This is a genomic window from Chitinophaga sp. 10T418 (assembly GCF_056394125.1).
Genome location: NZ_JBFTHG010000006.1, coordinates 519,044 through 576,714, shown reverse-complemented (window position 1 = coordinate 576,714; position 57,671 = coordinate 519,044). Strand labels below are relative to the sequence as shown.

Below are 57,671 nucleotides of genomic sequence, written 5' to 3'. Positions count from 1 at the left end.
GCTGATCCTGGAAGCGGCCAATCATAAATAATTCATCCTTTAAATAATAGCAATGAAGCCCCGCCCACAGTGTAGTGCGGGGCTTTTTGGTGCCTCCTTCGCCCGAAAAGTGGATCAGGTTGATTAGCTGCAAAAGTGTATTGTGATGATGTAGGCTCCGCCGAGGCTATGCTTAGCACCCGCTAAGGACCTACAGAAGCCCTGCAGGAGAGGTGGACTTGATGCGGGGGAGACGTTGGGGTGTATAACCGGGATGAAATGGTATCAGTAAATGGGTGGAGGTCAGCACTGGCCATAGCAGGGCTGCTTCAGTGTCGGGCTGTAGCTGAGGAAAGAGATAGACCATTGAAAGGAAGCAGGTATAAGGGGGGTATTCATCAAAATATCTCCGGGAGGCAAGGATCGCTTTATTCCAGTTGAATGACAGCTGGATATGCGTGCGGCCAGCTGAGTTTGAGAGGTAATATTGTGCGCTTTGGATACGTGCGTTTATGAGCATATTTGGGTACCTGTGGCGCTGTCACCGCAATGATATCGGCGGCCATATATTGCCTGCAGTGCGATAGGCCGTCTTTGTACATCGCTCTTACCTGGAAAACGACTACCAGCGAACCCTCTCCGGGTACATCCAGTGAAACATTGGTTTCCTGGAAAGTGGCATCGGGGGCTATCATGAGTGTAGCCGTTTCGCTACCCACCACCTGACGTGATCTAAAATCAATACGCGTGGCGATCACTTTTACTTCCAGCGCAGCAATGCCTTTAGGGCAGACGATGGTTTGTGCGGGAATATTTAATATTCCGTTACTGAACAGCCTGGGAGCCACCGGAAAGAAACGATCTACCCCGGTATGCTGATGGAAGCGGAAGCCTGTGATGGCGGCGTGATGATCGCCGGCAGCAATGAGTAGCTTGTTGAGCCGATTGATGTGGCCGCCGTCACAGTGAATATCCAGGTGGGGATAGAAAGCATGACGGATAAAAGCGCCTTTCCTGCTGGCGATGCCGAAGCGACGGGATGCGCGGCGGGTAGCAGCCGTTTGCTGCACGCTTTCGGGCATGGAGCGCAGGAAGTAGTTGCCATTGCGCTTATAGCCTATGAGATTGCCGAGTTTTCCCGTAAAAGAAATGATAGACATTTGTTTTGCCATGAGAGATTATTTTGATTACTATAAATATAACATAATCCCGGGAACCAGATTTCGGGGCAGATTGAAGATTATTTAAAGCCAGTGTATGGCGTATTGTATAATATTCAAAGCTAATGTAGTAGGGATTTGAGAATGACAAACGGGAGTGTATGGGCATTTAGAGGATATTGAAAAAAGATATTCCCCAACTTTTCAACCTGATCCGGAAAAATGGGATGTCCTGTAAGTTTATTGGTAAATTGAGCAACTAATCACCGAAACCTTTACCATGAAGCTAATAGCTGTTTTCTCCATTTTACTGTTATTCGTCTTTGGTGCTGCTTTCTCCCAGGAACCTGCGGAAAACCGGTACGCCGCCGCAAAATTTGAGCAATATTTTAACGCACATCAGTACGACAGTATCTTTGCTACCTTTTCTGAACAAACCAAAGTCAGTCTGCCAGCGGATAAAACCAACGCATTTCTAACCCAGCTGAACAACAGGTATGGACGTATCACGAAACGTACGTTCCTGGAGTACCATGCCCCGTTTGCCGTATATAAAACCACGTTTGAAAAAGGCGTTATACTACTGCAGATAGCGGCAGACAATAATAAAGCGATTACAGGATTGTATGCGAAGCCTTATGAAGAGCCGGATACCCTGCGGAACATCACGCCTATGCACCTGCCTTTTAAAGGAGAATGGACGGTGTTCTGGGGTGGTGATACCAAAGAGTTAAACTACCACGTGGTGGTGAAGTTCCAAAAGAATGCCTTTGATATTGTGATAAATAACAAAGAAGGAAAGAGCTTTAAAACCAATGGCAAAACCAACGAAGATTATTACGCATTTGGTCAGCCCATCATTGCTCCCTGCGACGGGGAGGTAGTATTGGCGGTAGACGGCGTCAAAGACAATATCCCGGGTGTGCTGAATCCTGTCTACGTTCCGGGAAATTCTATCTTAATAAAAACTAAAAACCAGGAATACGTTTTCTTCGCACACTTCAAACAAAATACTATAAAAGTAAAACAGGGAGATGTGGTGAAACAGGGACAATTACTGGGCCTGTGCGGCAATTCAGGGAACTCTTCCGAACCTCATTTACATTTTCATTTGCAGAATACAGAAGACTTTAATCAGGCTACCGGCATAAAATGTTTTTTTGATAACCTGACCGTCAACGGGGTTCCTAAAACCGATTATTCACCTATCAAAGGAGATAAGGTAAAGGGAAATGAATGATGATTTTTTGTAAGGGGATTTGCATTTTTTATAAAATATAATCATTATATTCAATGTAATTTCCTACTACCAAAATCTGTCGAACAATGAAAAAACTGTTACAATCATGGCGATACGCMATTTTAGGTGTGTCATTCCTATTAACGACACTGCATCCCGCTGAAACATATGCGCAGGGTGCCGCGCCCTCGCAACACCTGACATTCTCTTTTCCCGCTGATGCGGTATTGAAAATGCATAAGATTAAAATTGTGCAATCTGCTTTTACGGAGTATTTTGAAATGCATAGTTTTACGAACGGCTATGCAGGATTGCAACAAACGCCTGACAGCAGCAAAGGAAGCTCACATACCCTTATTTCATCGCTCTGGGATCCCAACACTGCCGGCGGCATTTACTCCGCGGTGCAATATAAAGCCAGTAACACCTATACCGGTCGTTTCGGTGGGGAAGGAGATGGGTATCAATCCATTAACCCCTACAACTGGACGCTTAACACCTGGTACAATATGGTGATCCGGTCATGGAAGTCGGGCGGACAGTTATATATCGCTACTTTCATCAACAACCTGAGTAATAACCAATGGTTTCATACCGCCACCTTATCGATTCCTGCACCTGTCAACTATTTAGGCTCCGGCAACGATGCCTTCCTGGAAAACTGGGATGATAACGTTAACTGGAATGGGGCCTTTGTACGTAAAGCATTTTTTAAAGATTGCTGGAACCTGAACACGGCGGGAGTATGGCAAAAACATACGAGTCGTACTTTCAGTGCCAACGCCGGTGATCAGGGACGCAACGGGATATACGACCGGGCTTTTAATGCAGGTTATGATGCTACGGAAGATGCCTATTTTATGGTGCATGGCGGAAGTACTACACCAGATGCCGCTTTCGGCACCGGACGTACGTTGTCATTGCCAGCACAAACCAACCAGGGAACGGCACCTGTGATCACTGCCGGTGTTATATCAACGGTGAGCGCTACGTACAGCAGCGGTACTACCACCATCAACTGGACCAACAGCAATACTACGGGGCCGCAGTTATCGGCTAAGGCAGAGATACTGAATGGTGCCGGCACTGTACTGAGTATTCAGCAGGACACGGTGCCACAGAAGCGCAGCGCGGTTATCACCGGTACGCTTGCCGCTGGTACCTATACTGCCCGCGTCACTATCCGGGATATTTTTAATAATGTATCTTCAGCAGTTACGAGCACTTTTACAGTTAGTGGCAGCACTGATACTACCTGGTACAAAATAAAAAATGCATATAGTAATCTGTATCTCGGTGTGAAAGATAGCAGCAAAGCAGACCTGGCAACTATCGCGCAATATAGCAATGGTAGTGGCTACCATCTGCAATGGTATCTCAGCACGCAGAATGGCGCGAAGGTGATCATCAATCGCCGTAGCGGGAAAGCCATTGATCTGCCGGGAAGCAGCCAGACAGCCGGCACGCACCCGATACAATACACCGTGCAAAATGGACTTAACCAGCAATGGAACCTGGTAGCTGTTACCGGCGGCGCCTACCTGATCCAGAGCAACCTGTCCAATCATTATGTGCTGGATGATTCTGCCAGCAGCACCATCAGCGGTACTGGTATTATTCTGTATCCTGCCAGTGGCAGCAACGGCGGTACTAATCAGCGTTGGCTGCTGGAACAGGTGGTGAATCCCCTGGGTGCCCAAAATGCAATGGTATCTCCTCAAACAGCGGCGTATACAACACCGGCTGGTACAAATATGCAGCTGTATCCTAATCCGGTACATAACAGCTTTTACCTGTTTGTAAAGAAGCAAAACGATCAGCCATCAGCGTATATTTATAGCCTGGAAGGGCGACTGGTAAAAAAGATAGTGGTATCGTCTACCCCCTCGCATGTGGACGTTTCTGCATTAGAAGGCGGAATGTATTTTGTGAAGTATGGTGATGAAACGATTCGGTTGGTGAAGCAATAACAGCAATGACCGTATAAATCAGCAAAGCCTGCAAACTATTTGCAGGCTTTGCTTTTGATGGTACATGCCGGAGTTTATTATCCGTTGATTTCTTTTCTATGCTTCACAAAAATTTTTCGGAGAAAGGTGGTTATGCTGTACGTCAGACTCATGGTAATGCATAATGGACATACTCCAAAACGAAAGAACAGGAGTACTGTTTTTTTATACCAGGGGATATTGGCAGGAATGACCGGGCAGCTGATACCATCACCGTCCACTTCTTTGATACCCCAGATATTGAGGGATGCTTTCATGTGGTCAGTTTTAGATTATCCGAAAAAGTGATAGATGCAGGTGGCTAATAAGGCAACAGCAGCAATACATAGCATGATCATGGTGTTTTTGTTCATTGGGCGTAGTTTTAAATGATTTCAACTATTAATACCCCATGCTTTTATTTATCACCCATTTATTTGTGCTTTATTTTTTACCTGTTGTATGCATTTGTATTGCTGGTTGGCGGCGGTATGTTTATTTTTCCAGCCCATTTTTTTCATCAAACTGCTCATAGGTTCTTTGTAAAAGAAAATGGCTTTTAAGATGCGTTGGCAATTTGCGGTGATCTTTGCCAGCCATGCCATCACCTTTTCTTCTCTGTCGGGTGGGCGCTGTAATTCGAACGTAGCTACTTCGCTGTCTGGCAGGTAGGGTTCCAGGTTATCAACGGGTAGGAGCTTATTATCCCGGAGTTTTTTCAGCCATAGGTTCCTGGCGATGGCGAATAAGTAGGTTTTTAATGAGGACGACAGGATAAAGTCCGTCTGCCGGACCTTTTGCAGGAGAACGATCATGGCTTCCTGGAAAATATCTTCAGCGTCTGCTGTGGTGCCGTTATGTTGGGTAACATAGGTAAATATGGAAGGATAGTATAGCCGATATAGCCGCTCAAACGCGCCCGCGTCTTCATTTCTCAGTTGGTCAACCAGGGTGTTGTCAGGTATTGTTTGCATTTGATGATAAAATTAGTCAATAGTCTATACCCAAACGCAGCGATTATCACCCATGCTATTGAAATTTATTTTTGCGGTCAGAATTCCAGGGGCACCACCATCTGTTTCACTACCGGCTCCAGGTTGTTCAGAGACCGCCGCCACCGGGCTTCCATCTCGCGTTTTTCCTGTAGCTGAAAGAGAATTTGCCGGACCGGATTTTTAGGTAAATAAAAATCTATGGTCAGCCTGGTTTTGTTTGCATCGGTTTTTTCGATGGTGTAACAGGTAACGTAATTCTTTTTTTCGGCTGTTTCACTGAACAGTACCTTTTCTTCGGGGTTATAGGTGAAGCTGCTGGTAAACATCAGTATTGCCTGCCCGTTTTGCATTACGTGCCGGTGACGACTGCCAATACCCGGCAAAAAATGTTCTACTTCGTCTACTGCCTTTACATCTTCCTGCCATTGATGACGGAATTCAAAATGTACTACGGTATACACCAGTGTTTTGATATCTGCGTCATAATCTCTGGACACCGATAACATTTTCTTTTTGTCTGCCAGAGCAGGCGCAGGGTCCGGCTCGGGGATGATGCTGTTTTTGAGTTCACTCAGTTGGGTATAGTGAAAGGGGATGTTGCCTGTTTCTGTTTGTTTGGTACTGGCATCCCATTTCATCCATTGCGCCAGGTCGGGTGGTGGGCCGTTTAACAGGTGATCTGTTACCAGCCAGTATTCATGTTGTTCAATATCGTTTTTGAGTAATTGATGTGCCAGGATCACATCTTTCCCAATTAACTTACTAAAATTCTTTACCTGGTAGGTAGTGAACTCTCCGTAATGGGTGATTACTTTCAGGCTAAGGTCAATGGCGGAGATACAGGCCCGGCATTGACAGATTTTGCGGTGGTCGTAGGTACTCAGGTGCCGGTGAAATTCACAGAACATCTTTTCCACCTGCCGGTACAATGCCGGTAGTTCCAGTGGCGCACCGAATTTATAAAACAGGATAGCATCTCCTTCTATTTCAGAGATTTCCAGGCCTGTTTCATTGGCATTGATCAGCACTTCCAGCAATTGCTGGATAATATGCCGGCTATGCCCGATCTCAATTTCATTCACAAAACGGGTGAAGCCACTTATATCAGGAATAAAAAGCAGCCCTTGATTTTCCATCTTTTACTTATTTATTTAAAGGTAATAAAAAAGCCGGTGGCGTATGGTGCTTAAGTTATTAAGTCCTAATTTTGCCGTGAACGAATCACCAGCAACTGTAAAATGACTACCAGCACTGTTAAAACCAAGCCGATAAAGGACGGAAATATCAGGATTGCCACCCTTCTCGCATTTGCGATGATCCCCATGTCGGGTTTCGCTACAGACATCTATATTCCGTCCCTGCCGGGAATGGCCGGCTCGCTGGGCATCACGAATAGTCAGGCCCAGCTTACCCTGAGCCTGTTCCTGATCAGTTATGGCGTATCACAGCTTTTTATCGGCAGTTTGCTCGACAGCTACGGCAGATATAAGATTGCGCTGGTATCTATGCTCATCTTTTGTGCTTCCTGCGTCACCATTGCCAATACACATAGTATTTATGTGATTTACGCCATGCGGATATTGCATGGTATTACCATTGCTGCTATGGTGGTAAGTAAGCGCGCATTTTTTGTGGACCTGTATTCGGGAGAGAAGCTAAAACATTATCTCAGCATTTTTACGATCATATGGTCCACCGGACCTATTGTGGCACCTTTCATTGGCGGGTACCTGGAAGTGAATTTCGGGTGGAGTTCCAACTTTTATTTCCTGGGTGCTTTTGGGGCTATCTTATTCCTGCTGGAATTTATTTTTAGCGGAGAAACCATCAAACATACCACACCGTTCCATCCGGGAAAAATCCTGTCTATTTATGCGGGTATGCTTCGCACCAGCAGCTTTACGCTGGGCGTATCTCTGTTGGGCCTGGGATATTCTATGGTGATGGTATACAACATGTCAGGTCCGTTTATCATTGAGCACTTTTTTAATCTGTCGCCGGTTGTTACCGGGTATTGCTCGTTGCTGCTGGGATTTGCCTGGATGGTAGGCGGTTTTATCGGCAAAGCAATGATCAACAAACCCTTTCCCCGTAAAATGAGCATCAATGTTGGATTGCAGCTGTTATCGGCGGTGGCATTGCTGCTAACCTTCTCCCTGTTTGGCGGACTATGGACGATATTGGTGTTTGCTTTCCTGGTGCATGTAGGCGCCGGGTTTACATACAATAATTATTTCACTTTTTGTTTGCAGCGATTCCCAAAGAACGCCGGTATTGCCGGTGGTCTGACAGGTGGTTTATCCTATGTAATCGTGTCTGTTCTCAGTTATAGCCTAATATATTTTCTGCCAGCAAAGGATGGCAGGAACCTGTCGTTCAGTTATATGTTCCTGATCCTTATCAGCGGCGTGGTGATGTACCGGGTGCTTTCCTTGAGCCGGAAAGAGGAGCAGGGCGTAACACCGTAGAACAAACGGTCATGTATATACGTTTCTTTAGTGGCAACATAAACCCGGAATGGGAAGTGTGACGTAATTGCCCCGCAATTTGCCGTTTTTACAACCCTCGCCGTTAGATATTCTCGCGTAAGTTTGTTTCATCTAAACAACGTACTATATGAAACGCAAATCAGCCTTCATCTTATTGCTACTCATCTCCGCATTTTTACAAATACATGCGCAGCAGCAAACGGGTAAATATGCCTCCGTGAACGGCTTAAAAATGTATTATGAAATCCATGGCAGTGGACAGCCATTGGTATTGATCCATGGAGGCGGATCTACCATTCAATCCAGCTTTGGCCGTATTTTACCGGAGCTGGCAAAAACACACCGGGTGATTGCTGTAGAGATGCAGGCGCATGGACATACAGCAGATATAGACCGCCCATTGAGCTTTGAACAGGATGCGGATGACGTGGCTGCATTGCTTAAAGAACTCCATATCGCAAAAGCGGATATTATGGGTTTCAGCAATGGTGGCACTACTTCGCTGCAAATAGCGATCCGCCACCCGGAAATCGTGAATAAGCTGATCCTGGCTTCTGCGCTTTACAAACGGGATGGCATGCCTCCCGGCTTCTTTGATGGTTTTTCACAAGCTACCCTGGATGTGATGCCCAAGTCACTGAAAGCGGCTTACCAGGAAGCAAATCCTGACCCCAAAGGTCTGCAGCGTATGTTTGACCGCGATGTGGCCAGGATGAAAGGATTTACAGATATCAGCGATGCGGATATTAAAGCGATCCAGGCGCCTGCACTGGTGGTGAATGAGTCGATCAACGGAGTGCTGCCAGATCATGCACTGCTGCTGTCACGTACGCTGCCACATGCACAATTAGTCATTTTTCCCGGCGGACACGGCGCGTACATGGGGGAAATAGATTCACCCAATAAGAATAGTACAATGCCGGATGCTTTGCTCATCCTGATCAATGAGTTCCTTCAAAACTAAATCACATTATCTTCCTGTTAAAGCGATCCGGAACAGCAATTGTTAAAAGCCTTTCGATTAAATTTAATAACTAAATTAGTTGAATGAAAGGTTTTTGGAAGTACTTCTGGATCATATATATCCTCTTCTTCGCGATCCCATTCCCCCTCTTTATTTATTACATGACGGTGTATGGGATCGTGGAAGTGGATACCAATCCCTGGCTGGCGTTGATCTACCTGGTTATATCTGTTATATTATGGATCATATTATTGCAGGGCTGGTTCAGAAAATGGGTATTGATGCCCTTTATCATGCAAAAGAACATCAGGCATCTTTTAACAGATGGCGCCAGGAAAGAAGCCAGGATTACACATAGCCAGGAACTGATATCCGCCGGAAATAATCTTGTCACGAAAGAAATTATATGTACGCTGCAGAACTTCGTGGGCACAACTATTACAGAAAAGTTAGTCGTAAATGATAGTCAGCCTGCTCTTCGCCGTTATGAGACAGGGAAAACAGTCCAGCTACGTATTGATCCTACGCTTAAGGCCATTCCACCCATCACCCCTGATGGTGTGCAGGTAAGCATAAAAACAGGCGGGATACTATTGCTGGGCATCGTTTGGTTAGTAGTAGTGGCGGCAGTTATCGGGTATTACCGCTATGCTTATATCCTGGAAAACAGTGGCATGGGCTGGCGTTTTCTCAGGTTTTATCACCCGCTCCTCCTGATTCCTTTAATCCTACTGTTGACCCGCTTTGGCCTGATGAAATTATTTAAATTCATCGGAGGTTCACCGGCTGCCTTGCTACGCTTTAAATATTACGGCATACGTACCGATGCGCAGATTGTATCTGCTTCGCAAACGGGCACTTATATTAACGAGCAACCCCAGCTACGGTTTGAGCTACGCTACCAGGATGCCACCGGCATCAGTCATACTGCTTCGTTAAAGAAAATAATTCCACTCCTGGAGCTGGACATCGCCAAACAAGCGACTATCCCCATTTTTTATCTGAAAGAAAAACCGGAGCAAATAGCCTTTGCGAGCGATGTGGAAGCTTAAAAGAAATATGATCATGCAGTTACAAAAGATAATATCCATCGTATTAGTGACAGGGTGTATGTCCTGCCAGTCATTCCGGGATTCTATTCATGATACCTTCAATGGTACTAATACAGATAGCACCCGTCAGCATGCAGGAACGCCTGCGGCTAACAGGATGGTGGAAGAGAGCAGCAGTACTACCGTTACTTCTTCCACTGTACATACCAGCAGTACAGTGACTTCGTCCACGGAACACAGCAGCAGTAATGGTTTCCTGGCGAATGCAGCCAGGCTGACGGCCGCAGAACGGGCGCTTCGTCACTTACCGGCTTTCGCAGGAAAGGATATTTATTTATATGAAGGCATTCATTTTTATGATGACGGCAGGATAGGTACCAAAGTGCAGCATCCGCAAAACCCGGCATATATTGATGAATACGAGTTTGTGAATGGAAACTGGAAGGCGCCGGAACCCGTGCAGCTCTCTGTACACGATGATATACAAAAACGACTGCTTAAACTGGATGATATTAGTTTTGGCAGTGTAGCAACGGTGTACCGGAATTACCAGCTAAAAGCTGATAGTGTGACCGGCACCAAGCCTCTTACACATGTATACGCCATATTTGATAATAAGACCTTCAACTGGTATCCCCAATCCCTTGATGGTAGCAGGGAACGCTATTTTATTAGTTTTACGAAAGATGGCAACCTGCAGCGTTTTTACCGTGAGTAGGGCTTTGTAAGGTGGTTTGTCCCCCTCCGGGAGTTTCGATCGTTATGAGGTTGAAATTATTTCCCGCGAGGAGTATAACTAACCAACAAAGCAAGTATGAATACAGACAGCTTATTCAGGCCATTCCGCCTGAAATCCCTGAACACAAGGAATCGTTTTGTGATGTCCGCCATGACCAGGTCTTTTTCTCCCGGAGGAGTGCCTGGCGCTGATGTGGCCAGCTATTACCGCAGAAGAGCGGAAGGAGAAGTGGGCTTAATCATTTCAGAGGGAACGGTCATTGACCGGCCATCTTCTTCAAAGGAGCCGGATGTACCCCAATTTTATAGTGCGCCTTCGCTGGAGGGCTGGCAAGAGGTGATAGATGGCGTCCTCGCCGCAGGAGGCCAAATGGCGCCACAGCTCTGGCATGCAGGCATACAGGATCCTGCGCCGAATGGTTGGGTACCGCAGGTGCCATTTGAAGGACCATCTGGTGTTGGTAACGGTCGTGCTATGACGGATGCAGACATCGCTGATACCATCGCAGCTTTTGGTCGTGCTGCAGCAAATGCAAAACAGATGGGCTTTAATAGTATAGAAGTGCAGGGCGCGCATGGCTATCTTATTGACCAGTTTTTTCGGGAAGATACCAATACCAGGACCGATCTTTTCGGTGGTAAAACACTGGCCGAACGTACCAGGTTTGGAGTAGAAGTGACCAAAGAAATAAGGAGGCAGGTAGGGGAAGATTTCGCGCTGATCATGCGCGTATCGCAATGGAGCTTCAAAAACTTCCATGAAAAGCTGGCCCCGACACCGCAGGAAGTGGAAGCGTGGCTAACGCCGCTGGCTGATGCCGGCATAGATATTTTTCATTGCTCTACCCGTAGGTTCTGGGAGCCGGAATTTCGGGGATCTGATCTGAACCTGGCTGGCTGGGCCAAAAAACTGACAGGAAAAGCTACCATCACCGTGGGTTCCGTTGGTTTAGATAAAGATGTTACCTCGTTGTATGTTGGTGAAAATTCATCGCCCGCCTCCATTGATGAGCTGATTCGCCGAATGGATAATGATGAATTTGACCTGGTAGCGGTAGGCCGGTCTATCTTAACAGATCCTTACTGGGTGCAGAAATTGAAGGAGAACAGGATGCATGAATGGCAGGGATTCAATAAAGAAGTGCTGGGTAAATTAGTGTAACGGGATATACGATGCGGCGCGCATCGGTGGAAACGAAAAATAAAGAGTAGCATCCAGATAAATTTTTAATAAAAACGCCTTCCTGTTAATCAGCAGGAAGGCGTTTTTTTTGTGAAAATATTTTTTAGAACTTATACGCAAAAGCAGCGGCAAAATTCCTTGGTTTCTGCGGGTTAATAGACCAGTAACCCGTGTAATAAACTTCGTTGGTGATATTGTTCACTGCAAGTGAAATCCGGAATTTCCTGGCATTGTAAAATACCGTACCATTTAACAGCGTATAGGAAGGCAATAGGAATACGCCAGTTTTGCTGTTATCAATTACTTTATACACGCCGCCATAATTACCTCCGAAGCCGAGTCCGAAGTTTTTCAGGATGCCGTTACTGAATTTATAGGTGGCCCAAAGGTTAGCGAGGTCCTGGGGGCCTTGTCCACCCGGACTTCTACCTGGTTCGCCATAAAAGTCATCTTTAGCGCCGGAAATGATTTTGGTTTCATTATGGCTATAGCCTGCAATAATATTCAGACCGTTTAACGGATGAGCGCTTACTTCAAACTCAATCCCTTTGCTGCCTACCTTTCCGCCTTGTGTAACATCGTGCTGATTCTGCGCATCGGGCATTACCCTGTCTGATACTTTGATATCATATACAGATACTGTACCGGTTAGTCTGCCATCAAGCAGGGTGGTTTTAACACCGTATTCGAATTGATCAGCATGTTCTGGTTTGAAGGATTTTACCCGGCTGTTATTACCATCAGCATCGGATACTGTTTGTGGCGCCACATTGATGAATGCATTCATATAGTTGGCAAACAGGGATACTTTGTTCAGGATGGGCTGATATACGATACCAAACTTTGGCGATACAGCAAACTGGCTGTAATCGTCATCAGGGTTATTTTTATCTCCTTTTGAATCGAAGTAGTCGGCGCGTAAGCTCACCATGGCAATTAAAGCTGGTGTGATATTGAGTACGTTGGAAAAGTAGGCGCTGTAGGAACTATTGGAGATGTTGGTTTTGGTGCTGTCCAGCGGCGCCAGCAACTGTTTGATAGCAGCCATGGTTAAATCTATCGGCGGGGCGGGCTCGCCGGTTTCCGGATTAAAATAACCTATTTCTCCCCGGGGTGTAACGTTTCTTGCGGAGGCCCATCCGGTGCTGTTTTCAACAACATGACGATGGTAATAATCGAGTCCCACCAGCAGGCGGTTTCTCATATTACCAATTTTGAAATCACCGTTGAAGTTTTGTTGTATGTCGAGAGAGTTCGTCTTTTGATTTTCGTAATGGAAATACTGCTGGAACCATTTGTCGCCGGGCACATCGTCCCATATATAGGTATAAATTCCATCGGATTTAATTCTTCCGGTAGACACCACTGTCTGTGATTTCCATTGGGAAGAGAGCTTATACAGCATTTGCGCCTGTAGGTTAAAACGCGGGTTACGGATCGTGAGATCGTTGTTGGTAAAGGATAACTTGTTGTTGAGATTCAGCGCCTGCACGGTTTTGAAATCCAGTAAGGCGTCCCTGTTGGATTGGAAGAAGATAGGCGGTGCAGCCCTTTTTTCCTGCATGATTTCTGCCATTACGCTAAAGGACAGGCGGCTGTTTACTTCATAGGAAAAGGAGGGTGCAATGAAAAACGATTTCTTGAAACCTGCATCCTGGAAGGTGTTTTCGCTATGAACAGCGCCATTTAAGCGGAGTGCGATTTTTTTCTTTTTGCTTAACGGGGTATTGATGTCAATGGTGATTCTGTTTAAGTCAAAGCTACCAGTGTTGTAGGTGACTTCTCCTCCAAAAGTATAGTAGGGCTTTTTGGTAATGGTGTTAATCATGCCACCATAACTTTGAAAGCTACCGCCGAAAAGTGTACCAGACGGGCCTTTGATGACTTCTGTTTCTTCTACATCTGCCGGATCCGGATTGCCGCTGGTAATACCTGGCAGGCCGTTATACAGGGAAGGCTGTGCATCAAATCCACGCAGTGCAAAATAGGAGGCGCCATCGCCCGCTCTGCCGGTAGATTCCCAGGTTCTGGTAATGCCGGGTACATTGCGTAAGGCATCGTCATAGTTGGAGATGACCTGTTGCTTTAAAAGCTCGGATGATACCGTAGTATATACCTGCGGGTTTTCGAGTTTTTCCAGTGGCATTTTGGCCACCGATTTATTTTCTTTCTTAATATTATTGGATGACACAGTTACTTCATGGAGCTGTGCTGCGTTTTCTTTCAGTATGAAATCAACCTGCATGGTTTGCCCCGCGGTAACGTTGATCTGCTTTTCTTCCGCAATAGATACCAGGTCGCTGACCAGCAAGGTCCAGGTGCCTGGTTTTACATTTTTGATGCTGTATACGCCTTGCTCGTTGCTGATGTCGCCCCATCTGGCATTTTTAATTCTGATGGTAACGAGTGGGGCTGGTTTGCCGTCACTGGTGGTAATAGTGCCTTTAATTGTACCGTTGTTGTCTTTAGCACTTTGCGCATACAGGCAGGTAGTGGTAAACAGACAGGTCATTAAAAGTAAAAGCCGATGAAACATTTAAAGTGTGATTTGGTTGTGTGATCAGTTAGACTACAAAGGTTGATCACAGACCGCATCTTTAGTTATGCCAATCGGGAAAATCATTTACGCAATACGGAAAAAGAGAATAGATGAACGGAATAGGGTTTGGGAGTTACTCCCGAAAGTCACTATTTCTTGGGGAGTATGGCAGTGGCTTCAATTTCAATCAGTATATCACTTCTGAACAGCTTATTCACCTGCACCAGCGTGCTGGCAGGAGGCGTTTGGGTATTGATAAATTTATCCCGGGCATTGCGGATGGCCTGAATCTGGGTTACATCCGTTGTAAAATAGCCCAGCTTCACCAGGTTGTCCATGGTTCCGCCGGCATCTTCAATAATGCTTTTAATGTTCTGGAATACCTGTTCTGCCTGTTTACCGGCATCGTCTTTTCCTACAAGGTTGCCTTCTTTGTCCAGGGCTACCTGGCCGGAGAGGATAAGCATTTTGCAATTGCCCAGGTCAATAACGGCGGCCTGGGAATATCCCTTGGGTACGTGTACGGTAGTGGGATTAACCATTTTCACCATAGGTGACTTTGTTTGAGAAAAAGCGGCCAGCGAAATAAACAGGGCGGGCAGGAATACGATTTTTTTCATGCGGATATTTTTACGGGATCTAAAGATAATGATTCCCATTTTCCGCCTGGTAAAAAAATCGGTAAAGAAATAGTCGGGCGCTCCGGATTTTTATTTTAAATAAAATAGATCCAACAGGGATTAGCCCGGTCTGATTTAACGTCTTTAGTTATTAAAAGAATGGACAAAGCAAACATAAAAGTAAGGCAATTATTTTCTATCCCTGTAATGGTAGCGGCATTGGGCTATTTTGTAGATATATACGACCTGTTGTTATTCAGTATTGTGCGCATTCCCAGTTTGCAGGCACTACATGTAGGTGAGCGTGAGTTGCTGAAGAAAGGTATTTACCTGATCAATATGCAAATGGCCGGTATGCTGCTGGGCGGCATCCTGTGGGGCATCTATGGCGACAAGAAAGGGCGGTTATCCGTTTTGTTTGGCTCTATTTTATTATACTCCCTGGCAAATATTGCCAATGGGTTTGTGACTACCGTAGATCAATATGCGCTCCTGCGTTTTATTGCAGGGGTAGGACTTGCAGGAGAACTGGGCGCCGGCATCACGCTGGTAGCCGAGATCCTGCCAAAGGAAATACGGGGATATGGCACTACCATTGTATCGGCGGTAGGTGTGTTGGGAGCTGTGCTGGCTTACATGGTGGCCGATATGTTTGACTGGAAAATTGCTTATTTTATTGGTGGAGGTCTGGGCCTGGCATTACTCGTACTACGATTTAATGTATTTGAGTCGGGTATGTTTAAAGCGGTAAAGAAAGAGACGACCTCCCGCGGAAATTTCTTTGCATTGTTCACAACTACTGCCATGTTTTATAAATACCTGCGCTGCATCCTGATAGGATTACCTATCTGGTTTGTGATAGGTATACTGGTTACTTTTTCTCCCGAATTTGGAAAAGCTATTGGTCTTACCACTACCGTGTACGCCGGTAAAGCAGTGATGTTTTGTTACATCGGACTTTCGCTGGGAGACATCAGCAGCGGGCTTTTAAGTCAGTACCTGCGGAGCAGGCGGAAATCGGTATTTGTTTTTATTATCCTCACCATTGTTACGGTAGCCATCTACCTGGTACAAGCCTCACAAAGTATTTTCATTTTTTACGGGTTATGTTTATTGCTGGGATTTGCCATTGGTTACTGGGCATTGTTTGTAACCATTGCTGCAGAACAGTTTGGTACTAACCTGCGGGCAACGGTAGCCACCACCGTGCCTAATTTTGTACGAGGCAGCGTCAATATTTTTACGCCATTATTCCTGTTGTTAAAAGATCATACCAGTGTAACCCAGGCGGCAGGCATTATTGCGCTCGCCACTATTATACCTGCTTTATTAGCGCTTTGGAAAATGGAAGAAACTTTTTCAAAAGATTTGAATTATACGGAGTAGCTGCTTTGGCAAACAGCAGATGCCATCAATGTGAAGACAGCAGTTGATCCGAATTACTCACATATGGAAACTGCGGTGAAGACATTTCAGGATGCATTAAAATGGCTGATGGGAGATAAATAGTGTTGCTGCATTTTACAGGTGTGCGGTTATAAAACAGGACTCGTGAGAAAAGAAGTTCACGGCGTATTGTTACAAGACATTAAATTTAGCCTTAAATTTGGGTAATATGCTACTGTAACCCACCCAATATTTAATACTAAATGACCGCGTCTGATGAAGCAGAGAGAACAAATCATTAACAACTATATTGCCGCTTATAACAGCTTTGACTCCGACAGGATGGTGGCCGATTTTGACGATAACATCCGTTTTGAAAATATTTCAAACGGGAAGACAGACATGACACTGGTGGGCGTGGAGGCCTTTAAACAACAGGCGGAACAGGCAAAGCGCCTGCTTTCTGAAAGAAAACAAACCATCTTATCGTTCGTACATGAAGCGGATAAAACCACTATTGAAATCGACTACTTTGCCATCTTAGCGATTGATCTGCCCAATGGACTAAAAAAAGGAGCTGAACTCAAATTGTCAGGTGTGTCTGTTTTTAAATTTGAAGGCAATAAAATTATAGCATTATCTGATATCAGTTAGTAACGGGAAGTATCCTATTATATCGACCTATGAGCACGTGGCGCAAAAAAGCAATGGAATGTCTGCCTGATTGTAAAAAAGAATTTGAAAGCCGGGATACGAATATCTACCTGGTGTTTTCAGTGGTGTTGTCCTCCACAGTAGAAGCGCATAAAAACAATGATACCGCGCAACTGAAGAAAAATTATGATTTTGCAGCATGGTGCTTTAGTCAAAAAACAACAAAGCATTTATGGAATGCTGCTGCTGTTGCGTTTTATGAACATCTCGGGGATCACCCAGCTACCCGGCAGGCGATGTCGCAATGGATAACGCGGGAGACTTATGATCATATACGCGTGTTGTTGGAACTGAGGATGGATGAAGCTATGATGAAAGAGGTAGATGCCGGTTTTGGAATCAAAAAAAAGTAAGGCTAGTGTAAAAATTACACGTTTCCGCTCATACCAAAATATAATTCCCTTTCTCATTATTTTATTATTTTCCTGCCTGACCAATATTCTCCTATGTATGGCTAACTTAAACCTTAAAGCGAAAGGGTTAAATACGTATGATGCTATTGTAGTAGGCTCCGGTATTTCCGGCGGCTGGGCTGCTAAGGAACTCTGCGAAAAGGGACTCAAAGTATTGCTGCTGGAACGCGGAAAACAACTGGAACATATAAAAGACTACACTACTGCAACGAAAGCTCCCTGGGAAGTACAGCATAGAGGAGCGCTCACCAACATTCAACAGAAAGAACATCCTTTCCTGATCCGGGAAAGGGCATATTCAGAGTTTAACGAAAGTTATTGGTTGAAGGATGCGGATAGTCCGTATCTGGAAAAGAAACGTTTCGACTGGGCCCGTCCAGACATCGTAGGGGGCCGTTCTATCATGTGGGGCCGCGGATCGCTCCGGCTCAGTGACCTGGATTTTGAAGCCAATATAAAAGAGGGCATAGGCATCGACTGGCCTATCCGTTATAAGGACCTGGCGCCCTGGTATGATCATGTGGAAGCTTTTGCCGGCATCAGCGGTCAGGCAGAAGGGCTGGCGCATTTGCCGGATGGTGTTTTTCAGCCACCAATGGAAATGAATTGTTTTGAGAAACAGGTGAAAAGCAGGATAGAGTCCACCTTCCCGGATCGGCGCATGACTATTTTCCGTACGGCCAATCTTACGCAGCCGATCGGTGACAGGGGGAAGTGTCAGTATCGGGATCGTTGCGCCCGCGGATGCCCTTTTGGCGCTTATTTCAGTACGCAATCGTCTACACTGCCTGCTGCCGTGAAAACCGGTAATCTTACCCTGCATCCGGATGCCATTGTAAACAGCATTATCTACGATGAAAGCAAAGGCAAAGCCGCCGGGGTACGGGTGATAGATAAGCATAGCAAAGAAATGCAGGAGTTCTATGCGAATATCATCTTTCTGAATGCTTCTACACTGGGCAGCACCTTTGTGCTGATGAACTCTGTGTCTAATCGTTTCCCGCAAGGATTAGGCAACGATAACGGTGTGCTGGGACATTATCTCATGGATCATCATTTTCATGCCGGCGCAAGTGGGATATCAGAAGATTTTAAAGATAAATATTACTATGGGCAGCGTCCGGCAGGATTTTATATTCCCCGGTTCCGCAACGTGGGTAAAGACAAACGTTCCTATCTGCGGGGATTCGGCTACACCGGTTACAGCAGCCGTAGCGGATGGTCCAGGGGGATTGCTGAGCTGGGCATCGGTGATGCATTCAAAGATTATCTGTCGGAGCCAGGGCCCTGGCAAATGGGATTGATGGGCTTCGGTGAATGCCTGCCCTACGAAGAAAATAAGGTCACCCTGGATCATAGTGTGAAGGACGCATGGGGGCAACCGGTATTACAGCTTAATTGTGAATTCAAAGATAATGAGCGGCAAATGCGGAAGGATATGGACCAGGATGCAGTGGCGATGCTGGAAGCGGCAGGACTGAAAAATGTGCAGCCTTTTAACAGGGATTCTTATCCAGGTATGGCCATACATGAAATGGGGACTGCCCGCATGGGGAAAGATCCCCGTACTTCTATCCTCAATGAATGGAACCAGGTGCATAGCGTTAAGAACGTATTCGTTACTGATGGCGCCTGTATGACTTCTTCTGCGTGTCAGAACCCTTCGCTGACCTATATGGCAATTACTGCCAGGGCCGCGGATTATGCGGTGAAAGAATTGAAACGACAGCAACTGTAATGAATACAAAAAAACCTCTCTTTAACAGATTTTAAAGAGAGGTTTTTTTATGCAGCAACAGTGAATAAAAAATAACTGGTGTAGAAAAAAATGTTATTTTGCACGAGATTTATTTTATAACAAAAAGTTCTATACCAATAAAAGAGTAACCCAAATGGTTTGTATTTCCTGATAAGCAACTGGTTTTTTTGGTTGCTGATTTTTAAGATGATTGTTGCCTGATTGTATGTAGCACAGAGTATCTTCAGTAATATAACAGCTTATCTTAGTCAGCCCCGATAGCTATACCTATCATGTGCCAACGGCACATCCTGCATGTGAAATTTGTCCATTTCTAAATACTATTATGCTCATGAAAAAAACATCCTTATTGCTGATAGCTATCAGCATGTGCTTTTTCGCCTGTAAAAAAGGCGACGAGCCTCAAGTTACCAAGTCAGACAAGGAAAAGGTTCCTGTTAATTTAAATCTGTCGGGTTTTATCCAGCAAACCGAGTCGATGCCGCTTGCCCAGGGCAGGAAATCAACCGCCAATAGTGCACGTGACAGTGCATTGCGAAATAAAATAACTGACATTTATTATTTTGCATTTGATTCATACGGTTACAAGGCAAGTTCCGTACATCAACAGTTTGCTTCGGATAGTGCTAATTTCGGCAGATTGAATGATACGCTCTATTCAGGCGATTATACTTTCTTTTTAATTGCATCGAACTCACCTGTTAATTTTACATCGAATCAATTAGATATGGCAGCGATTAACTCTGTTATTGGCACATCTAATAGTATAACGCCGTTTAAAGATGTATTTTATAAGAAGTTGACACTAAGCCTTGGGAAAGGAGCTTATCCACCGCAGGATCTGGCGCTCAACAGAATTGTCGGTAATTTACAGGTGGACGTACTGGACGCAAACGTTAATTCCGGCTACCAGGTTACTGTTGTGGCGGAAGGAGAGAATCCAACTACTCCACTGCAAACCCTGACCTTTGTTAAGGACCCTTTTGATAACAGCGGTTTTCATATAAATATGCCGAAGGTATCACCAGTAACTTTTAGCAACAATGTTATTAATACTACAGGGGAGCTTACCGTTACTATCACCGCAAAGAATAATACTACAGGAGATCAGATTCAACGTGTAGTAGAACACGTAAAATGTTATAAGAACAAGAAAACTACCGTCACAGGAAGATTAAATATTCCGGGTGCTCCTGAAAGCAACACAAAAGATTTCCAGATAAAGGTGAATGATGACTGGTCTCCGAATGATAATAATATCGGATTTTAATTCTTGTGTTAATTGCACATTTTCAATGTACCAAAATTCCGGAGAGAAGGATGATGGCATCCCGTATCTCTTTTATAATAAAAACAAAAAAGATGAAAAGGTTTTCTATTCTAATTATAGCAGCATCCCTATTTCTTTTTTCCTGTAAGAAAGAAGAAAGTACACCAACGACCTCTCCTGTATCAGGGGCAAAGGCGTCGGTGAGATTTAATGTGTCTGATTTTCTTCAGAAGGTGGAAACCCTTCCTGGCGCCAGAAAGTCAAATGCAACCGGAAATGCCCGTGAAGTAAATTTGAACAAAAAAGTACAATATATCTACTATCGGATATTTGATAACAATACACAGCAAATCGTCACCTACCTGAATCAATCCTATGCTTTGGACAGCGCTTCTTTTGGCGTTTTTAAGGATTCATTGAGCACAGGCGCCTATACACTGATTGCAGTGGCGTCGACTGATTCGCTGGATATTAAAGGAATTAACAGCCTGAGTACACTTACTTTATATGGACGGTTTGTAAATTATCCGACATTAATCAAACCTTACGCGGATATATTTACCAAGAAATATTCCTTTAATGTAGGAGCAGGCGGTTATACAATGGATGTTGCACTGGATAGAATAGTGGGCAAGCTGGAAGTACGTTTACCTGATGCCACCTATCCTTTATATAATATTTCTGTAGATGTACAGGGAGGGGAATTTGACGAGTACGACCTGAACACCGGGCAGCCGAAAACCCTTCTTTCCACATTACCTTCCATGATCATTAACCGCGCAAATGACACTACATTTAGTAGTTTTGTATTGAATACTACCCGCGAATTTTCTGTTAATATAAATGTTACGAATACTTATACTAATATTACGGTTAGTAAAACGATAGAACATGTTCGTTGCTATGCTAACAGGAAAACAATTATCAGCGGGAATATAGTTAGCTTTGATCCGAATTTGCCTTTTGGCTTATCAAACTTCTCCATAACAGTAAATGATGAATGGGATAATGACGGCCCAACGATTCCTTACTAGTAATATCTAAATACATTTTAAAAGAGATGGGCTGATGACTTTCAGCCCATCTCTTTTTTTTATAACATCACTTTTCGTGCGCTACGAAGCTTTTTGTTTGTAAATATATCTCCTTGAATGTATCTTACCATTCTGTTAGAAAAATAAAACGTGCATTGTATGTCTGAATCATTGAAACCTTTACGCGTATTAGTAGTGGGGTGTGGTAATATGGGCGCTTCCCATGCAACTGCCTTTCACACATTGGATGGATTTGAGATCTGTGGTATTGTATCCACCGGCGCCAGCAAGCAGGTGCTGAATGATAAGCTGGGTGGAGGTTATAGCCTGTATAGTCATTATGAAGAAGCATTGGCAGCCACCCAACCGGATGCCGTATGCATTTCCACGTATCCGGATACACATGAAAGCTTTGCGATTACGGCATTGGAACAGGGATGTCATGTATTTATAGAAAAACCACTGGCCGACTCTGTTGCAGGAGCAGAGCGTGTGGCAGCGGCCGCCCGCAAAGCCGGTAAGAAACTGGTAGTGGGTTATATACTCCGGCATCATCCTTCCTGGCAGCGGTTTGTGGAACTGGCGCAGCAACTGGGTAAGCCACTGGTGATGCGCATGAACCTCAATCAGCAAAGTTCGGGTAACAAATGGATGGTACACCGTAACCTGCTGCAGAGTTTGAGTCCTATTGTAGATTGCGGTGTTCACTATATTGATGTGATGTGCCAGATGACCCGCTCAAAACCAGTACAGGTATACGCTATCGGCGCCAGGCTTTCTGATGATGTGCCGGCAGATAATTATAACTACGGACAGTTACAGATCCGTTTTGAAGATGGTTCTGTAGGTTGGTATGAAGCCGGCTGGGGGCCTATGATGAGCGAAACCGCCTTCTTTGTTAAAGATGTGATCGGACCGGAAGGATCCGTATCTATTGTTGCTAAAGATGCCGGCGGCGCCGGTAAGTCTGATAACGTAGACGCACATACTAAAACAGAGTCGCTCCGTTTCCATCATGCTGCGCTGGATGAAAACGGGAAATTTATAAAAGAAGATACCTGGATCACGATGGAAGGAGAACCTGGTCACCAGGGCTTATGCGACCGGGAACAATTATATTTTTTACAGGCTATCCGGGAAGATGTGGACCTCACGGAACATGTGCAGGATGCGGTAAACAGTCTCCGTATTGCTTTTGCCTGTGATGAGTCTGTACGTACCGGTAAGGTGGTAATGCTCTGATAAAAATGCTTTGAGCAATGTGCGGCCTTCGTATGTTGCTCAAAGCTTATCCCGGAATGTTTTGGGCGACACGCCCATGATTAGTTTAAAAGATCTGGAAAAAGTATACTGATCCGGATATCCCATTTCCCCCGCAATTTCTTTCACGGTAAAATCTGTTTCTCTTAATAGCTGGCTGGCCTTCTGCATGCGGAGGGAAGTGAACAGCTGAATAGGAGAGTAGCGTGTTTTTTCTTTGAATAACGCAGAAAGATAAGAAGCAGAGAAACCCGTTTCGCGCGAAAGGTCTGCCAACGTTAAGTGTTGATCCAGTTGTTGCTTCATTAACGTGATACATTGTTCTATGATATTTTCTGCGCCGTGTTTCATGTAATTAAAAACGGTGAGGCGGAAAGTGCCGAGGAAACTATAGAACCGGAAGTTGGCATATAACAGGTTCTCAATATTATTCATGAGGTCCAGGTGATGCAGAATATCATCAAACTGCGCATTCCTGCCCACCAGTGGCGGGATGGTGTGCGGCTTTAGGGCAGTACCGAGGTAACGGTATATATCATCTGCCAGCAGTCCGGAAAACTGTACGGAATACAAACGCCAGGGATCATCCGGAGAGGGCCCCGAACGAAAAGTGGTGTTCGCCGGAATGATCAGGTACTGATTGGTTTTGATGACCGATCTTTTTTTGCCCACTTCCAGCCAGCCCTTGCCATGTGCAGAGTATAACAGGGTATATGCCGGCGATGCCTTTACTTCGCCGGGCTCTCTGGCAGTATTTTCAGGATAGCGGCCAATGTTGGTAATAAAAAGATTCCTGCCAAGCGGATGTTTTTCCAGCTTACGTTTCAGGTGGTCAGGCAAGATCCATGTACTGGGTGTGTTGGCGGCAAGGTGATTCATGGTGATAGTAATTTAAGCCATTCTTTTCATAACCTGCAACATTGTTTGATACAAAAAAAAAGACAACCTTAGCATAAGAAAGCAGCACTGTGATTTTTTGTTTCCACGTATGAAATTATCAACCAATAGCGAACACCTATGCATCAAATGCCTTTAATTGATCTGGCTGTCATTGTGATTTACCTGCTGTGTATGATCCTGGCAGGACTATGGTTTTCCAGGAAAAACAAGAATGCCGCACAATTCACAACAGCCTCCGGAACTATTCCGGGCTGGGCATTGGGACTTTCGTTGTACGCTACTTTTTTAAGCAGTAATACTTTTCTGGGGGTGCCCGGAAAATCTTTCGGCAGCAACTGGAATGCATTTGTATTCAGCTTGTCGATGCCCTTGGCGGCCTTTATTGCGGCAAAGTATTTTGTGCCATTCTATCGCCATAGCGGTGAAGTAAGTGCCTATACGCATCTGGAACGCCGCTTTGGCCCCTGGGCCAGAACATACGCCATGGTTTGTTTTATGTTGATGCAGCTGGCCAGGATGGGGTCTATCTTTTTCGGTGTAGCGCTCGCGCTGCAGGCGCTCACCGGTTTGGAAATGCGTACAATCATGACCGTTACAGGCATCTGCATTATCATATATACGGTGTTGGGAGGTATGGAAGCGGTCATCTGGACAGAAGTACTACAGGGCATCGTTAAAACCGCCGGGGCGTTAATTATCCTGGGGCTGGTGATTACAGGGATGAACAATGGGATCGCCGATATTTTCAGGATTGGAATAGACAACGCTAAGTTTTCACTGGGGAGTTTTAATCCGGCCGATGTGAGTACCTCTACTTTCTGGGTGGTATTACTCTACGGATTTTTCATCAACCTGAATAATTTCGGTATGGACCAAAACTATGTACAGCGCTATCATACAGCCAGGTCTGAGCAGGAAGCTTCCCGCAGTATCTGGTTATGTGTATACTGGTATGTGCCGGTAAGTATGGTCTTCTTTTTTATTGGTACGGCCTTATTTGCCTATACGCAACAACATCCGGAAATGATACTGGCGGTGAAGCAAACAGTAGCTGCCGAGCGGCATGTGCCTGTGGAAACCTTGTTGCCAGCAGATTACGGCGATAAAGTATTGCCCTGGTTTATGGTCACAAAAGTGCCCAAAGGATTGCTGGGGTTAATTGTTGCCGCTATTCTGTCAGCAGCTATGAGCACCGTGAGTAGTGGTATGAACAGCACCGCTACTGTTTTTCTGAAAGATATTTACCAGCGGTATATCAACCGGGCATCCGCTCCTGAAAAAGATATGAAGGTACTCTACATCGCTACTACGGTGACAGGTCTGCTGGCCATTCTATTTGGCATCTCCATGATAGGAGTGAAAAGCATCCTGGATATGTGGTGGGAATTATCGGGCATCTTCGCCGGCGGTATGTTGGGTTTATTTCTGCTGGGCATTGTGTCCAGAACAAAAAATGCCGTCGCCGTTACTGCTACTCTGATAGGACTGGTGGTAATTCTCTGGATGTCACTTTCAAAATACCTGCCTGCGGCATGGGAGCAATGGCGTAGTCCGTTGCATGTGCACCTGATTATTGTGGTGGGCACTTTATCAATATTCCTGGCGGGCATGCTGTTAACGCGGCTGCAACGCAGGGCACTCCCTGAATCTTAAACCTGTTTGTTATGCAAAAGAAATTCGTACCGGTGATGATCACACCGTTTAATCTGAAAGCACAGATTGATCACGACATGGTGGAGCAGTTGATAGACTTTTACCTGGAAGCTGGTGTGAAAGGTTTTTTCGCTAACTGTCTTTCTTCCGAAATGTACAGCATCAGTGAAGATGAGCGGCTGGAGCTCACCCGCCATGTAGTCCGCTATGTAAATGGCCGGGCGCCGGTAGTCGCTACCGGATCGTTTGGATTAACTATTCCCGACAAGGCGTTGTTCACCCAAAAGATCCACGATACGGGAGTAGATTCGGTGATCATGATCACCGGGCACTTTGCGAACATAGACGAGCCGGATGATATCCTGCTGCAAAGATTTGAGCAGCTGTTTTCGCTCACCGGAAATATTCCCCTGGGCTTGTATGAATGCCCTGCACCTTATAAAAGGGTGATAACTCCGGAGATTTTAGCTACATTGTTGGCCACCAACCGGTTGATTTATCATAAAGATACGTCCTGCAGTGTAGAAAACGTAAGGGCTAAACTGGCCGTGACGGCGGGGAGCAGGCTGGAGTTCTACGATGCGCACACGCCTAACGCGGTCGCCTCTATGAAAATGGGTGCTGCCGGCATGTCGTCTATCTCCGGCAATTTTTATCCGGAAATACTGGTATGGCTGTGTAACCATATCAACGATGAAAGCAAACAGGAAGATGTACGCTGGATACAGGCGGAGTTGCAAAGGGTAGATCCGCTGATTCATATAGGGTACCCCTTGAGTGCCAAATACTTTTTACAGCTGAGGGGGCTGCCGGTGCGTACTATCAGCCGCGCACATGCGCTGGAACTAACGCCGGAGCAGAAGGGGACGTTACAGCAGATTTACCGTGATTTCAAAGGCTGGTGCGATAGATTACAGATAAAGGAAGTGGTGACAGCTATCTTGCCTTCACATTAATTAGTTGTTATTTTTCGACCGGAAATTATGATGGCAAACGGCCAATGTGTAGTTTAGAGAAATCCTTATTCCTAATTCACATAAGAGATGTCAACCAGCCTTTATAATTCGCAGCAAGACGAAAAGTTCCTGTGGGTCCGGCTCTGTGAAGGAGACCGGGATGCTTTCKGGGAAATATACCGGCGCTATTTTCCGTTGTTGTTCCGGTATTGTATCCGGTTTACAACGGATCGTAGCCTGGTAAAAGACATGTTGCAGGACTTCTTTTCACAGTTGTTCCTGCAACGCGCCGGTCTTGCCACGCCTGTCAACCTGAAAAGTTACCTGCTGGTATCTGCCAGAAGAAAATTATTCCGCTACCTGGAGAAATCATCCAGACTGCCCGGCGGCCTGGACGAAGGCACCATATCACTCTTCGACCTGGAACTGTCTCCTGAAAGTATCCTGATCCACCGCCAACATACAGAGCAAGCCAACCGCCTGCTGCAGCAAAAATTGAACGCACTCACCCTCCGGCAAAAAGAAGCGATCTATCTCCGTTTTTACGAAAACCTTACCTATGAGGAGATTGCGGAGATTATGGTATTGAAAGAAGTAAAATATGCACGCACTTTAATATACCGCGCGATAGCAGAATTAAAGGAGTTACTGGCGCCCAATGAATCGGCCCTGATGTTCCGTTAAAAGATAATTTAAAAAAAGATTGATTTTCCTGAGGGCATTTCTTCGATTCCCGACTCTTCTGATTGTATAAGGTACTTTTTTATGAACTATGGTGGATACGCTGCCGCAGATTTTGCGGCAGATGCCTCATTCCGGGCATGGGTGCTGCATGATAGAGATAAGGCTGCTTTCTGGGCGGACTGGCAGTCAGCGCATCCGGAAAAAGAATCCGTGCTGCAGGAAGCAAAGGCAATGGTACTTGCACTCCGCTTCCGGAGTAATGAGGTAAGTATGGAAGAAATGCACGCCGTAAAAGATCAGATAGACAACCTGCTGAACGATGCCGTTGTTAAAAAAAATAACGGACTACCGCGCAGCAGACGGCTATATGTCCTGGGCGCAGCAGTGGTTGCTGCCAGCATAATCCTGTTGGCCGTTATATGGTATAGTACCGGTAGTGCAGCCCCGGAAAACATCATCGTACAAACCGGTTTTGGTGAAACCAAAACTGTGCAGTTGCCGGATGGATCTGTAGTACAGCTCAACGCCAATTCATCCATCACCTATCCTGCCAGATGGCAGCAGGATAAAGTAAGAACAGTGACACTAAATGGAGAGGCCTATTTTAATGTATCTAAGTCCCCTGCGGGCCTGCATCCTAAATTCCGGGTGTTAATGCCACAGGTGACCATTGAGGTAAAAGGCACCGCTTTTAATGTATATAACCGGCATGATCACGTAAAAGTATTACTGGAAGAAGGAAAGATCGTGGTAAATGATAGCCTGCATATGCAGCCCGGCGATAGGATGTTGTTTACACCCGGCGCATACCAACGGCTGCAGGCCGATGCGGCACAACTCACTGCGTGGAAACAACACCGCCTGGTATATCGCGATGAATCATTGATCAATGTAGCACAGCAATTAGAAGATATTTACGGCTATCATATTCAATTCAGGAATAAAAGGATGGAAGGCCTGCTGTTCACCGGTTCTGGCCCTGCTGCCGATCCTGGGATGCTATTGAAAGCTATGGCCACCGTGCATCAGCTGAAAATGACACAAAACAATTCAGTCATCATTTTTGAATAAAGGTCTTAAAATTTACAGTTATGCAAAAGAGCTTTACGAAGCTTTATGCTCCATGGAGCGCCCTGCTGCTGTTATTGTTACTGCTGACTACCCACACGGGAGCACAACAATTAATGGTGAACAGCGGAAGCACTCCAGGGGAAGCAGAATCCATCTCCCTCCGCCAAATGCTGACCAACCTGGAAACCAGGTTGAATGTCAGCTTTAATTATTCGCCCGTACAGGTAGCAGACAAGTTTGTTGCCGCAAAACAGGCACGGTTAACTGCCGGCAACCTGGATGGGCAACTCAGTAAAATACTGATGCCACTGGGATTACAGGTGGTGAAACTCAGTGAGCATGATTACGCCATTCGCGCAACAGCAGTATCTAAAGTAACTGCTGTTGCTGATGTACAGGTAAAAGGTACGGTAACAGATGAAAAAGGGAAAGCGGTTCCCGGTGTAAGCGTGCATGAGAAGGGTACTTCCAATGGAACTGCTACAGATGCCAGCGGAAATTTTTCGTTGCATGTAAGCAACAACGATGCAGTGCTGGTATTCCGCTCCGTAGGTTATCTTACAAAAGAACAACCTGTTGCCAACGGCAATATGCAGGTGCAGTTAACAACGGATATTCGGAGTCTTGATGATGTGGTGGTGACCGCACTCGGTATTAAGCGCCAGGAAAAAGCGCTGGGTTATTCTATCGCTACCTTGAAAGGCGACCAGGTAAGCACCGTAAAAGAAGTAAATATTGCCAATGCCTTATCCGGTAAGGTAGCTGGTGTAAACGTCAGAAGTACGAGTTCTGATCCCGGTGGCACCTCCCTGGTGACCATCCGCGGACAAAGCAGTCTTAGTGGCTACAATCAGCCATTATATGTAGTAGATGGTATTCCTATTGCGCCGGCAGTACGTAATCCAACACAACCGGTAGGAGAGGTAGTGGTAGATTATGGAAGTACGGTGTCTGACATCAATCCGGATGATATTGCTAATATCAGTGTACTTAAAGGGGCCAGTGCCTCTGCTTTGTATGGTTCACGCGCTATCAACGGCGTAATACTGGTAACCACTAAATCCGGTTCCGGCACAAAGAAAGGGTTGGGTGTTTCGGTAAACTCCAGTATTATGCTGGACCAGCCCTGGCTGTTTCCGAAATTCCAGAATGAATTTGGCGCCGGCGACAGGGCCGGATCTGATGAAACCATCTCTGAAGCGTCCTGGGGGCCCAGACTGAATGATGGATCCAAACATGTACAATGGGATAGTCCGCTGGATGCCAATGGTAACCCTATTCCCACCGACTGGGTAGCCTATCCTAACCGGCATAAGGATTTTTTCCGCACCGGTTCAACGTTTACCAACAATATTGCGATCACTGAAAATAATAAAGACGGGAATCTGCGTCTTTCCTTCACTAACCTGAGTAACGAAGGAATTACTCCCAATACTGATCTTAAAAGGAATACACTTAATCTCGCTGCCGGCTATACCCTGCATCCAAAGGTAAGAGTGAGTACCAATATCGGCTATACGAAAAATAGTAGTGGCAACCGTCCTACTTTCAATCGGGGGAGTGTCAGCAACATTGTATATACCACTACGCCTAACATTGATATCAAAAAACTGCGTAATTACTGGTTGCCTGGCAAAGAAGGGTTGCAACAGTTTACACATTTGCCCGGAAGTACAGATAATCCCTACTTTGTGGCATATGAATTCACGAATGCGTACGACCGTGACCGCATCATGGGCAACGTAGAATTAAATATAGAGATTACGAAAGACCTTACCCTTATGGGCCGTACCGGTATGGATCTTTATTCGGAATCCCGGGAAAGTAAACGGCCATTTGGTTCGATCAATAATGAGACGGGCGCCTATGCTGTTTCCACAGAGTATTTCCGGGAACAGAATACCGACTTTCTGCTGACGTATAAAAAGCAACTCAACAAGGATTTCTTTTTCTCTTTATCAGGTGGTGCTAACCGCATGAATCAGGTGGGAAGAGGTACTTCACAGAGTTCCGAAAGCCTGGTAATACCGCAGTTATTCAATATTTCCAATGCCAAGGCCGGTACTGTCAGGAATATCTCCAATAGGTCTACCAAACGTATCAACAGTGTGTATGGAATGGGACAGGTAAGTTATCGTAATTACGCTTTTCTTGACCTGACAGCCAGAAACGATTGGTCCAGCACCCTGCCTGCAGGTTCTAACTCTTATTTTTATCCTTCGGCCGCCTTAAGCCTGGTGGTGTCAGATATGCTGGACATTAAATCCGAGGTGCTTTCTTTTGCCAAGCTGAGAGCCAGCTGGGCACAGGTAGGTGGTGATACAGATCCTTATAACTTATATAATACGTTTAATTTCGGACAGGACTGGKATAACGTGAAACAGGCTAATATCAGCGACGTCCTGAAGAATAATCACCTTAAACCACTCATTGCTACCTCGCATGAATTTGGTGCAGATGTCCGGTTCTTAAAAGGAAGACTGGGAATAGATTTTACTTACTATAACACGGTGAATCGTAACCAGATTATTCCTATTCCCACCACATCGGCTTCCGGTTATAAAAGCATGATTGTAAATGCGGGAAAAATACAGAATAAAGGTATTGAGATCGCATTGAATGCAACGCCGGTAGCAGGGCCATTGCGTTGGGATCTCCAGGTAAATTATACCCGTAACCGTAACAAAGTACTGGAGCTGGTAGATGGTATCAGCAGCTATCTGGCCGGTGGGGCAGAAGGTATACGCTTCCTGGTACAGGAAGGTTCTGAAATGGGTGATATGTATGCACAGGGATGGGAAACGGTGCCGGATGGAGAGCATAAGGGAGCACCTTTACTGGCCAGCGATGGAAGTTATCAGAAAGTAAATGATTATATAAAGATTGGTAATTATAACCCTGACTTTTCAATAGGTATTTCAAATACTTTCAGCTATAAAGGATTTACGCTGAATGTACTGATCGACTGGCGCCAGGGAGGGAAATTCTTCTCCTATGTAGCCAAGAATCTGTTGAGTGATGGCCGTACAGAAACGACCCTTCCGGGCCGTGATCCTAAAAACGGGGGACTTACCTGGACAGATGATGCCGGCCATCAACGTACAGATGGTATGATCCTCGATGGTTATATCGATGCCGGCAACGGTAAATATAAAAAGAATGATATCATCACAGATCCGGAGAACTACTATGGCGAATACTACTGGAGTTTTAACGGTCGTTCTACCTTTGATGCCAGCTATGTAAAATTGCGGGAAGCTTCGCTCACCTACAACTTTTCAAAGAAAACACTGGGTAGATTGCCACTGGGAAATTTGTCGGTATCACTGATAGCCCGCAACCTGTTCACCTGGACCGCTGCGGAAGCAGGATATGATCCGGAAACGGCTATGACCATCTCGAATGGTAGCTTCTCTCCGGGAGTAACCAGTTGGGGATTGCCTTACACCCGTTCCTTTGGTGCTAAAGTAGGTTTCAATTTCTAAACCAATAATTGTATGGTTATGCAACGCATGCCTTTAAAATATTACATACTACTTTTCGGTGTGCTTTTCGCTTCCTGTAAAAAGGGATTGGAGGAGCTCAACGTAAATCCGAATGAATCAGAAGTGATCAACCCGGAATTCCTGCTGTCGTCTGTGCTGATCAAAACAGCCTATATGTACCAGGATGAAGCCTATACGAGTAAACCTGCGTCTGCCGGCCGTTACATCACAATGGTGCGCAATGAAGGCGACGATAAATTTGACTGGGGGCCTCAAAGCTGGGACGATTATTACAGCCGGCTGTCTGCCAACCGTGAAATGATGGACCTGGCCACCAAACAAAATGCACCTCAATATATCGCCGTAGGTAAAGTATTGGAGGCATTTAACTTTGCCTATGTTACAGACCTCTTCGGAGATATTCCTTATAGTGAGGCGCTATTGCTGAAAAGCCAGACACTGAGCCACCCTAAATACGACCGGCAGGAGGTGATTTATCCCGCTTTGCTGAAAACATTAAGAGAAGCCAATGATGGACTGGCCAGCAGTAGTGGCGACATAGATGCCAAAGCAGATGTGATGTACGGAGGGAAGGCCATCCAGTGGCGTAGGTTTGCCAATTCACTCCGGCTAAGAATGTTGTTGCGCATATCAAAAAACTATAGCACTGCTTTTACTGAAATGCAGGAGATCCTCAATGATAAAAATAAGTATCCGATCTTTGAAAGCAATGCAGACAATGCAGAACTAAAATACCTTGGTAAGATAAGCGATGATAGCTGGCCACTATCCAATTCATTCGCCGAATTTGACAAACGTAAACCCAGTAAAGAAATCGTAGATGCACTGCTAAAGCGCAAAGATCCACGGCTGCAGGTATGGATCGCTAAAGTCGATTCACTGAAAGGAGGCACCATTGATACGCTGCCATATGTAGGTGTACCTAACGCTATTTCAGCTCCTTACGACTACAACGGCGGTGCCGATCATATATCGCGTCTTTCTAAAATGTTTGCAAGTAAAAGTGATCCCATGGTTAATGCTACGATGCTTACCTATGCGGAGGTATGTTTTATCCTGGCAGAATGTGTACAGGCGGGGAAAGTAACGGTAGCAGGGAAAACAGCCGAAAATCTTTACTATGATGGCATCAACGCCAGCATGAAATATTACGGTGTTGATAAAACAGCGACAGATTCGCTTTACTACAATCAGCCACTGGTGAAATACAACGGTACATTGGAACAACTGATTGGTCAGAAATGGATCGCCGGATTCATTAAAACCCCGGAAGCGTGGTTCGATAACCGCCGCACCGGATTCCCGAAATTCGTACTGGGACCACTGTCCTCTACGCCTGTTTTACCCAAACGTTATATCTATCCAACCGGCGAGCGCGATACCAATGAAGATAAATACCAGCAAGCTTTAGCTGTATTCGGTCCTGATAAACAAACCACCCTGATGTGGTACCTGAAATAAAATATTAAATGAAGCGGGTGGCCCGTTGCCACCCGCTATTTTGTCCTGCTATTCCTTTTTTTCTTTGTTAAGTCGTCTTAAATTAAATAATGAAAGGATTCCTTACTATACTATTTTTAATTCCACTTTTTTGTAGCGCTGCCGGTTTGCAGCAGGTAACTATTGTTAGTAAAGATAAACAGATCGCCGCCCAGGTATTACAGGAAGAAGTACAACGCCGTACCGGTCTTACCTGGCCGATCAGTAACAAGATGCCGGAGAACGGTACCGTGATTGTATTTGACAGCATTAAATGCGCACCGGAATCATATCATATCCGGACAACCATCGATAAAAAAAGACAAATTATACAAGTGACCGGTGATGGCGCCCGTGGCTTGCTGTATGGTGCAGGTTACCTGCTCCGTATCATGGAGTACAGGCCGCAACAGGTAACGTTGCCGGATATACTAAAAGTAGATGCCAGCCCGGAAAAGGCCGTGCGCGGGCATCAGATCGGTTACCGCAATCTGGCTAACTCCTATGATGGATGGACGCCGGAGCAATACGAACAATACATCCGCGACCTGGCGATTTTTGGGGCGAACAGTATTGAAGCCATTCCTTTTATGCCGCCGTCGCCCCATTTCCACCTGCCCTCCATGGACATGAATGCGCGTATCAGCGGCTTTTGCAAAAAATATGACCTGGACTTTTCGGTATGGACACCCGCCACTTTTGATCTGAAAGATACCGTAAAGAGAACCCATTACCTGCTGCAGTTTGATACCCTCTTCCGGCAGGCAGTACGACTCGATGCTGTGTTCTTTCCCGGCGGAGATCCTGGTAACAATCCACCACAACTGGTGATTCCGCTGCTGGAAGAATTATCCGTTGCCTTAAAAAAGTATCATCCGAAAGCGCGTATCTGGTTATCGCTGCAAGGCTATAACCCGGACGAATGCGCGTTCGTTTATTCCTATATCCATCAACACATGCCGACGTGGCTGGGCGGGATCGTAGTGGGTCCCTCCAGTCCTTCGCTGGAAGACACCAGGGCAGCATTGCCCGCCACTTATCCTATTCGTCACTACCCCGATATCACACATACGGTACGTTGTGATTACCCCGTAGTATGGTGGGATCCTGCGTTTGCCATGACGTTGGGCCGTGAGCCTGTGAACCCGCAGCCCTTGTACTACGCTAACATTTATCGTTTTATTGCACCGTATATGGATGGCTTTATCAGCTATTCCGATGGGGCGCATGACGACATCAATAAAATGGTTTGGAGTATGCTGGGCTGGAACAGCCAGGCAGATGTCAGGGAGATGCTGATACAATACAGCAACTTCTTTTTCGGTACTGCCTTCCGGGAAGATGCTGCTGACGGTATTCTTGCGCTGGAAAAAAACTGGGACGGTGCTATCGCCGATAATGGCGGCATCGAAGCAACATGGCTGTTATGGCAAAAGCTGGAGACGGAACGTCCGGAGCTGGCCACTAACTGGCGCTGGCAGATGTGCCTGTTGAGAGCTTACTATGACGCCTATACGAGAAAACGTGCTATCCGTGAAGCAGCACTGGAAGCTGCTGTGAATCGTACCCTCCTGGAAGGAGGCGATGCTATTGGCCGCGCAGAGAGAATATTGAAACAGGCAGATGAAGTCATCATGCCGCAATGGCGCGATCGTATCATCGCATTATGTGACGCACTTTTTAAATCAGTCGCCCTGCAAACCAGTGTAGCCAAATACCAGGCTGCCGGTCCGGAAAGAGGTGCAGTACTGGATTTCCTCGACCGGCCGCTGAATAACCGCTGGTGGCTGGAAGACCAGTTCCGTTATATTCGTACACTACCGGAAACGGCACAACGAAAAGCACTGGATACCATTGCCCGCTGGGAGAATCCCGGCCCGGGAAGTTATTATGATGCAGTAGGCAATATTTCCAAATCGCCGCACGTAGTGCGTACGGAAGATCTGCACACCGATCCGTTGGTGCGCAGGAGTGATGCCCCCGGCTTCGATTGGTGGGAGAGTGGCTATAGCCGTAAAAGACTTTCCTGGATGGTAAGTCTGCGCTGGCCTTCTGCTATGCGCTACGACCACCTGGATACCACGGCGCAATATGTGATCCGCGTAACCGGTTATGGTGAAAGCCTGCTGCGTGCCAATGGCGTAAGACTTACCCCCGGCTTATACAACAAAGGTATCGGAGAACTTAAAGAATTTGCGGTACCTCCGGCGCTGAGTAAAACCGGCACTCTTTTACTTACGTGGGATAGTATAGATGAAGAACACCTCAACTGGCGCCAGCATTCAAGGGTCACCGAAGTGTGGCTGATTAAATTATAAAACTATCGGAATGAAGAAATTAACTAACCTGGCAGCAGCTCTGCTGCTGTCGTGTGCTACCTATGCCACGTCCGACCAGCCTTTCACACAGGCGGTATCTGTTAAGTATCATGTTCCGGCAGGACTGCAGCTACTTAAAGTCATCACAGATTACAACGACAATGTACAGGTACTCACTTCGCAGGGATTTTATCGCCTCAGTGGAAACGACCTGGTACGGGATCTTCGCTTCCGGCCACTGGCTCAGAAAGTACCGGTGGATGTGACCACACAGGAAAGCAGCGGACACCTGTATTATCTGTATCCGGATAAATGCCTGACCAATGGTTACGCAGGGGTGCCTTATATCAATTTGCCGCTGAATAAATTCAACCGCGTGGTGGTAGATGCTGCCGGTCGTATGCTATTATCCGGTAACAATGCCCTGGCGATTGGTCACAAGAGTCAACTGCAGGAATTACCCGTCATCCCGGAGAGCATTCAAAGTATGGCTGCCAATGCAGGAGAGTTTTTTATCCTGAGTGCCAAAGCAGTATATCGTTTTGACGGAACACAGTTTGTTCGTGTACATGCTGTTAACGGGGCCACGGCCATGGCTTTCAATGGAAACGATATTATACTGGGTACTGCCAACGGTTATTACGGCATTAACCGCCGCACAGGTGACACGAGTTTGTCCCTGCAGGTACGTGTACCCGTTCCCGATATACGTGCGTTAATGGTGGTGAATGGACATCTCTGGGCAGGCACACCGGAAGGTGCTTTCATGAAAACGGATGCCGGCACCTACCGTTACTTCGCCTCCCACCGCTGGCTGGATCAGGATGTGGTAAAAGACATGGCTGCCGATAGTAACGGTGACGTATATATCCTCACTGCTACCGGTCTCAATAAAATAGCATTTACCCAACAAACACTTGCTCAGAAAGCTGCTTATTTCGAACGCAAAATCCGGGAACGCCATATCCGTTACGGCTTTATCGCTAACCTGCAGCTAAACCCTCCCGGTGATATAGCTTCCGCTGAAATGGCGGATACAGATAATGATGGTCTCTGGAGCAGCTTTTATCTCGGCAGCCAGGCTTTCCGTTATGCAGTGACGCATGAAGCAGTCGCCAAACGTTATGCCTGGGAAGCTTTTGAAGCGTTTGAAAGAATACTCTCTATCAACCAGCTGAAAGGATTTCCTTCCCGCACATTTGAAAGAAAAGGCTACAAGAACTCCGACCCCGAAAGATGGCGCGATTCGCCCGATCCGGAGTGGGAGTGGAAAGGACATACCAGCAGCGATGAATATGTGGCCTATATCTGGGTAGCTGCCATCCTGCATGAAATGGTAGCAGAAACGCCGGAAGAAAAACAACGGGTCACTGCTTTCATTGATAAAATCATGACCCATATCCTCGACCATAAATATACCCTGGTGGATATAGACAATAAGCCTACGCTGTGGGCCCGCTGGGGACCGGAATACATCAACTGGTATCCGGTTACCATCGGCGACCGCAGATTGGGCAGTACCACCATCATGGCCGGACTGCAGTTAGCCTACGCGCTCACCGGAAAGGAACGATATAAAACAGAAGCCTATAAGCTCATTAACAAGTACGGCTATCTGAAAAATATCCTCATCGACTATCGCACTATTAAACCTACACCGGGCTATCTGCACATGGGCATTGATATGGGCATGGGCGACTGGAATCATTCTGATGATGAAATGGCTTTTTTGACTTATTGGGTACTGTATAGGTATGCATTTACCGATGAGCTGAAACAGCAATACAAAGGCGCTATCCTCAATCACTGGGCAGTAGAACGTCCGGAGAAAAATGCGCTGTGGAACCTGATCACGCTGGCAACAGCCGGTGAACAGGATGCTGCTGCCACCACGTGGTGGCTCCAGACTTTTCCGATGGACCTGGTTACCTGGACCATCAAAAATTCAAGCCGGAAAGATATTACCCTGCTGCCACCCAATTTCCGTCATCAGGCTACGGAAGTACTGCTGCCATTGGATGAACTGCCAGTACACCGGCACAACGCCAATGCCTTCACATTGGATGGTGGTCATGAGGGGGAGTCGGAACTGGCCGGCGATGAATTTCTGCTGCCATACTGGATGGCACGGTACCTGAAAGTATTGGAATAGATCATGCAGAATATTACCAGAAAGCCGCTATCATCAGTCGATGGTAGCGGCTTTGCTTTTAGGAGGCTGTGTGGCTATAAATATTCTTATGGAGCCAATAAATCATGTTATTTTCTTTATAAAGCCAACTGTGTCAGCTTTGCCATCAGAAATTTACTTTCCACTTCTTCCAATCCGTTCCACTATCCGTATGCCTTTTTCAATTGCCTGTGGGGAACGATGTTTCACATTGCCCAACACCGTCACTTTTACCGGCGATACGCCGCAGAATTTTAAGGTGGCGGTCTTCATGGCGCGAATGCCTGCTTTGCCGTACACGAGGCGGTTGTACCATGCCGGCGCATCCATGGTAGTAATTATATGTCCTGATTTATGTTTGAGCAGTTTATCCCACATCGCGGATTTTTCCCTGTACTTAAATGTTTTTCCCGGCAGAAATACTCTGTCAATAAAGCCTTTGAGCAATGCCGGCATGGTACCCCACCAGGTGGGATAGATCCATACCAGGTGGTCTGCGGCCTGTATCTGTTGCCAGGTAGTTTCGAGGTCGGGCTCCCAGGTGGTTCTTTCCCGGTATCCATGACGGAGGTTGAGTTCAAACTTTAAATCATATAAATGTATCAGCTGTGTATCATGTCCTGCCGAAAGCGCCGCCTGCTGATATGCGGTGGCTAAAGCGCTGCAATAACTGCCCGGATGCGGGTTGCCCTGTATAATCAATATCCTTTTCATACTTTATATCTGTTACTGCACGAAATTGCCGGATATATCGAAGGCATTATTTGATATAAATCAAAAAGTGGGATATCGCTTAATATCTGCCACGCAGACGGCTGAGGGTTTCCGGAGTGATGCCCAGGTAGGAGGCCACGTAGCCAAGGGGCGCGCGTTGCAGCAACTCAGGTTGTGTAGCCAGCAGGGTTTGATAGCGTTGTTCGGAAGTTTGCAGCCGGATGGCTTTCAACTCTTTTTCCTGATCCAGGTAGTAGTGGGTAATCATGATACGGCCCAATCTTTCCAGTTCATGGTGGGCATCGTACAAGGCTTCCAGTGCGGCAAATTCTATGTAAAACAGCTCACTGTCTTCCAGTGTTTCTATACCATAAAATGCGGGTTCATTTGATAACAGGCTGCCCATGGCACAAACCACGCAGCGCGGAGTGCCAAAAGAAGAGGTGACTTCTTTGTCGTTGTGCGTATAATAGGAGCGTACCAGTCCTTTGTGGACAATGAAGATATGCTGTGCTGGCCTGTTTTGTTGCTGTATAATTGTTTTTTTAGGAAAATGTTCCAGGTACAAACAACTCTTTAAGGCAGTTTGTGCAGCAAGAGACAATGGGGTGATCGTGGTGAAATAGTCTATGAGTGCTTGAACAGGCATATGAAAAACGAATAAAAAGCGAAGGTAGGATAATGTTGGCGATGGAGTAATATGATTTAAATTTCACATTATTGGGTAGTTACTTTGTTCTTGTATGCTGCCATTTTTCCCTAAGTGTTTTCCCGTATTTTAAGCACTACGTACTTGTCCCGGATGCTCCCTTTGTGTTTTTATTAAGCAAGATGATAACCGCTACCACACTGCATTTATATCCGGCCGATATCAACAGGAATTCTGACTTCCAACGACTGGTGTAATAAAATTAATTTTAACAGATTTTGTATTTTAATTTATTTTGTCTAGTTTCATGTCTGGAAAAACTGAGTACACCCCAAGCCCCAATGTATCGGCGATTTAGATTTTTTTAATTGTAACTCCAAAAAAAAATCACAAGAAAAATGGTCTCGTCACTTTAACAAACTTCTATAAGAAGTTACTTTTTTCAGTTGAATTATTTGCCGCTTTACCGCGTTGCAGCTAAGGTTCACTGTCACTACTGGTTATATTCTGTGTAATTCGGTCTGTGCAATTTTACAAGTCTTCATTATGCATTCGCGTAGTGTGCCTCCCTATTGGCAGCTACCAGCGTATGAAAATTTGTTGCCCCTAAATACAACATATTTTATGATTGATCTATTGCTTGCAGAGATGGTAGCAAAGCTAAATCTCTATTTTAGTCTGCGATCGAAAGGTGGCCCTGGTGATCTCTTTGAATGCGTGATAGGAGACGTGTCTATTCACGATAAAAGTGCCGAGGGTGGAGGTGAAGAATTGTTTCATGATAAAGTGATCCTGACACTGGTATCTGTGGAAGAAGAAAATGCCATGAGAAACAATTATCCGCTCCGCGAAGTCGGCACCAGTTTCGTCAGAGAAAAGAGTGCCGTATACATTAATGCATTCCTGCTTTTTTCTGCGAAGTACGATTCATATGTTACCAGCATGCAGGCCATCAGCCAGGTGATCAGTTGCTTTCAGTCGGCCAGGCGCCTCGTCATTTCGGTGAATGGAGAAGCCCAGGAAGCAGTACTGAATCTGCACAACCTCGGCTTCGAGAATCTCAATAATCTCTGGACGGTAATGGGAGGCAGATACCTGCCCTCTGTCATCTATAAAGCACGCGTATTAATGTTCCAACAGGCGCCACCAATAAGTGGTTCGCTGATCACTGACATACATGGAGATGAAACTGTTTAAATAATGTTACACTTCAAATACACCCCACTGGTTTCGCTTGAGGTAAAACATGCATACTATAGTAATGCACATGCTACAGATGCTGTTTTTACACCGCTACCTTCTGCATTGGCTGTCATGGATGCATACGGCTTGAAATTCCGCCAGACAGATGGTAATCTGCGCATCTATCTGAAACGTGATGAAGCAGGAGATCCTTTTATAAAACTGGATACCGTCATCGATCTGTACTTCGGCGTGCAAATAAAAACAGACCTGTTGAATATCACCAACAGCTTCGGGAAAGGACGGTATTGGTTTTCTAATCTCAAAGAAGATGGTACCTATCAGCAGCAGTTGATTTTAACCGCCGTCAATGAATTACCCGATATCGCCGGTCAGCAAACCATGCTTAATTTTCCCGTTGGTACCGTGGATGCGGTAACGCTGAAACGCCCCGCTAACACTGCCGGAGGATGGGTAGATGTGGGTACGGAAGCTGTGGATAAATTGAGTGGTGCTGTAAAAATAACTGTGCAGCAACCTGGATTATATCTGCTGGAAAAACAGCTGACAGGCGGTGGTACAGCTAATATGAAAATGGTGTTGAGTGATGAATTGTTGAAGCAAAGCAACAACTGGGCGGTTCTTCATCTGCAATTAAAACCTGGTGACGACAACCTGGTATTTACGCTCACACTGGGGGCACGTTCTTCCAAATGGCAATACTACCTGATAGAACCATTTGATCGTGGTGGTGCCACCGTAGATCCTGCCAAACTCACGATTGCCTACAGCGTGTCGGGTTCTTCCCGTTATCCGCCTGGTGTGGGCATCGTCAAAAGAGCACCTACTCCCACAGAAAAAACATATATCGATGGCCTCAAAGCCGATGGGAAAATAAAAGAAGTACATCTCTTTGAATCACTGATCCCTATTGTGTTAGCCGACGGAGAACAGCCCATTGTAAAACTGAATAAAGATTTAGGTGGAGAAGTAGGACATATCGCAATTCCGGATAGAAGCATGAAAAATACAACTATCATTTATAAACTCTAAATGCAAATAACATGGCAGCCTTGCTAGATTTAAGAATGCCTGGCGTCTACACCCAGGAAATTTCTACCCTCCCCCCAACGGTGGGCGTGATCCCCAGCGCCGTACCGGTTTTTATTGGTAACACCCAAAAAGCGGTAAAGAAAGGGGACGACCTGCGCGGAAAACCCACCAGGATCAAGTCGATGAAAGAGTATGAAGACTTGTTCGGAAGTGCGCCGCTACAGCACATTGATGTCACCATTGATGAAAGCACCGGTCAGCCGGAAGTGAAGGTGACAGAGCCGGCAGACTTTAAGTACAAAATGTACCATTCTCTGTTGTTTTATTATGCCAACGGCGGCGGGCCATGCTATATCCTGTCTGTTGGCGGATACGATACAGACCCGGATCCGGAGGAAATGAAAGGTGCAATCCCGGCACTGAAGAAGGTACAGGAAGTAACCATCCTGGTATTTCCTGATGGTACCTCCCTCAGTGAAGACGAGTACCAGGGAGTGATCGGAGTAGCCTTACAACATTGCAGTATAATGAAAGACCGGGTTACCGTGATCGATCTGCATGACGTAAACGGCGAAGACCTCACCGCTATCGAGAACGGCTTCCAAACGCATATGCCGAACGATATCGAGTATAAGAAATACGGGATGGCTTACTATCCTTACATCAAAACGATCTTCAGCTATAACTACGCAGAAGCAGATGTAGTGGTGAAATCCCATATACAGGCGATACCTGGCGACACCGGTACGGTATCTGACCTCAAAGCAAAAGCAGCTGCCTATCTCGCTGCCACAGCCGCATTACCTGCTGCTGTAGCTAAAGTTGATGGATTGACCGCTGATAAAAAAGTGCTCACCTATCTGAAAACAGCCCTGGATGCATATAAGACAGCAACTCCTGCGGCTACTGATGCAGACCTGGTAGTACAGCTCAAAAAGATTTCAAAGGATTCGGGAAATCCACTGCCAACAGATGTTGGAAAAGATGTGGATAAGCCAGGCGCTGCTCCGCAGACTATCCTGAACACTGCACTGACTACCTTGCAAACAGCGCTGGATACCGCCAATACCGCAGTAACCACCGCACAGGGAACGCTGGCAACTACGCTGGCCGCATTGAAAGCAGCGGTGAAAGCCATCGGAAATGGCGTGAGCATACCGCTGACAAACTTCAGTCTCGATGTGATCAAAGATGCGAACAACCTCATCTACGGTAAGATCAAAGATGCTATTTCAAATTTAGCTGTAACACTGCCTCCATGCGGCGCTATCGCTGGAATCTATGTACGCACAGATGCTAACGCCGGCGTATGGAAAGCACCTGCCAACGTGAGTGTTTTCGGTGGTATCAGACCAGCACTGGACATCGATGATGACCTGCATGCTAATCTGAATGCGCCTTCCAATGGTAAAGCCATCAATGCCATCCGCACCTATCCGGGTCGTGGCTTGCTGGTATATGGCGCCAGAACACTGGCCGGCAACGATCTCGAATGGAGATATGTAAATGTGCGCCGCACTTTCTGCTTCATAGAAGATTCTGTTGCCATCGCCATGCAGGACTTCGTATTTGAACCCAATAACGAACAAACCTGGATCAAGGTCCGCGCTATGATCAAGAGCTTCCTCAACAGGCTCTGGAAAGCCGGCGGCCTTTATGGCAATACTCCCGCCGATGCATATGAAGTGATTTGCAGTGCACCGGAATCCATGAGCGATGACGATGTACTCAATGGCATCATGCGCATCTTCATCAAGGTGGCAGTAGCAAGACCAGCAGAATTCATCGTATTGCAGTATGAACATAAGTTCGAACTGGTCGAATCTTAACGGTAAATTTTAAAAAGCATTTAAACTTTTATAGCAAATGGCAAAGAGTTATCCTTTCCCGAAATTCTATTTCAAGGTTTCCCGCCCGGAGCAGGAATTTAACAGCGTAGACCAGATCGGTTTCACAGAAGTGAGCGGACTGGATTACCAGGTAGACCTGATAGAATACCGACATGGTAATGATCCCAATTTCTCCAAGATCAAAATGCCAGGGCTCCGCAAGTTCGCGAACGTAACCCTCAAAAAAGGACTCATCCAGGGGTTCAAAGATGCGAATGCAGAATTCTTCAGCTGGATAGGTGATGGTGGAAAACCAGGTTCTGTGCGCAAAAGAGTTGACTACCGCAAAAACATTGTGATTACCCTCAACGATGAAGAAGGCAATCCGGTAGTCGCCTGGACATTGACCAATGCTTTCCCGGTGAAAGTAGCTTTCACAGATATGAAAGCAGATGCCAATGAAGTTGCGGTAGAAACACTGGAACTGGCGATTGAGGATTTGACAGTAGAATATAAATAAATAGTATGCCGGTAATAGGAAATAATTATCCGCCAGCGGGTTTTTACTTCAAAGTCGTGATTGATGGTATGCCCGACAGCGATTCGGAATTCCAGGAGCTGTCCGGGCTTTCCATGAGCATGGAAACACAATCCGTCAAGGAAGCAGGCGAAAACCGTTTTACGCATCAGCTCCCGCTGCCTGCACGCGCGGAGCCACTGGTGCTGAAACGTGGACTGAAAGTCAGTTCACCGCTGGTAGAGTGGTGTCGTAAAGCCATTGAAGACTTCAGTTTTTCGCCCAAAAGTCTGCACATATTCCTGCTGGATGTGGAAGGCGGCAGCCAGGGAAGCCCTAAGCCACTCATGGCCTGGCACCTGGTAAATGCTTATCCCACCAAATGGGAAATCAGTGGATTCAATGCGCAAAACAGCGACATCGCTGTAGAAACGATACAGATCAACTACAATTATTTCACTAAATCTTCCTAAATCATTTTCATCATGCCCATTATTATAAAGGAACTGCTGGTGAAGGCCAATGTAACGGCCACTAATCCCAATGCTGCCGGAAACCCGGTAGCAGCCCCGCAGGCAGGGGTTTCTGAGGCAGTGAAATTAAGCATCATCGAAGAGGCAGTGCAACAGGTGATGGAAATTTTAGAACGACAAAAAGATCGCTGACATGGACGGATCAATTACCAAATTACGCATCGTTTCATTGCCGGGTCCGGATACCTCCGGCAAAGGTGGATTGGGTGGCCTCGGCAGTATGGATGCCAGCACTATTGCATCCACCCTCACCACGAAAATATTTGAAGTGCAGATCAATCCGGAATCCATCAGCAGGAGCTTTAGTATCAAGTATAATGAACCTGATACCAAAGGAACACCCGGTACGGAACTGCAGTTTGATAAAGTAAATCCGGAAGAGCTGGAACTCCGCTTTATCATGGATGGTACAGGCGTAGTAGCGCAAAGCACTATGCCCTCTGCCGACCTGATAGGCAGCGTCATGAATGCATTGCCTGCGGAGGCGCAGGGGGCCTATGTGCCGGTGAGAGTGGCGCAATTACAGGCGGCCGTATATGACTTCAAAGATGAAAGCCATCGTACACCTTTCCTGCTGGTACAATATGGTAAGCTGGTATTTATGGGACTTCTCATGAGCATGGACATCAGTTACAATCTTTTTAGTCCGGATGGTATTCCGCTCCGCGCGGAAATAACGCTCAAGCTCAAAGCGCATACGCCCTTTAAAGATAGTATGGCATTGCTGTCGTTGTTGTCGCCGGATCTTAGTCGCCACCACATGGTGCTGGCAGGAGAAAATATCCTGCGCATCTGTGATGATGTTTATGAAGACGAGAAATATTACCTGGAAATAGCAAAGGCTAATAAGCTCACCAACTTCAGAAACCTGCAACCCGGTACACAGCTTATTCTTCCACCCATCGATAAAAACACGAAAAAATGATTCTGCCACAAACAGCGGAAACGCAGAACAGGGAGACACACAACGTAGCCGTGACCGTTAGGGCCGACGGCAAAGAAGTGACCATGTCTCCGGGTGGCCTGATATCTCTTTCGGTAGGACTGGAATTCAACCGGATTCCCTGGGCCAGACTGGTATTTGCCGATGGTTCCGTGGAAAAACAGGAGTTTGCCAAAAGTAATCAGGACTTCTTTTCTCCCGGTAAAACAGTGGAGATTCTGCTGGGATATGATCAGAAGGAAGAAACTATTTTCAAAGGTATCATCATCCGTCATGCGGTGAAAGTGCAGCAGGACCGCTATTTCCGGCTGGAGATAGAATGCCGGGATGCTGCCGTGAAAACAACGGTAGCCCGCAAGAGCCGCTACTTTTATGATGTTTCTGATAAAGACCTGGTGCAGGATATCCTCAACAGCTATCCGGATGTAACAGCCGGCACCATGGAAAGCCCCGGCTACACCCACAAGGAGCTGGTACAATACAATGTTACTGACTGGGACTTCATGCTGCTGCGCGCAGATGCCAATGGTCTTTGTTTGCATCCGGATGGGGGCACCCTGCATATGAAAAAGCCCGCAATAAAAGCAACGCCGGATCTGCAGGTGCAGTTTGGCATCGGGAATAAAGGCATTCCTATACTGGAATTTGAGTCCGAACTGGATGCCCGGGATCATTACCCTTCCGTGAAAGGAAGTACCTGGGATTACACCCGGCAGGAGGTAGCAGAGGAATCGGCGGGGGCAGACAGCAGCGGGGCAGCCGGTTTATTGTCAGGCGCAGCAGGCGCACTTACCGGCGGCGGCGGTGCACAACGTGATTTTCCGGATGTGCTGTATAAAGATAACCCCGTACAGCTCTATCATGGCGGCGATATGGATACCCAGGAACTCAGCGCATGGGCAGCTGCCAAACAGCAACGGGGAACATTGTCTCACGTAAAAGGCCGTGCCGCTGTGAATGGTGTGAAAGTACAACCTGGCGACACCCTGGAAGTAAACGGAGTAGGAGATCGCTTTAACGGTACCCATCTCATTACAGCAGTATTACACCAGGTGATCAATGGCAACTGGAAAACAGATATACAATTTGGCTGGAATAAAAATTTTGCGGCAGACACAACAGAACCTGCCGCCCCGGACGCTGCGGGCCTTGTCAGCGGTATTCGTGGTCTGCATGCAGGCATCGTGTCTAAGTTAGAAGGCGACAGTCGCAGTGGCGACTACCGCATACAGGTGCGCTTACCTTTTGTAGCACAAAACCCCAATAGCACCAGCGCGGATGGCATCTGGGCAAGAATGGTGAATATCTACGCCGGTGATCAGCGTGGATTTATTTTCAGACCAGAAGTGGGAGATGAAGTGATTGTAGGCTTTATCAACAACGACCCCAATGATGCGGTGGTACTCGGCGCAGTACACAGCGATAAAAATGTGGCACCACAACAGTTGCCGGCCAGCGACCAGAACGCCAAAAAAGGATTGATATCCAAAGCAGGTATGCAATTCATTTTTGACGATGATAATAAGAAAATTCTACTCAGCGCAGGAGATGACAACAGCCCGAAAATAGAGCTGGATGGGAGCGGACAGAAGATCAGTATTACACTGGATGCAAGTACTTCCATTGAGTTATCGGCGCAGGGCATCAAAATAAATGGTACACGAATCGATTTAAACTGATCCATTATGCCAGGAAAACCAGCAGCACGTAACACGGATGTGCATATATGTCCCAAACCACTATCATCGCCGCCGAATACGCCCCATGGCCCCGGACAGGTAATGGCCACCGGCGCGGCAAGGGTATTCATTAATCAGCTGGCCGCCGCCGTGCAAAATGATATGTGTATGTGCGTGGAGCCAGGCAATATGATCAAAAAGGGTTCTTCCTCTGTATTCTTCGGCAGTCAGGCCGCAGCGCGACAAATGGACGAAACCACACATATGCCCGGAGGCATGATTCAAACAGGTTCATCCAATGTATTTATAGGAGGATAAAAACATCATCATGGAATATTTATTCTTAAATCCGCAAAATGAACAAAAAGCCTTTCTCGGTAAAGGCTGGGCATTTCCGCCGGCCTTTGACCGTACTACAGGCAAAGTAGGGATGGCACAATATGAAGAAGATATTGACCAGAGCCTGCGGATATTATTCAGTACCAGTGTGCGTGAACGGGTGCTGCAACCAGACTTCGGCTGCAATCCTGAAGACTATGTTTTCTCCGCGCTCAACGTCACTTTTCTTACTTACCTGGAAGACCTGATCCGGAAAAATGTAGCTAAATACGAAGCACGTATAAAAATATTGTCGCTCGTAATTGCACCCACAGAACTGGAAGGTACACTGGAAATACAGATGGACTATGTAGTCAGAACGACTAATAACAGGTTTAGCATCGTATACCCATTTTATAAACAAGAGGGCACAAACGTGGAGTTATGATACTACACTGCAACACATTACGCCATCCGTTGATACATGGAGGCACACAACAGCGGGACAGACTGCTGATAAGTCTTATTCCCGATCAGCTGAAGCTGGATGATCGCGCTATAGAAGAATTGATTGCCTTTGCAGGTGGATTGTCTGCGCATGTACGCCACTGGGGACCCGATAACAAGGAAGCCGGCGACTGGCTGCCTTTCTGGGAATCCGACACCACCAGTTTGTTAGCCATCCTCGCTGCTACAGACCTGGATAGTCCGCGTACTGCTTTCCGCTCAAAGGAAATATTGTATCGCCGCCGCAGAAAGCAGGAAGACATGGGCACTGCCAAACCCGGTGAACAGTCATCTGCTGCTATTATGGAGGAGATGATCAAAAGTACCGAATGCGGTATCTACGGCCTGGCGCTCACGATCCTTCACATCTGCCAGAAAATTCCGGCAGATCATCCGCTGAAACAGGATATCCTCAATGTGATCAGCAGCATGCTGCCGGATCCGCTTTATCGCCTGATACAATTTCATAAGGCGATAGATCCCAACGCGATTAAACTGTACGAAGGATTTATTGGTACCTACGGCTGCGCTGCGCCATGGGGGCTGAAAGACAAAGCTGCCTTCGAATGTATAGATTTCGTTTTACCTTATGAATATATCGATGAATTGTGGAGTCTTTTTCTGAAGTTCTACAAAGCATTATCCATCATACTGGAAAAAGTACGGAAAGCTTTTCAGAGCTCCCTCCGTTCCCGCCACAACCATGAACCACATATTGCACTGTTCATTACTTTCCTGCATCTTTTTAAACACCTGCAGGATGAACTCAATAGTCAGGTAGAAAAACATTTACTGTTTTATTACCACGATGTATTGCGCCTCGAAAAAAGGCAACTGGTGCAGGATAAAGTACATGTGGTATTTGAGCTGGCACTCAAACTGCCGCCACATCTCATCACTGCCGGTACGGAACTCAAAGCAGGCGCGGACAGCAACGGGCTGCCCATGAGTTATGCATTGACAGATGAACTGGTGATTTCACCCGTAAAACTGGTGGAACGTCAGAACCTGTATATGAGAGAAGAAATACAAAACGGTGTACCCATTAAACGTGCGTATGCGTTACCTGCCGCTGATAAAAGAGATGGCCTGGAAGAAGAGTGGCCGGCAGGCACGAAGGCATGGCGCGCACTTTCAGGAGAAACGGTATACGACAGACTGATGTACCAGAACCGGAAAATTCAGGGGCTGCTGGATCAGTATGAAACACGTCCGGTGGCCGTGATCAAAGAGCAGATCAAACTGACCAAAAAACTGGAACAACTGCAGGCTTATGCAGGATTTAGTGTAAGCAGCACAGAACTCTGGATGGCAAACGGTTTGGACCGGATGATCTCCATGGAGTTCCTGTGCAATGGTATCGATATCGTGGATATACTGGATAGCTTCGAGGTAGAAATTTCCACAGAAAAAGGTTTGATGAAGTTGAACCTGTATGATGGCAGCATTACTGACTATTATGGCACCTACAATAATACCGGCATGCCGGATGAAATGCTGACTAAAATCCGTAATGAGTTTTACGAAGCAGTAGGATATGCACAGCAATCAGGCATTGCGCCGGATGCCCAATTCAGCCTGTACAACAGGGTGGTGAGAGTAACGCCTTATAGCGGAGGTGATCTGAACAAGGCAGAAATGGTGAAGAAAGATGGCATGACAGCCTGGACACAACGGATCATCATCTGGTTACATCCAACATTCCCCGCTGTACTACCGATAGATGATCATACACCTCCTTTTATCCGTTTTAAAACCAGGGATTTAAAGGAAGACGATATCACGGTATGGCAGGCGAAAGTGTTTACCTACAGTGGTGAATTGTACAGGTATGCAGAAACGCCATCGGATTTTCTGGGTCAGTTGATCCAACCTGGTCAGCCAGGCATCTTCTACCGGCAAACACCGGAAGGACAAGTGGAATCCAGGAATCAGCTGGTGATAGGTAAAACAACATCGGTCGTCTATATCCGGTTCCAGGAGTTGTTTTTCAAAGACCCCGCCTATTTTTATATGTGGCATGCCGGTAATGATTCCCTGTCTTTGAACAACAAAGCATTTTTATATAACGGGGACTGGAAGGTAATAAATGATAATGGTGGACCAGACATTACAGGATATACCGAAAAAGAAGGCCCACTGCAGGCATCCGGGAAATTCCCGATAGACCTGTCCGGTAATGTATCCGGCTGGATCAGGATGGATGCCATCTGGGAGGGTGATAATTTTTATGTGCTCGATGCCAATAATTTTGTATTTGCCTATCGTACCAACCCGGTAACTATCCTGGCAGATCAGATACTGTATCCCAGAACGGATGGAAGATTGTCCAGCAGACACTTTTTCAGCGCCTTCAACTCTTTGGGTAACTGGGAAGATTTGTCTGGTGAAGGTATCAGCCCTGCACCGGTGATGACGATGCCAGAGCCACAACAGCCTATTGGCCCGGAATTGTTTGATGATCGCCGTCCCAGACCAGCTCCAGCAAATGGTAATCTCTTCCTGGGCTTTGAACAACTGACTCCAGATCAAACATTATCACTGCTATTCAAAACGGCCCCGGGCACCGGTAATCCGGATCACTATGCACCGGAGATAGCCTGGTCCTACCTCGCAGATACCTGGATAGAATTGCCACCGCAATATATACTCAAAGACACTACACTGGGCATGCAGCAAACCGGTATTATCCTTTTCCAGATTCCGGACGATATCAAAAATGGTAACACTGCTATTACCGGAAAGGATGGTCGCACAGACCTTTACTGGCTGCGCGCTTCCGCCGTAGAAATACCGGAAGATGATGTTATGGTAGATGCCCTGCCTATGCTCATCGATATTCATGTAAATGCAGCGGAAGCTGAATTCCGCGATAATAATAACGCAGAAGATCACCTGGTTGATGGCATCCCGCCGTCTACGATCACTGCCCTGAAATTCCGGGATGTAAGCGTGAAATCTGTCACCCAGCCTTATGCTTCTTTCCATGGCCGCACCTCCGAACAATCGGATCGCGATGGCTATCTCACACGGATACACGAAAGGCTCCGTCATAAAGACAGGGCAGTCACTACCTGGGATTATGAAAGATTGCTGCTCGAGGCTTTCCCGGAAATAGACGTGTTGAAATGTTTGCCACATTCCCGGCGCATTTACACTGCCCGGCCGGGACATGTAACGGTAGCGGCTATACCGTTTCCCAATAAGATGACCGGCAACCGTATGTTCTATCCCATTTTTGAAGCAGGAGAACTGACCTCGATGAAACAATTCCTGGCCGCACGAAACAGTTATTTCGTGGGCGGATACGGAGAACCTGGTTTCTGTTGCTGCAACGATGATTGCGGATGCGATGACGGACATGATCGCCTGGATGTTATCAACGCCCGGTTTGAACCTATCAGGATACGGGTGTGCGTACGCTTCTATCCGGGAAAAGATATTCCTTACTATACCAAGGCACTGAATGAGGCATTGAAATTATTCCTGGCGCCATGGGCTACCGGTAAGAAACCACTGCTGTTCGGTACGCCGGTTAACAGAACCCGCTTACTGCAGTTCCTGGAAAACCTCGACTACCTAGATGTAGTAACGAATCTTAAAATAAAACATTTCTCTTCCCGGCAGATGGCGGAAGAATTTGAGGATATCCTTGAATGGAGCGAGGTAGATGTGATTACACCGTATACCGCCGCCTCTGTACTCACCACTTACCTGGATCGCCTCAATGAAGATAATCCCAATGTAATAGATCACGACATCAACGTGATTAAAGACAATGACCGCTGCGCCTGTGGTGGTTGTGAGGAAGACCGGCCACCAACGTTAGCGCTTGATGAGTATGTGACACCAGCACCGGAAAAAAAGGATACCTACCGGGTACCAGATAGTACCCCGGCACCGGCAAATGCAGACACGGTCAAGGTTCCGGATACCAGGCCAGCGGTGGCTAAAACAGATACCGTGAAAGCACCGGTAGCTGGGGATCATACAAAGCAATTGCACGACTTGCTGGCAAAGGCCTGGCAGTCCCGGCTCATACATGCAGATGCCATTATCAAGGCCATGGTCAAAGTGCTGAAGAAAGAAGTGGAAGAAAAAATACTGACAGGTAAAATTCCAACGGACCCCCGAAAAGGAGTCGCCGGAGAACATGCATACCGTATTACGCCTGTGTTACAAAACAACCTGGTGACTGCCATGACAGTGGATCTTGCATTCACTGCCGGCAAATTCACTACTATCAAAATAGATAAGCCCCAAAAATAAATTAACGTATGAGTACTTCTCTCATCATACCTAAAGATCCGTTGTATCCACCTTCCATGGACTGGCAATTGCTGCGCAGGGAAGGGATCCGGCATATCGAAAATCTCGCTTCAGATATCTGGACAGATTATAATTTGCACGATCCGGGTATTACCATCCTCGAGATACTTTGTTATGCGATCACGGATCTGGGGTATAGAAGCAATATGTCGCCGGCCGACTTGTTTGCAGTGCCCAACAATGATTCATTTTACACCGCTGCCCAGATACTGCCTTGTGCCCCGGTAACCGCCCTGGATCTGCGAAAGATCCTGATCGATATGCCCGGTGTACAAAATGCCTGGGTACAGCAACTGGAAGATGCCGAAGTGCGCTTCTTCTGGCCGGATGGTTTCCTGGATGGATATGCCACGGCACAATTGAAGCCTTATTTCGATATGGTTGGAGGAACAGTCACATTACCGAAGATAGATAGTATCGATACGGAACTCCTGAAAGCTTTCAATGGCTGTATCAGTGATAAAGAAAAAGAAGCCGCCAGGCAAAAGTTCCGGAAGGAATTATTGGATAGTTTACTGAAAGCTAATCCCGATGAAGGATTCAAAAAAGTGATGCTGCTCTACATGGCAGCAAATTACTACGATGAATCATTATTCTTTGTGGAAAGCTACCTGCTCACTCTGGATCTTCCATTAGATCCGGCAGACGACTTCAATTCCTTAATCAATTGGCTGGCCGCGCTACGCCGCGATATGGGCGGATTCAACGGCATGAGCGATCTGATTGCATTAATAGATAAAAATAAAGATCTGCAGGCATTCTTCTACTTTGATCCTTTGCTATGTCTGTATTTTGCAGGTAGTTTGCGTATCGGTGAATTGCCCGAAAAAGATCAGCCGGCAGATTATAACCTCTTCCTGCCACAAGGCATCTACAGCGTTACACTGCGACTGGAAGAAGGGTTTGAAGGAGATGAAGCGGATATCATTGCGGAAGCTAAAAGAAGACTGCATCGTGTACGCAATCTCAGCGAAGATTTTCATCCGGACGTGCATATTTCGGAAACGGTAGGATTGGGGCTGGACCTGGCGTTGGAGCTGGACCCTGCCGCTGATAAATGGGAGGTGCTGGCCAACGTATATCGTGCCGTAGCACATTATTTATCTCCCGTTATCCGTTTCTACAGCCTGGAAGAAATGATGTACCGCTATGCACAGTTTGAAATAAACCCTGCGGTAATAGACGCGTTGCAAGCTGCACAGCTCCCGGATGATTTGACGACTGCCCTGCAAAGTTTATTGAATAAACGTTTCACCAGCGATGCTGCCTTCAAAGCTGCCGTGACAGGGGTATGGGATCCTGTTGCCATGGATGATTATTACAGCGATGTGTTCATTCAGGCAAAAAAATATTATAACGCAGACCCGGTGTATAAAGGACCGTTGCTGCAGCATGGCTTTATTGATGAAGCAGAACTGCTGCAGGCACAGCCCAGGCAAACGGTATACCGTTCCGACCTTTACCAGATTATTGCAGCGGTAACAGGTGTGGTGCAGATCGAAAGACTGGATATGTACCTCTGCAAAGATCGTGATGAAGAGGTGAGTGTCGAAAAATGGTGTATTGAGTTAGATTGCAAATGTCTCCCGGCTCTCAGTATTGACTGTTCGTCTTTTGCGGTCATCTCCCATTACAAAGAAGTGCCGATAGACATGCTCCGGCTGAAAGAATACCTGGATGTACACCCGGACAGTACCACCAAAATAAACCGGGAACAACAACTGGATCTGACAGTGCCGGATGGTCGTGTGCTGACTGATCTGACGGACTTCACCAGCGTACAGGAAGATTTTCCGCGTACCTATAAAATCGGTAATACCGGGATTTCTAAAAAGCAGCCAGAGCTGCGCCAGGCGCAGGCCAAACAGTTGAAGGGATATCTCTTTTTCTATGACCAGCTACTGGCTAACTATCTGACCCAGCTTTCCAGTGTAAAAACTTTTCTGTCTGTTAAAGGTGACGATGCCGCCATGTATCAGGCGTTGTACAACATTCCCGGCATAAAAGAATTATTGCTGGACTATAAAGGGGCGCAGGTAGTGGAATCCACCCTCAATAAAGTAGATCCTAATCCCGAATGGGAGGCGTTTAAGGCCGATGATCAGAACGCTTACATCACCGCATTAAAGCAGCTCACAGAAGGTAGTGATACCGATCAGCAAATTTACCATAACCGCCTGCTGGATCATATGCTGGCGCGTTTCGGGGAACAGTTCACCGATTATGCACTTCAGTTGTACCGCATCGAAATGCCGCTCTCTGATGGAGATGCATGGGCTATCGATGAAGGGCTGCCGGAAAGTATTGCAGATAAACAACGCTTTCTGCAACAGGTGCCAGCATTGGGAGCCAAACGCGGTAGCGGTTTTATATACCAGTTTGAAAAAGATGAGTTGCGTTATTGGAAAACAGATAACGTTGAAGGCGTTCGTAAAAGAGTATGCGCTATCCTGGGCATGTCTGATGCTACCAGGCATACCATCACCTGCGAGCCTGTATTTGAAGTAGGCGTAGGCGAAACGGACAACCTCGGAAATACCAGTACTGAAACAGAGTATGTGTTTTATATCCGGCCACAGGGCGCCGGGGGCGCCCGTTTGCTAGTGAGCGTTGAACGTTTCAGAAGTTTTGAACAGGCTAAAAAAGCAAGACTCGATTTCCTTAACAGGGCTGGTGATGGCAGTGCCTACGATATCGTAGATGAAAACGTGGTTGGCTTCTGGCTGAATATACCGCCCGCATCACGCACTGTTAAAAATGCGCTGATGCTGGAACCTTCACCAGGTCGTGAAGGGGCTGCAAAACGATTGGAATATCTCAGGGGCCTGGCCTCCGGGAACTGCAATGACGACAGTTTTCACCTGCTGGAACATATTCTTTTACGGCCGCGTAATACCACTTTTACGCAGTTGTTAACCCCCATGATCTGCTGTCCGGAAGATGTGGCACTGCTGGATCCATACTCTTTCTGGATCACCATCGCATTGCCGGACTGGGCAGACCGCTTTAAGGATAGTGACCGGCTGGAAGTGTTTATGCAAACGCTTCGTCGTGAAATGCCCGCACATCTTTCCGTACGGTATGTCCTGTTAAGCAGAACAGATATGCTGGCATTTGAGGCCACCTATAACGAGTGGATAAAAAGGCTTTGCACAAAGCAACAGCCGGGTCTCGCTGAAGCCAATGATGCATTGGTAGCGCTGATGAATAACTGGAAGGAAAATCAGATTCATTATTTCTAACAACCCGATTCATGAAAGAAACTATTGATACCTGTTTTGCCGGCAACGGCGTGGTTTGCGGTCTTGAAGTACACGTAAATTCAGATTGCTCTATTGAAGTAACAGAAGGTACCGTGATACTCCCTGATGGTACGATATTACATACCCCACAAAAGAAGTTCCGGTATTACGTAAAGCCCCTGCCTGCGGGGAATGATAATGGGGAGACGACCACCAATAACAGTCAGACGGTAAGTCAGTTTATGCTCGCTTACCTGAAACTGGATAAGCTGGATCCGAAACATATGGAGTTCCTGCAACTGGCGGCAGATGGGGCAGCACCCGATGCGGTAGACTCGCTGAAGCAACAGCATCCCGATGATATTCCGGAACGGAATCTTAACAGGGATAAAATTATTTTATTATTGGCGCTCCCCGGTAGTGAAGAATCGGGCCCTGATTTATACTGGATACTCGTTACCCGCAATGCCATGGCAAGGGCAGCAGGTATAGAAGCACCGAAAGAAGACGATGACCAGTCGCTTTTTTCCAAAGCATTTTCGCCCGATGATATTGATATTGCAGCAGTTGATTCTTTTCTGCGCCCCGTATTGCAATTGCCGCTGCTAACCATTCCCCGCTTCGGTTACCGGAAACTGGCGATTGTTAACCCGGCAATAGGTTTAAAGGAAAGTAACCTGCAACCGCCTTTCCAGACGGTAACTACCTACGAGCAGATCTTCTTTGAATACAAAGGTATCATCGATGATTACATGCAGGAATTCCGCGATGCATTGAAATTATTACATGACCTCTTTGGTCCGCTGCTTTCTCATAAGGGTGCGGCCACGCTGGAGTTGTACCGGAAAATCCTGGTGCTTAAACTGAGCGCTTTTTATGAAGAAGGGTTGCATCTCTATTACATTCAATACGTCTACGACTGGTTACGTGATCTGACTACGGCCTATAACGAACTGGTGCTAAAACTGAATGGCTACCGCGGCAAATGCACCTGTACGGACCTCACGGCACAGGACAGCAAAGGTTTAGTGGTATTGCTGGGGCCTGTTCTCGGCGGCCGCACTACCTATCAGCCTCTGATATTCCGCGACCTGGCCATCATCGCTGAAAGAGATGCCGCTATCCGGGAAGTACGTTGTATGCACTGGCGCATGATGGTGATGATACGTACTTTCGATCTTCCTTTTTTACAACTGGATAAAGCCCTGGCCTATACCAACCAGGCGATAGAGGATAAACTGGATTCCACAGACTACTGGGAGTCGCTCGTTAACCCCGATGATAACGATGAGTTTAGAAATCTTCCAATAAAGTTAACGCCTACACGTAGTAGTGCTGGCCCGCTGGGTAAAACGGCTATTCCTTACTATTACCCGCTGGACAGCAACAGCGTTTATTCTGTGCACCAGTTCTGGGATTATGAAACCACCGTGTTGCGGCGTACAGATACGCTGTTGTCGTACAATGCATATTTGGGTGATGAAGATAAATCTTCTACCGATGTGATCAACGATAGCTACAGTACCCGGCCGGAAGTATTGATGCCACTGGCATTCAACTTTGAACTCATGCACTGGCTGCGGGTAGAAGGGCATATGGGAAAAGCCATTGCTTTAAATGGTGATAGCAAAACCTTTTATCTCGAAGGTTTTGATCTGGGGAAATACCTATTGGAATACAATCTCTGTGTAGATGTGATTGCTGTGATGATTAACAGTGCCACCACGCTCGCACAGCTGCAATACCTGCCCGGGCTGGAACATCGGCCTGCACTGCAACAGGGACAAACACTGGTATTGGTCTTCACCGACAACGATGAACAGATAGAACTGAATGAGTGCAGTAAAACAGACCGGGCGGAAATAAAAGGATATACCGTTGTGGCTGATTTCTTTTTGCCATACCGATTTGACTGTTGCCCGGTGACGAGTATTGATTATTACACCCTGAATCCGCAACCAATAAATCGTGGGTGATCAACAACATATCATCGGACGGATGGAAGTGCAGGTAAATGCCTCCCAACCATTGCTGGCAACCCAATTGCAGCAGCAACTGGGCTACCGTTTGCATACCGCAGATTTTATCAGGCAACTATCGGCCCTGCTCGATGGGTTGGTTGGTGAAACGGAATATATAGAGATTCCGACCATTGCTATTTCGCTGGAATGTACTGATGATAAGGATTTTCATGAACAATTATTATCAAAACTGTCTATTGCCATAAAAGAACAGCTGGCAAAACAACAGCCGGAAAATATTATCCTGACTAACGGTAGTGAATACACGACTGCACTCCGCCTGTTCTTTTTAAAATATGGGATCCGTGCTTTTTACAATGGTGCCGATATGATCACGGCATTGCAGGAGGAAATAAAAGCATTGCCCAACCGGGAACAACCGGAACTGGAACAGCTGTTGAAAACTGCCGGTAAGGAAGATCTGATCGTATGGACACGATTATATTATTTGCTGGGCGTGGTTGGTATGAAGCAATTTTTCCTGCGCACCTTTTCCTGCAACGAAGCCACCCTGAAGACGCTGATGGAGCAGGAAGCTGCGGGGACAGGTAAATCAATGCCATACACCACGGCCGCCCGGGGGAACGCCACCTCGGCTGATACTGTCACACTTGTACCCAATAATCTATTGCCAA

The 57,671-nt window shown here is 46.5% G+C and carries 46 protein-coding genes (2 of these 46 running past the window's edge); 37 read left to right on the top strand and 9 right to left on the bottom strand.

Going from position 1 to position 57,671, the window contains the following annotated elements; genetic code table 11:
• On the top strand, positions 1 to 31 hold the final stretch of the coding sequence (locus AC1DCV_RS20500) for an alpha/beta hydrolase (protein WP_477024911.1). The gene continues 662 nt to the left of window position 1, outside the view; 31 of the gene's 693 nt are visible here — the last part of the coding sequence; its start codon lies beyond the left edge, outside the window; it ends in the stop codon at positions 29 to 31.
• 376 nt (positions 32 to 407) lie between these two features.
• Here AC1DCV_RS20500 and AC1DCV_RS20495 read toward each other — a convergent pair whose 3' ends face one another.
• The gene (locus tag AC1DCV_RS20495) at positions 408 to 1,151 is read right to left on the bottom strand and encodes a hypothetical protein (protein ID WP_477024910.1); all 744 of its coding nucleotides are present in this window, start codon (positions 1,149 to 1,151) and stop codon (positions 408 to 410) included.
• Between the two features lie 268 nt (positions 1,152 to 1,419).
• Between AC1DCV_RS20495 and AC1DCV_RS20490 the strand changes: the two genes are divergently transcribed.
• Both AC1DCV_RS20490 and AC1DCV_RS20485 read left to right on the top strand, forming a co-directional pair.
• Positions 1,420 to 2,379 (top strand): peptidoglycan DD-metalloendopeptidase family protein, encoded by a 960-nt coding sequence (locus AC1DCV_RS20490; RefSeq protein ID WP_477024909.1) that lies wholly within the window; start codon positions 1,420 to 1,422, stop codon positions 2,377 to 2,379.
• Between the two features lie 86 nt (positions 2,380 to 2,465).
• Positions 2,466 to 4,349, top strand: coding sequence for a DUF3472 domain-containing protein (locus tag AC1DCV_RS20485; protein ID WP_477024908.1), 1,884 nt, complete (start codon positions 2,466 to 2,468; stop codon positions 4,347 to 4,349).
• A 77-nt stretch (positions 4,350 to 4,426) separates the two neighbouring features.
• Here AC1DCV_RS20485 and AC1DCV_RS20480 read toward each other — a convergent pair whose 3' ends face one another.
• From AC1DCV_RS20480 to AC1DCV_RS20470, 3 genes are all read right to left on the bottom strand, one after another.
• Positions 4,427 to 4,645 (bottom strand): hypothetical protein, encoded by a 219-nt coding sequence (locus tag AC1DCV_RS20480; protein ID WP_477024907.1) that lies wholly within the window; start codon positions 4,643 to 4,645, stop codon positions 4,427 to 4,429.
• Positions 4,646 to 4,792: 147 nt separating this feature from the next.
• Entirely contained in the window at positions 4,793 to 5,341 is a 549-nt protein-coding gene (locus AC1DCV_RS20475) for an RNA polymerase sigma factor (RefSeq protein ID WP_477024906.1), read from the bottom strand.
• A gap of 77 nt (positions 5,342 to 5,418) precedes the next feature.
• Positions 5,419 to 6,498 carry a DUF2652 domain-containing protein gene (locus AC1DCV_RS20470; protein WP_477024905.1) on the bottom strand — a complete coding sequence of 360 codons (1,080 nt, stop codon included), beginning with the start codon at positions 6,496 to 6,498 and terminating at the stop codon, positions 5,419 to 5,421.
• A 102-nt stretch (positions 6,499 to 6,600) separates the two neighbouring features.
• Between AC1DCV_RS20470 and AC1DCV_RS20465 the strand changes: the two genes are divergently transcribed.
• The 5 genes from AC1DCV_RS20465 to AC1DCV_RS20445 all read left to right on the top strand — a co-directional run bounded on the left by AC1DCV_RS20465 (position 6,601) and on the right by AC1DCV_RS20445 (position 11,767).
• Positions 6,601 to 7,830, top strand: coding sequence for an MFS transporter (locus tag AC1DCV_RS20465; RefSeq protein WP_477024904.1), 1,230 nt, complete (start codon positions 6,601 to 6,603; stop codon positions 7,828 to 7,830).
• Positions 7,831 to 7,978: 148 nt separating this feature from the next.
• Entirely contained in the window at positions 7,979 to 8,815 is an 837-nt protein-coding gene (locus tag AC1DCV_RS20460; RefSeq protein ID WP_477024903.1) for an alpha/beta fold hydrolase, read from the top strand.
• An 83-nt stretch (positions 8,816 to 8,898) separates the two neighbouring features.
• Complete coding sequence (locus AC1DCV_RS20455) at positions 8,899 to 9,867, top strand: hypothetical protein (protein ID WP_477024902.1); 969 nt, start codon at positions 8,899 to 8,901, stop codon at positions 9,865 to 9,867.
• Positions 9,868 to 9,880: 13 nt separating this feature from the next.
• A complete protein-coding gene (locus tag AC1DCV_RS20450; RefSeq protein ID WP_477024901.1) occupies positions 9,881 to 10,585 on the top strand; it encodes a hypothetical protein in 705 nt (234 codons plus the stop codon).
• Between the two features lie 96 nt (positions 10,586 to 10,681).
• Positions 10,682 to 11,767 carry an NADH:flavin oxidoreductase gene (locus tag AC1DCV_RS20445; protein WP_477024900.1) on the top strand — a complete coding sequence of 362 codons (1,086 nt, stop codon included), beginning with the start codon at positions 10,682 to 10,684 and terminating at the stop codon, positions 11,765 to 11,767.
• Positions 11,768 to 11,891: 124 nt separating this feature from the next.
• Here AC1DCV_RS20445 and AC1DCV_RS20440 read toward each other — a convergent pair whose 3' ends face one another.
• Positions 11,892 to 14,324, bottom strand: a complete 2,433-nt coding sequence (locus AC1DCV_RS20440) for a TonB-dependent siderophore receptor (protein ID WP_477024899.1) — start codon at positions 14,322 to 14,324, stop codon at positions 11,892 to 11,894.
• Between the two features lie 152 nt (positions 14,325 to 14,476).
• A complete protein-coding gene (locus AC1DCV_RS20435; RefSeq protein ID WP_477024898.1) occupies positions 14,477 to 14,947 on the bottom strand; it encodes a RidA family protein in 471 nt (156 codons plus the stop codon).
• Positions 14,948 to 15,106: 159 nt separating this feature from the next.
• On the opposite strand from AC1DCV_RS20435, the gene AC1DCV_RS20430 reads away from it, so the two are divergent.
• The 7 genes from AC1DCV_RS20430 to AC1DCV_RS20400 all read left to right on the top strand — a co-directional run bounded on the left by AC1DCV_RS20430 (position 15,107) and on the right by AC1DCV_RS20400 (position 22,765).
• The gene (locus AC1DCV_RS20430) at positions 15,107 to 16,333 is read left to right on the top strand and encodes an MFS transporter (protein WP_477024897.1); all 1,227 of its coding nucleotides are present in this window, start codon (positions 15,107 to 15,109) and stop codon (positions 16,331 to 16,333) included.
• A 276-nt stretch (positions 16,334 to 16,609) separates the two neighbouring features.
• Entirely contained in the window at positions 16,610 to 16,987 is a 378-nt protein-coding gene (locus tag AC1DCV_RS20425; RefSeq protein ID WP_477024896.1) for a nuclear transport factor 2 family protein, read from the top strand.
• 29 nt (positions 16,988 to 17,016) lie between these two features.
• On the top strand, positions 17,017 to 17,400 hold the full coding sequence (locus tag AC1DCV_RS20420; RefSeq protein WP_477024895.1) for a DUF7674 family protein: 384 nt from the start codon (positions 17,017 to 17,019) through the stop codon (positions 17,398 to 17,400).
• A 97-nt stretch (positions 17,401 to 17,497) separates the two neighbouring features.
• Positions 17,498 to 19,198, top strand: a complete 1,701-nt coding sequence (locus AC1DCV_RS20415) for a GMC oxidoreductase (RefSeq protein WP_477024894.1) — start codon at positions 17,498 to 17,500, stop codon at positions 19,196 to 19,198.
• Positions 19,199 to 19,550: 352 nt separating this feature from the next.
• Entirely contained in the window at positions 19,551 to 20,489 is a 939-nt protein-coding gene (locus tag AC1DCV_RS20410) for a hypothetical protein (protein WP_477024893.1), read from the top strand.
• A gap of 92 nt (positions 20,490 to 20,581) precedes the next feature.
• Positions 20,582 to 21,523 carry a hypothetical protein gene (locus tag AC1DCV_RS20405; RefSeq protein ID WP_477024892.1) on the top strand — a complete coding sequence of 314 codons (942 nt, stop codon included), beginning with the start codon at positions 20,582 to 20,584 and terminating at the stop codon, positions 21,521 to 21,523.
• A 159-nt stretch (positions 21,524 to 21,682) separates the two neighbouring features.
• Positions 21,683 to 22,765, top strand: coding sequence for a Gfo/Idh/MocA family protein (locus AC1DCV_RS20400; RefSeq protein WP_477024891.1), 1,083 nt, complete (start codon positions 21,683 to 21,685; stop codon positions 22,763 to 22,765).
• A 39-nt stretch (positions 22,766 to 22,804) separates the two neighbouring features.
• Here AC1DCV_RS20400 and AC1DCV_RS20395 read toward each other — a convergent pair whose 3' ends face one another.
• The gene (locus AC1DCV_RS20395; RefSeq protein ID WP_477024890.1) at positions 22,805 to 23,662 is read right to left on the bottom strand and encodes an AraC family transcriptional regulator; all 858 of its coding nucleotides are present in this window, start codon (positions 23,660 to 23,662) and stop codon (positions 22,805 to 22,807) included.
• A 138-nt stretch (positions 23,663 to 23,800) separates the two neighbouring features.
• Between AC1DCV_RS20395 and AC1DCV_RS20390 the strand changes: the two genes are divergently transcribed.
• From AC1DCV_RS20390 to AC1DCV_RS20355, 8 genes are all read left to right on the top strand, one after another.
• Positions 23,801 to 25,336 carry a sodium:solute symporter family protein gene (locus AC1DCV_RS20390; RefSeq protein WP_477024889.1) on the top strand — a complete coding sequence of 512 codons (1,536 nt, stop codon included), beginning with the start codon at positions 23,801 to 23,803 and terminating at the stop codon, positions 25,334 to 25,336.
• Positions 25,337 to 25,347: 11 nt separating this feature from the next.
• On the top strand, positions 25,348 to 26,292 hold the full coding sequence (locus AC1DCV_RS20385; RefSeq protein ID WP_477024888.1) for a dihydrodipicolinate synthase family protein: 945 nt from the start codon (positions 25,348 to 25,350) through the stop codon (positions 26,290 to 26,292).
• 87 nt (positions 26,293 to 26,379) lie between these two features.
• Positions 26,380 to 26,976, top strand: a complete 597-nt coding sequence (locus tag AC1DCV_RS20380) for an RNA polymerase sigma factor (protein WP_477024887.1) — start codon at positions 26,380 to 26,382, stop codon at positions 26,974 to 26,976.
• A gap of 81 nt (positions 26,977 to 27,057) precedes the next feature.
• Positions 27,058 to 28,047, top strand: coding sequence for a FecR family protein (locus AC1DCV_RS20375; RefSeq protein WP_477024886.1), 990 nt, complete (start codon positions 27,058 to 27,060; stop codon positions 28,045 to 28,047).
• Positions 28,048 to 28,067: 20 nt separating this feature from the next.
• Positions 28,068 to 31,532 carry a SusC/RagA family TonB-linked outer membrane protein gene (locus AC1DCV_RS20370; protein WP_477024885.1) on the top strand — a complete coding sequence of 1,155 codons (3,465 nt, stop codon included), beginning with the start codon at positions 28,068 to 28,070 and terminating at the stop codon, positions 31,530 to 31,532.
• A gap of 12 nt (positions 31,533 to 31,544) precedes the next feature.
• Positions 31,545 to 33,014, top strand: a complete 1,470-nt coding sequence (locus AC1DCV_RS20365; protein ID WP_477024884.1) for a SusD/RagB family nutrient-binding outer membrane lipoprotein — start codon at positions 31,545 to 31,547, stop codon at positions 33,012 to 33,014.
• Between the two features lie 89 nt (positions 33,015 to 33,103).
• Positions 33,104 to 35,350 carry a hypothetical protein gene (locus AC1DCV_RS20360; protein ID WP_477024883.1) on the top strand — a complete coding sequence of 749 codons (2,247 nt, stop codon included), beginning with the start codon at positions 33,104 to 33,106 and terminating at the stop codon, positions 35,348 to 35,350.
• Positions 35,351 to 35,360: 10 nt separating this feature from the next.
• Entirely contained in the window at positions 35,361 to 37,502 is a 2,142-nt protein-coding gene (locus AC1DCV_RS20355; RefSeq protein WP_477024882.1) for a hypothetical protein, read from the top strand.
• Between the two features lie 153 nt (positions 37,503 to 37,655).
• Here the strand turns inward: AC1DCV_RS20355 and AC1DCV_RS20350 are convergent, their stop codons facing one another.
• Both AC1DCV_RS20350 and AC1DCV_RS20345 read right to left on the bottom strand, forming a co-directional pair.
• Complete coding sequence (locus AC1DCV_RS20350) at positions 37,656 to 38,234, bottom strand: NAD(P)H-dependent oxidoreductase (protein ID WP_477024881.1); 579 nt, start codon at positions 38,232 to 38,234, stop codon at positions 37,656 to 37,658.
• 79 nt (positions 38,235 to 38,313) lie between these two features.
• Positions 38,314 to 38,883 carry a Crp/Fnr family transcriptional regulator gene (locus tag AC1DCV_RS20345; protein ID WP_477024880.1) on the bottom strand — a complete coding sequence of 190 codons (570 nt, stop codon included), beginning with the start codon at positions 38,881 to 38,883 and terminating at the stop codon, positions 38,314 to 38,316.
• Between the two features lie 624 nt (positions 38,884 to 39,507).
• Between AC1DCV_RS20345 and AC1DCV_RS20340 the strand changes: the two genes are divergently transcribed.
• The 14 genes in view from AC1DCV_RS20340 to AC1DCV_RS20275 are tightly spaced (at most 37 nt apart) and all read left to right on the top strand, a layout consistent with a single transcriptional unit that may run on beyond the window.
• Positions 39,508 to 40,080, top strand: a complete 573-nt coding sequence (locus AC1DCV_RS20340) for a Pvc16 family protein (protein ID WP_477024879.1) — start codon at positions 39,508 to 39,510, stop codon at positions 40,078 to 40,080.
• A gap of 3 nt (positions 40,081 to 40,083) precedes the next feature.
• Positions 40,084 to 41,118 carry a hypothetical protein gene (locus AC1DCV_RS20335; protein WP_477024878.1) on the top strand — a complete coding sequence of 345 codons (1,035 nt, stop codon included), beginning with the start codon at positions 40,084 to 40,086 and terminating at the stop codon, positions 41,116 to 41,118.
• 11 nt (positions 41,119 to 41,129) lie between these two features.
• A complete protein-coding gene (locus AC1DCV_RS20330; protein WP_477024877.1) occupies positions 41,130 to 42,947 on the top strand; it encodes a phage tail sheath family protein in 1,818 nt (605 codons plus the stop codon).
• A 37-nt stretch (positions 42,948 to 42,984) separates the two neighbouring features.
• Complete coding sequence (locus AC1DCV_RS20325; protein WP_133809455.1) at positions 42,985 to 43,467, top strand: phage tail protein; 483 nt, start codon at positions 42,985 to 42,987, stop codon at positions 43,465 to 43,467.
• Between the two features lie 5 nt (positions 43,468 to 43,472).
• Positions 43,473 to 43,937: a phage tail protein gene (locus AC1DCV_RS20320; RefSeq protein ID WP_208116168.1), complete on the top strand. Its 465-nt coding sequence runs from the start codon at positions 43,473 to 43,475 to the stop codon at positions 43,935 to 43,937.
• Positions 43,938 to 43,949: 12 nt separating this feature from the next.
• Positions 43,950 to 44,129 (top strand): DUF5908 family protein, encoded by a 180-nt coding sequence (locus AC1DCV_RS20315; RefSeq protein ID WP_441574763.1) that lies wholly within the window; start codon positions 43,950 to 43,952, stop codon positions 44,127 to 44,129.
• Between the two features lies 1 nt (position 44,130).
• Complete coding sequence (locus AC1DCV_RS20310; protein ID WP_477024876.1) at positions 44,131 to 44,922, top strand: CIS tube protein; 792 nt, start codon at positions 44,131 to 44,133, stop codon at positions 44,920 to 44,922.
• On the top strand, positions 44,919 to 46,619 hold the full coding sequence (gene vgrG / locus AC1DCV_RS20305) for a type VI secretion system tip protein VgrG (protein WP_477024875.1): 1,701 nt from the start codon (positions 44,919 to 44,921) through the stop codon (positions 46,617 to 46,619). Before AC1DCV_RS20310 ends, vgrG begins: the two co-directional genes overlap by 4 nt.
• Positions 46,620 to 46,625: 6 nt before the next feature.
• Complete coding sequence (locus AC1DCV_RS20300) at positions 46,626 to 46,937, top strand: PAAR domain-containing protein (protein ID WP_477024874.1); 312 nt, start codon at positions 46,626 to 46,628, stop codon at positions 46,935 to 46,937.
• A gap of 10 nt (positions 46,938 to 46,947) precedes the next feature.
• A complete protein-coding gene (locus AC1DCV_RS20295; RefSeq protein WP_441574767.1) occupies positions 46,948 to 47,385 on the top strand; it encodes a GPW/gp25 family protein in 438 nt (145 codons plus the stop codon).
• Positions 47,382 to 51,713, top strand: coding sequence for a hypothetical protein (locus AC1DCV_RS20290; protein WP_477024873.1), 4,332 nt, complete (start codon positions 47,382 to 47,384; stop codon positions 51,711 to 51,713). The genes AC1DCV_RS20295 and AC1DCV_RS20290 overlap by 4 nt, the downstream gene beginning before the upstream one ends.
• Positions 51,714 to 51,721: 8 nt before the next feature.
• On the top strand, positions 51,722 to 55,015 hold the full coding sequence (locus AC1DCV_RS20285) for a hypothetical protein (protein ID WP_477024872.1): 3,294 nt from the start codon (positions 51,722 to 51,724) through the stop codon (positions 55,013 to 55,015).
• A gap of 11 nt (positions 55,016 to 55,026) precedes the next feature.
• Positions 55,027 to 56,991 carry a hypothetical protein gene (locus AC1DCV_RS20280; RefSeq protein WP_477024871.1) on the top strand — a complete coding sequence of 655 codons (1,965 nt, stop codon included), beginning with the start codon at positions 55,027 to 55,029 and terminating at the stop codon, positions 56,989 to 56,991.
• On the top strand, positions 56,984 to 57,671 hold the 5' portion of the coding sequence (locus tag AC1DCV_RS20275) for a contractile injection system tape measure protein (protein WP_477024870.1). Its footprint extends 677 nt past the window's final position; 688 of the gene's 1,365 nt are visible here — the first part of the coding sequence; the start codon lies at positions 56,984 to 56,986; the stop codon falls past the right edge of the window. The genes AC1DCV_RS20280 and AC1DCV_RS20275 overlap by 8 nt, the downstream gene beginning before the upstream one ends.

Bases quoted from the DNA above. Each gene is read 5' to 3' on its own strand.
- AC1DCV_RS20335 (WP_477024878.1), top strand. From the start codon at position 40,084: ATGTTACACTTCAAATACACCCCACTGGTTTCGCTTGAGGTAAAACAT.
- AC1DCV_RS20460 (WP_477024903.1), top strand. From the start codon at position 7,979: ATGAAACGCAAATCAGCCTTCATCTTATTGCTACTCATCTCCGCATTT.
- AC1DCV_RS20310 (WP_477024876.1), top strand. From the start codon at position 44,131: ATGGACGGATCAATTACCAAATTACGCATCGTTTCATTGCCGGGTCCG.
- AC1DCV_RS20440 (WP_477024899.1), bottom strand. From the start codon at position 14,324: ATGTTTCATCGGCTTTTACTTTTAATGACCTGTCTGTTTACCACTACC.
- AC1DCV_RS20480 (WP_477024907.1), bottom strand. From the start codon at position 4,645: ATGAAAGCATCCCTCAATATCTGGGGTATCAAAGAAGTGGACGGTGAT.
- AC1DCV_RS20315 (WP_441574763.1), top strand. From the start codon at position 43,950: ATGCCCATTATTATAAAGGAACTGCTGGTGAAGGCCAATGTAACGGCC.
- AC1DCV_RS20395 (WP_477024890.1), bottom strand. From the start codon at position 23,662: ATGAATCACCTTGCCGCCAACACACCCAGTACATGGATCTTGCCTGAC.
- AC1DCV_RS20365 (WP_477024884.1), top strand. From the start codon at position 31,545: ATGGTTATGCAACGCATGCCTTTAAAATATTACATACTACTTTTCGGT.
- vgrG (WP_477024875.1), top strand. From the start codon at position 44,919: ATGATTCTGCCACAAACAGCGGAAACGCAGAACAGGGAGACACACAAC.
- AC1DCV_RS20330 (WP_477024877.1), top strand. From the start codon at position 41,130: ATGGCAGCCTTGCTAGATTTAAGAATGCCTGGCGTCTACACCCAGGAA.
- AC1DCV_RS20470 (WP_477024905.1), bottom strand. From the start codon at position 6,498: ATGGAAAATCAAGGGCTGCTTTTTATTCCTGATATAAGTGGCTTCACC.
- AC1DCV_RS20435 (WP_477024898.1), bottom strand. From the start codon at position 14,947: ATGAAAAAAATCGTATTCCTGCCCGCCCTGTTTATTTCGCTGGCCGCT.
- AC1DCV_RS20490 (WP_477024909.1), top strand. From the start codon at position 1,420: ATGAAGCTAATAGCTGTTTTCTCCATTTTACTGTTATTCGTCTTTGGT.
- AC1DCV_RS20325 (WP_133809455.1), top strand. From the start codon at position 42,985: ATGGCAAAGAGTTATCCTTTCCCGAAATTCTATTTCAAGGTTTCCCGC.
- AC1DCV_RS20340 (WP_477024879.1), top strand. From the start codon at position 39,508: ATGATTGATCTATTGCTTGCAGAGATGGTAGCAAAGCTAAATCTCTAT.
- AC1DCV_RS20495 (WP_477024910.1), bottom strand. From the start codon at position 1,151: ATGGCAAAACAAATGTCTATCATTTCTTTTACGGGAAAACTCGGCAAT.
- AC1DCV_RS20465 (WP_477024904.1), top strand. From the start codon at position 6,601: ATGACTACCAGCACTGTTAAAACCAAGCCGATAAAGGACGGAAATATC.
- AC1DCV_RS20295 (WP_441574767.1), top strand. From the start codon at position 46,948: ATGGAATATTTATTCTTAAATCCGCAAAATGAACAAAAAGCCTTTCTC.
- AC1DCV_RS20415 (WP_477024894.1), top strand. From the start codon at position 17,498: ATGGCTAACTTAAACCTTAAAGCGAAAGGGTTAAATACGTATGATGCT.
- AC1DCV_RS20280 (WP_477024871.1), top strand. From the start codon at position 55,027: ATGAAAGAAACTATTGATACCTGTTTTGCCGGCAACGGCGTGGTTTGC.
- AC1DCV_RS20455 (WP_477024902.1), top strand. From the start codon at position 8,899: ATGAAAGGTTTTTGGAAGTACTTCTGGATCATATATATCCTCTTCTTC.
- AC1DCV_RS20450 (WP_477024901.1), top strand. From the start codon at position 9,881: ATGCAGTTACAAAAGATAATATCCATCGTATTAGTGACAGGGTGTATG.
- AC1DCV_RS20475 (WP_477024906.1), bottom strand. From the start codon at position 5,341: ATGCAAACAATACCTGACAACACCCTGGTTGACCAACTGAGAAATGAA.
- AC1DCV_RS20345 (WP_477024880.1), bottom strand. From the start codon at position 38,883: ATGCCTGTTCAAGCACTCATAGACTATTTCACCACGATCACCCCATTG.
- AC1DCV_RS20400 (WP_477024891.1), top strand. From the start codon at position 21,683: ATGTCTGAATCATTGAAACCTTTACGCGTATTAGTAGTGGGGTGTGGT.
- AC1DCV_RS20375 (WP_477024886.1), top strand. From the start codon at position 27,058: ATGAACTATGGTGGATACGCTGCCGCAGATTTTGCGGCAGATGCCTCA.
- AC1DCV_RS20445 (WP_477024900.1), top strand. From the start codon at position 10,682: ATGAATACAGACAGCTTATTCAGGCCATTCCGCCTGAAATCCCTGAAC.
- AC1DCV_RS20405 (WP_477024892.1), top strand. From the start codon at position 20,582: ATGAAAAGGTTTTCTATTCTAATTATAGCAGCATCCCTATTTCTTTTT.
- AC1DCV_RS20410 (WP_477024893.1), top strand. From the start codon at position 19,551: ATGAAAAAAACATCCTTATTGCTGATAGCTATCAGCATGTGCTTTTTC.
- AC1DCV_RS20290 (WP_477024873.1), top strand. From the start codon at position 47,382: ATGATACTACACTGCAACACATTACGCCATCCGTTGATACATGGAGGC.
- AC1DCV_RS20350 (WP_477024881.1), bottom strand. From the start codon at position 38,234: ATGAAAAGGATATTGATTATACAGGGCAACCCGCATCCGGGCAGTTAT.
- AC1DCV_RS20390 (WP_477024889.1), top strand. From the start codon at position 23,801: ATGCATCAAATGCCTTTAATTGATCTGGCTGTCATTGTGATTTACCTG.
- AC1DCV_RS20420 (WP_477024895.1), top strand. From the start codon at position 17,017: ATGAGCACGTGGCGCAAAAAAGCAATGGAATGTCTGCCTGATTGTAAA.
- AC1DCV_RS20360 (WP_477024883.1), top strand. From the start codon at position 33,104: ATGAAAGGATTCCTTACTATACTATTTTTAATTCCACTTTTTTGTAGC.
- AC1DCV_RS20285 (WP_477024872.1), top strand. From the start codon at position 51,722: ATGAGTACTTCTCTCATCATACCTAAAGATCCGTTGTATCCACCTTCC.
- AC1DCV_RS20355 (WP_477024882.1), top strand. From the start codon at position 35,361: ATGAAGAAATTAACTAACCTGGCAGCAGCTCTGCTGCTGTCGTGTGCT.
- AC1DCV_RS20425 (WP_477024896.1), top strand. From the start codon at position 16,610: ATGAAGCAGAGAGAACAAATCATTAACAACTATATTGCCGCTTATAAC.
- AC1DCV_RS20320 (WP_208116168.1), top strand. From the start codon at position 43,473: ATGCCGGTAATAGGAAATAATTATCCGCCAGCGGGTTTTTACTTCAAA.
- AC1DCV_RS20300 (WP_477024874.1), top strand. From the start codon at position 46,626: ATGCCAGGAAAACCAGCAGCACGTAACACGGATGTGCATATATGTCCC.
- AC1DCV_RS20385 (WP_477024888.1), top strand. From the start codon at position 25,348: ATGCAAAAGAAATTCGTACCGGTGATGATCACACCGTTTAATCTGAAA.
- AC1DCV_RS20430 (WP_477024897.1), top strand. From the start codon at position 15,107: ATGGACAAAGCAAACATAAAAGTAAGGCAATTATTTTCTATCCCTGTA.